The 57,671-nt window shown below is 56.7% G+C and carries 37 protein-coding genes (1 of these 37 running past the window's edge); 10 read left to right on the forward strand and 27 right to left on the reverse strand.

Annotated elements, in window-relative coordinates; translation table 11 throughout:
- The 7 genes from ETAA8_RS10175 to zigA all read right to left on the reverse strand — a co-directional run.
- A protein-coding gene (locus tag ETAA8_RS10175) for a CpaB family protein (RefSeq protein WP_145087915.1) crosses the window boundary here: on the reverse strand, positions 1-321 show its 5' portion. The gene continues 2,082 nt to the left of window position 1, outside the view; 321 of the gene's 2,403 nt are visible here — the first part of the coding sequence; it begins with the start codon at positions 319-321; its stop codon lies off the left edge, out of view.
- A gap of 37 nt (positions 322-358) precedes the next feature.
- A complete protein-coding gene (locus ETAA8_RS10180) occupies positions 359-1,345 on the reverse strand; it encodes a TadE/TadG family type IV pilus assembly protein (RefSeq protein ID WP_145087916.1) in 987 nt (328 codons plus the stop codon).
- Complete coding sequence (locus ETAA8_RS10185; protein WP_145087917.1) at positions 1,329-1,766, reverse strand: prepilin peptidase; 438 nt, start codon at positions 1,764-1,766, stop codon at positions 1,329-1,331. The genes ETAA8_RS10180 and ETAA8_RS10185 overlap by 17 nt, the downstream gene beginning before the upstream one ends.
- A gap of 5 nt (positions 1,767-1,771) precedes the next feature.
- The gene (locus tag ETAA8_RS10190) at positions 1,772-2,251 is read right to left on the reverse strand and encodes a hypothetical protein (RefSeq protein ID WP_145087918.1); all 480 of its coding nucleotides are present in this window, start codon (positions 2,249-2,251) and stop codon (positions 1,772-1,774) included.
- Positions 2,252-2,347: 96 nt separating this feature from the next.
- Positions 2,348-2,701 (reverse strand): Flp family type IVb pilin, encoded by a 354-nt coding sequence (locus tag ETAA8_RS10195; protein ID WP_145087919.1) that lies wholly within the window; start codon positions 2,699-2,701, stop codon positions 2,348-2,350.
- An 895-nt stretch (positions 2,702-3,596) separates the two neighbouring features.
- Complete coding sequence (locus ETAA8_RS10200) at positions 3,597-4,304, reverse strand: Fur family transcriptional regulator (protein WP_202921722.1); 708 nt, start codon at positions 4,302-4,304, stop codon at positions 3,597-3,599.
- A 335-nt stretch (positions 4,305-4,639) separates the two neighbouring features.
- Positions 4,640-5,902 carry a zinc metallochaperone GTPase ZigA gene (gene zigA / locus ETAA8_RS10205; protein WP_238397725.1) on the reverse strand — a complete coding sequence of 421 codons (1,263 nt, stop codon included), beginning with the start codon at positions 5,900-5,902 and terminating at the stop codon, positions 4,640-4,642.
- Between the two features lie 929 nt (positions 5,903-6,831).
- Here zigA and ETAA8_RS10210 point away from each other — a divergent pair.
- Positions 6,832-8,796 carry a prolyl oligopeptidase family serine peptidase gene (locus ETAA8_RS10210; RefSeq protein WP_202921723.1) on the forward strand — a complete coding sequence of 655 codons (1,965 nt, stop codon included), beginning with the start codon at positions 6,832-6,834 and terminating at the stop codon, positions 8,794-8,796.
- Between the two features lie 622 nt (positions 8,797-9,418).
- On the opposite strand, the gene ETAA8_RS10215 is transcribed toward ETAA8_RS10210, so the two are convergent.
- Positions 9,419-10,450: a hypothetical protein gene (locus ETAA8_RS10215; RefSeq protein WP_145087921.1), complete on the reverse strand. Its 1,032-nt coding sequence runs from the start codon at positions 10,448-10,450 to the stop codon at positions 9,419-9,421.
- 346 nt (positions 10,451-10,796) lie between these two features.
- On the opposite strand from ETAA8_RS10215, the gene ETAA8_RS10220 reads away from it, so the two are divergent.
- Both ETAA8_RS10220 and ETAA8_RS10225 read left to right on the forward strand, forming a co-directional pair.
- Positions 10,797-11,378, forward strand: coding sequence for a hypothetical protein (locus tag ETAA8_RS10220; protein WP_145087922.1), 582 nt, complete (start codon positions 10,797-10,799; stop codon positions 11,376-11,378).
- A gap of 36 nt (positions 11,379-11,414) precedes the next feature.
- On the forward strand, positions 11,415-12,785 hold the full coding sequence (locus tag ETAA8_RS10225; RefSeq protein WP_145087923.1) for a Gfo/Idh/MocA family protein: 1,371 nt from the start codon (positions 11,415-11,417) through the stop codon (positions 12,783-12,785).
- Positions 12,786-12,955: 170 nt separating this feature from the next.
- Here the strand turns inward: ETAA8_RS10225 and ETAA8_RS10230 are convergent, their stop codons facing one another.
- From ETAA8_RS10230 to ETAA8_RS10240, 3 genes are read right to left on the reverse strand one after another with little or no spacing between them, the layout of a single operon-like run.
- Positions 12,956-14,041 (reverse strand): leucine-rich repeat domain-containing protein, encoded by a 1,086-nt coding sequence (locus ETAA8_RS10230; RefSeq protein WP_145087924.1) that lies wholly within the window; start codon positions 14,039-14,041, stop codon positions 12,956-12,958.
- A complete protein-coding gene (locus ETAA8_RS10235; RefSeq protein ID WP_145087925.1) occupies positions 14,038-15,303 on the reverse strand; it encodes a DUF1501 domain-containing protein in 1,266 nt (421 codons plus the stop codon). Before ETAA8_RS10235 ends, ETAA8_RS10230 begins: the two co-directional genes overlap by 4 nt.
- Before the next feature lie 47 nt (positions 15,304-15,350).
- Entirely contained in the window at positions 15,351-17,297 is a 1,947-nt protein-coding gene (locus ETAA8_RS10240; RefSeq protein WP_145087926.1) for a DUF1549 domain-containing protein, read from the reverse strand.
- A 310-nt stretch (positions 17,298-17,607) separates the two neighbouring features.
- Between ETAA8_RS10240 and ETAA8_RS10245 the strand changes: the two genes are divergently transcribed.
- Positions 17,608-18,429: a LamG domain-containing protein gene (locus tag ETAA8_RS10245; RefSeq protein ID WP_145087927.1), complete on the forward strand. Its 822-nt coding sequence runs from the start codon at positions 17,608-17,610 to the stop codon at positions 18,427-18,429.
- 153 nt (positions 18,430-18,582) lie between these two features.
- On the opposite strand, the gene ETAA8_RS10250 is transcribed toward ETAA8_RS10245, so the two are convergent.
- The 5 genes from ETAA8_RS10250 to ETAA8_RS10270 form a co-directional block, all read right to left on the reverse strand.
- On the reverse strand, positions 18,583-18,876 hold the full coding sequence (locus ETAA8_RS10250) for a transposase (protein WP_145087928.1): 294 nt from the start codon (positions 18,874-18,876) through the stop codon (positions 18,583-18,585).
- Between the two features lie 360 nt (positions 18,877-19,236).
- Positions 19,237-20,031 (reverse strand): response regulator, encoded by a 795-nt coding sequence (locus ETAA8_RS10255; protein WP_202921724.1) that lies wholly within the window; start codon positions 20,029-20,031, stop codon positions 19,237-19,239.
- A gap of 385 nt (positions 20,032-20,416) precedes the next feature.
- Positions 20,417-21,889 (reverse strand): circadian clock protein KaiC, encoded by a 1,473-nt coding sequence (gene kaiC, locus ETAA8_RS10260; RefSeq protein ID WP_145087930.1) that lies wholly within the window; start codon positions 21,887-21,889, stop codon positions 20,417-20,419.
- On the reverse strand, positions 21,886-22,209 hold the full coding sequence (locus ETAA8_RS10265; protein WP_202921725.1) for a circadian clock KaiB family protein: 324 nt from the start codon (positions 22,207-22,209) through the stop codon (positions 21,886-21,888). Before ETAA8_RS10265 ends, kaiC begins: the two co-directional genes overlap by 4 nt.
- Before the next feature lie 45 nt (positions 22,210-22,254).
- On the reverse strand, positions 22,255-23,760 hold the full coding sequence (locus ETAA8_RS10270) for a hybrid sensor histidine kinase/response regulator (protein WP_145087932.1): 1,506 nt from the start codon (positions 23,758-23,760) through the stop codon (positions 22,255-22,257).
- A gap of 318 nt (positions 23,761-24,078) precedes the next feature.
- On the opposite strand from ETAA8_RS10270, the gene ETAA8_RS10275 reads away from it, so the two are divergent.
- Positions 24,079-24,795, forward strand: a complete 717-nt coding sequence (locus ETAA8_RS10275; RefSeq protein ID WP_145087933.1) for a Crp/Fnr family transcriptional regulator — start codon at positions 24,079-24,081, stop codon at positions 24,793-24,795.
- 404 nt (positions 24,796-25,199) lie between these two features.
- Here the strand turns inward: ETAA8_RS10275 and ETAA8_RS10280 are convergent, their stop codons facing one another.
- The 5 genes from ETAA8_RS10280 to ETAA8_RS10310 all read right to left on the reverse strand — a co-directional run bounded on the left by ETAA8_RS10280 (position 25,200) and on the right by ETAA8_RS10310 (position 41,798).
- Positions 25,200-25,760 (reverse strand): DUF1003 domain-containing protein, encoded by a 561-nt coding sequence (locus tag ETAA8_RS10280; RefSeq protein WP_202921726.1) that lies wholly within the window; start codon positions 25,758-25,760, stop codon positions 25,200-25,202.
- Positions 25,761-26,035: 275 nt separating this feature from the next.
- Positions 26,036-26,188 carry a hypothetical protein gene (locus ETAA8_RS35240; protein ID WP_238397726.1) on the reverse strand — a complete coding sequence of 51 codons (153 nt, stop codon included), beginning with the start codon at positions 26,186-26,188 and terminating at the stop codon, positions 26,036-26,038.
- Between the two features lie 753 nt (positions 26,189-26,941).
- Positions 26,942-39,844 carry a beta strand repeat-containing protein gene (locus ETAA8_RS10285; protein ID WP_261343629.1) on the reverse strand — a complete coding sequence of 4,301 codons (12,903 nt, stop codon included), beginning with the start codon at positions 39,842-39,844 and terminating at the stop codon, positions 26,942-26,944.
- A 432-nt stretch (positions 39,845-40,276) separates the two neighbouring features.
- A complete protein-coding gene (locus ETAA8_RS10305) occupies positions 40,277-40,507 on the reverse strand; it encodes a hypothetical protein (RefSeq protein ID WP_145087936.1) in 231 nt (76 codons plus the stop codon).
- The gene (locus ETAA8_RS10310; RefSeq protein ID WP_202921729.1) at positions 40,488-41,798 is read right to left on the reverse strand and encodes a sulfatase family protein; all 1,311 of its coding nucleotides are present in this window, start codon (positions 41,796-41,798) and stop codon (positions 40,488-40,490) included. The genes ETAA8_RS10305 and ETAA8_RS10310 overlap by 20 nt, the downstream gene beginning before the upstream one ends.
- A gap of 381 nt (positions 41,799-42,179) precedes the next feature.
- Between ETAA8_RS10310 and ETAA8_RS10315 the strand changes: the two genes are divergently transcribed.
- From ETAA8_RS10315 to ETAA8_RS10325, 3 genes are all read left to right on the forward strand, one after another.
- Positions 42,180-42,401, forward strand: a complete 222-nt coding sequence (locus tag ETAA8_RS10315; protein WP_145087938.1) for a hypothetical protein — start codon at positions 42,180-42,182, stop codon at positions 42,399-42,401.
- Between the two features lie 313 nt (positions 42,402-42,714).
- Positions 42,715-43,728, forward strand: coding sequence for a cytochrome P450 (locus ETAA8_RS10320; RefSeq protein ID WP_202921730.1), 1,014 nt, complete (start codon positions 42,715-42,717; stop codon positions 43,726-43,728).
- A gap of 101 nt (positions 43,729-43,829) precedes the next feature.
- Positions 43,830-45,572 carry a GntP family permease gene (locus tag ETAA8_RS10325; RefSeq protein WP_145087940.1) on the forward strand — a complete coding sequence of 581 codons (1,743 nt, stop codon included), beginning with the start codon at positions 43,830-43,832 and terminating at the stop codon, positions 45,570-45,572.
- Positions 45,573-45,602: 30 nt separating this feature from the next.
- Here ETAA8_RS10325 and ETAA8_RS10330 read toward each other — a convergent pair whose 3' ends face one another.
- The 6 genes from ETAA8_RS10330 to ETAA8_RS10355 all read right to left on the reverse strand — a co-directional run bounded on the left by ETAA8_RS10330 (position 45,603) and on the right by ETAA8_RS10355 (position 54,308).
- Positions 45,603-46,259 carry a potassium channel family protein gene (locus ETAA8_RS10330; RefSeq protein ID WP_145087941.1) on the reverse strand — a complete coding sequence of 219 codons (657 nt, stop codon included), beginning with the start codon at positions 46,257-46,259 and terminating at the stop codon, positions 45,603-45,605.
- A gap of 23 nt (positions 46,260-46,282) precedes the next feature.
- Entirely contained in the window at positions 46,283-47,698 is a 1,416-nt protein-coding gene (locus tag ETAA8_RS10335) for a TrkH family potassium uptake protein (protein ID WP_145087942.1), read from the reverse strand.
- Positions 47,699-48,106: 408 nt separating this feature from the next.
- On the reverse strand, positions 48,107-48,979 hold the full coding sequence (locus ETAA8_RS10340; protein WP_145087943.1) for an SDR family oxidoreductase: 873 nt from the start codon (positions 48,977-48,979) through the stop codon (positions 48,107-48,109).
- 396 nt (positions 48,980-49,375) lie between these two features.
- Positions 49,376-50,707: a DUF1552 domain-containing protein gene (locus ETAA8_RS10345; protein WP_145087944.1), complete on the reverse strand. Its 1,332-nt coding sequence runs from the start codon at positions 50,705-50,707 to the stop codon at positions 49,376-49,378.
- 23 nt (positions 50,708-50,730) lie between these two features.
- Positions 50,731-53,619, reverse strand: a complete 2,889-nt coding sequence (locus tag ETAA8_RS10350) for a DUF1592 domain-containing protein (protein WP_202921731.1) — start codon at positions 53,617-53,619, stop codon at positions 50,731-50,733.
- A 212-nt stretch (positions 53,620-53,831) separates the two neighbouring features.
- Positions 53,832-54,308, reverse strand: a complete 477-nt coding sequence (locus ETAA8_RS10355; RefSeq protein WP_145087946.1) for a hypothetical protein — start codon at positions 54,306-54,308, stop codon at positions 53,832-53,834.
- A 384-nt stretch (positions 54,309-54,692) separates the two neighbouring features.
- Between ETAA8_RS10355 and ETAA8_RS10365 the strand changes: the two genes are divergently transcribed.
- Both ETAA8_RS10365 and ETAA8_RS10370 read left to right on the forward strand, forming a co-directional pair.
- Positions 54,693-56,072: a sulfatase family protein gene (locus ETAA8_RS10365; protein ID WP_145087948.1), complete on the forward strand. Its 1,380-nt coding sequence runs from the start codon at positions 54,693-54,695 to the stop codon at positions 56,070-56,072.
- Between the two features lie 33 nt (positions 56,073-56,105).
- Entirely contained in the window at positions 56,106-57,653 is a 1,548-nt protein-coding gene (locus tag ETAA8_RS10370) for a sulfatase-like hydrolase/transferase (protein WP_145087949.1), read from the forward strand.
- Positions 57,654-57,671 lie beyond the last annotated feature (18 nt).

A 57,671-nucleotide genomic window follows, 5' to 3' on the forward strand; every position in this document is an offset into this window, starting at 1 on the left:
TTCCGCTGGCTCTCCCTTGTCGTCTGTGAACTTCGCGCCAATTCCCACAATCTGTTCGGGACGCAGTTCGATCGAAGCAATAGCCCGCTTTTGCGTGTCGATCAGATCCTCCCGGGTAACCACAGCGTACGCCGCCACGGGTCGGGCATTCACCGGGATCTGAATTCTCGGCGGCTTGGCCACTGCCCAGAATTGCAGCGGCACACCTGCGGCCCAAAGCGTTCCCAAGGTTGCAGAAGCGCCGAAGACCAGGACGATGGCTACGCCCAGCAAATACCACATTGGCGAAGTACGGCGGGCGTGGGGATTGATACCTCTCATCGGACTACCTCAAACAAATGTCGGCGATGCGCGCCGGTTATTGAAAAATCTCACGGCGATAAATGGCCTGGGCGGAAATCACACGGCGGAAGGGACGGACTTGCTGACCGAGCGCTTGTTGGCGACCTAAGCCATAAATTCCGCGATAGGTCGTCCGGTGGATGTTGTCTTCGTCCGGAGCGACCAGATCTCCCTCTGGTGCGTATTCTGAGTCTGGATCCGTCGTTACCAGATCATCGTTCGCTACGTTTGGCTGACCGATATTTGGCTGGAGAGACGATGCAGCCGGTCGAAAGCTCGTCATTGCAGCGGATTGCGATGGGTAATTGATTCTCAGGGCGACAATACCGCGATGACTCGAGGTAATCGGAAACTGGTCCTCTGGCATACTCGGAACGGCGCTGTTTGCCATAAGTATGGGCTCCAATACTGGAACCCAGCGAATCGTCTCCGCTCCTAATGCACTCCTCTCACTGACAAGCGGAATCATGACGAGATAACCAGTCGGCGCGGGAACTGCCGGATCGTCTGCAGTGTTGTCGTCGGCCACAATAGCGCCCGGATACCGGAGATACCGCTCTTCATCGATTTCATCTCGAACCATCAGCGGGATCAACTGTTGATTGACAGTTGGGAGCTGGCCAACGAACGACATGTTCAGCCCACCTTCAGGCAAGATCACGTCATCCCTCCTCAGCACAAGGTAATGGGGGTCGTATACCTGCTTTCGAAACTGCTGAATCGAATCCTTTTCAGCTGGGGCCAACCCCAAGTCACCAGCTGTGTAGTCGCTATAGATCACTGTTTTTGTAGTTACAGAAACTGCCGGAAGGGGCGTTCGCGATAGCTCACGCGCAGCCAAATCAACAGCCGCTTGTGCGCCTTGGGCTGCATAGAAGTAAAAGCCAAATGTCAGAATCGCCGCCAGCAGCATGTAAGTCGCGAGCGCTACCACGGCGAACTCGACGAGCGATTGCCCGCGGCGGAGACGCTTGCTGGGGCGTTTTCTAGGAGATGCGGCCATGGATCACCAGGCTGAGAGCGAAAACAGAAACGAGCGATGCGAAGATCGCTGGACAATAGGCGTAATCCTTTTGACCTCGAAGGTGCGCCACGAGCGCGAGCAGGCCGCCGAAGATCGCGGTTAGAAAGCCGAGTAGCAGAAGTAGGCTGGGTCCGAAGACGGCGCCGAGCGCGATCATTAGTCGGACGTCCGCTCCGCCCAGACCGCCAAAGTAGGCAAACGGCAGTGTCAGTGCGGCCCCCAGCAACGCACCGGCCAAGAGCCCGAACCAGGTGTTCGGGCCCCCCTGCAACAGAATGGCGAGAACGCCCCAGCCGGCCAGCACGTACGAAATCCAATCGGGGACTTCGCGCGTGCGGAGGTCGTGCCAGGTCGCGAGGGCGACGAGCAGCAGTGGAATCAGCCAGAGCAAGTGCGACATGCGGCCTACTTTTTCTTGTTCAGGCCTTCGCCGATCTTCCGCAGGCTCTCCATCAAAGATTCGTGATCGTCCTCGAATGTGCTAGCCGCCTTCATCAGCTTGGCATGTTCGGCAATCAGTTTTTTGTGTGTCTCGGCCAGCTTGGCATGATCCTTGTCATTGCCACTCTTTTCGTGATCGTGAATTTCGTCGTCGTGATGGACGATGTGGTCTTCATGCTCGCGGGCATGCTCAGCCAGTTCTTCGAGCGAGGCTTCGTGTTCGAGAATCTTCGATTGAATGAGCGCCAACGTGGAGAGCGCCCGACGATGCTCGATCTTCCATTTGGCGACCTGACTCAGCAACTGGTCGTGATCGGCATGAGCTTTGGCGTGCTCCTTCTTCATCGCTTCGTGTTCGGCCTTGGGATCAGCGGCCCAAGCGAGAAACGGGAGTGTGAGGAGCGAAAGCAATACAGCGTGATAGCGAAAGGGAATCTTGAACATGGTCTGACCTTGATGTTTGAGAATTCCGAAGGGAATAAAGACCACTGCGCCATGAGGCGCAGTGGCTTTGAGCAACAACTAGGAAAGTACGGTCAACTACGGGTTCGCTTCATTGACGAGTCCGCCGAACGCATCGGCGTTCGTACCGGTGACATTCAGAGACAGACGACCCGTCGTACCGTCGCTGTTTGCCAGAATTTCGGTGTTGTCGAGTGCAATATCGCCGTTGGCATTAGCAGTAGTCTCAATGAGCTTGCCGGATGCCATAGGCTGATTGTCATCAAAATGCGCACCTGGCAGAATCGTCGCCACGGCCGAGATGAGGTCGCTCGTCTTGTGACCGAACACCGAGATGGCGGCAGCGCAAATCAGTGCCACGCCGGCGATGATCAGACCGTATTCAACCAAACCCTGACCCTTGCTCTTCCGAACCAAAATCATACGAAGCATGTGTGCTTCTCCTAAAAACGAAAACCAACGTAAAAATCACGAACCGCACTTGTGACCTTTAGCGACGGGCGGCGGCAAACAAGGCCCGTCTTCGTTGTCGAACTTATGCTTCTGACCGGAAACCAAATCCAACGTGTTCGATCTTGTTCGGCTTGAGCCGAACAGCAGTGTCTTTGACGGCCCTGCGAAAGCCCCACCCGCGGCCGCGCTTGGCACGTGACAGTTGGTCGGACCGCTCACCATGCCTCCCGCGAACCGCGGGCGGAGTTTGCCTGAAAATTTGCAGCCCCACGCCTTAGCCCCAGGGGCACATCAGAGCGCAACAGACTTGCTCCACAGGGCGAATTGCGCGCAGAACAAGCGCGCCCTAATTACTTACAGAAAGAGAGCGGGTGGTCCCCGCGCGTGTGGCAATTCCCGGCTAGGGTGGGCCAACTGAGCCACTGGCAGAAGATCGGGCCGGGGAGAATATGACAACCACACGCTGCACTGAACGCTGGGCGGGAGTTGTACCCGCTGCATCAGAAAGCGGCATAGCAGACAGTCGTGCTCAGCAGCCACCGACCGAACCTGAGAACTTCCCTCTTCTCCCTTCGCAGGCGCGGGCGATTCTGCGTGGCAATGATGACTGCAGTGACCACATTGGGACTTAGCCGCAACCGCGATGCACTCTGTCTCGCCATGGCAACCACAGCCATGCGGTAAGAGCAAGTGCAGTGCCTGCCCAAATACCGAGAACCCGCCAAAAATGGCGAGTATGCAAGGAAGCACGAGCTGTCGGAAGAAGTTTGTCATCGTCGTGCCCGCAGCTTAATGCACTGATTGTGCATTTGCAACGGCGTGGCGTGCGAAATTAACAATTAAGATCATTTTGTCGCGGGAAGCACAATCCAACTCAATTCTGGACGCAGTTTGGACAGCGGCCTTTCACGAGAACATCGTCAACGGAGCGCCGGCCGACTGCGATATGCAGTTTGTTCGCAGCCTCCGCCACTGGGAAGTTCGCCAGGCATTCGATGGAACCGCAACTGGTGCAGAGAAAATGAGCATGGCGAGGCGTTTCGCGCTCGATCGCTACGCGAAGTTCGAATCGCCAAGTGTGATCGCCTAAATCGAGCCGCGAGACAATTCCCGCTTCGCTGAGAATCACCAAGTTGCGAAACACCGTCGTCGAATCCCACTGATACCAGTCGAGTCGGTCGAGCAGGTCGCGATGCGACAGGGGAGCAGTTGCGGTCTCCAGTTTTTGCAGGACTGCCAACCTTTGCTCGGTGCATTTGAGCCCCCTTTCGCGGAGCAATGCGCGCCAGCGAGAGCGCGAGTCCTTGCCTAACATGCCGATCCAGGGCCAGAGCGTACCCAGCGTCAAGACGGCTAGAACGGCAGCGCAGACTACATATCCTTGCCTCAGTCCGCTCCAGCCAATAACAGCCGACACGAACGCAGCAACACCCAGTACAACCCAAGGATGCTTGAGCCAGTAGACGTGCCGATTTGCGGCTGGACAGAAATCACGTGTTAGCGTGCCGGAAACGACAGCGGTCCATCCTGTCAGCGACGCACGACTAAAGCGGCTTTGTTGTCGACGAATTTCAAGCGACATGGAAGAAGCCTGCTGGGGCAGCGAAACCAACCACATCGATCAATGTGCGCAAATGCACATCGATTACACGAGAAGCTTGTGTGACTTTTGCGGAGCGGAAAATGCTACCGGGCTTGCCCTTGAAGTGCGTGTTCGTCGCAAGCGGTCGCCAGTTGCTTCCACACTTTGGCGACGTTTCTCGTCCCAAAGCTGGGAAGTTTTGCCTATTCTCGCTCGTGCAATAGTTGAAGCCGATAGTGCTGACCACGAGTGACTGCAATCCACTGTTCGTAGATCGCCATGGCTCAGCAAACGAGTGCATCTCCAGCTCTAGTTCGCCACTTCGTCTGGTGACGTTAAGTCGCGCATACCTGGGGCCAAGCAGGTAGGGGGTCAACGAAACTCGCCCACTGGGACTCTCCGAGTGCAAGTTCGGCATCGGTAAGCAAGCAGGCATCGAGCGCGGACATCAAGGAGGATTGATCGAGCTTGAGACCGATGAAAACGAGCTCTTGCCGCCTGTCCCCAAAGGGCTCTTCCCAGGCAGCTTCGATCTCTGCGATGGCCACCGGATCATCGGGCCATTCCTGGCGCTCCACATCCGCCCACCACAGCCCTACTGGTTTGATTTCACAGATCCGGCCCGCTTGAGACCAAAAACCCACGAGCTGAGATCGGCTGGCCACCCAGAAATAGCCCTTCGACCGCAGCAACCCGTTCTGTCGACTTTCGTCACGCAGAAATTTTGAAAGACGATGAGGCTCGAACGGGCGTCGTGCTCGATAGACGAAACTCGCGATACCGTATTCATCGGATTCGGAATGTGTGGCCTCGCGCGGTTCGCTTAGCCAAGCAGGCATCTCCTCGGCTCGTTCCAGGCTGAACAGACCGGTAGCGATCACCTCTTGAATATCGATCTGGCCGCGCGTTGACGTCAATAGTTTTGCGTGAGGATTCAGGGCCCGCACGGTGCCAATCACTCGCTCGCGGTCAATTTCATCAACAAGATCGAGTTTGTTCACAATCAGAACATTGCTGAATTCGATTTGATCCACTAGCAGGTGAGCGAGGGATCTTTGATCTTCCTCACCCAGAGCGAGTCCCCGATCCAGCAGTCCCTCCAGGGAGCGAAAGTCTCGTAAGAAATTCGCGGCATCGACAACCGTGACCATGGTGTCGAGTTCCGCGTAATCTGCCAGACAGTAACCCTCCTCATCTCGGAAGGTGAAAGTCTCAGCGACCGGTAGCGGTTCTGAGATACCCGTTGATTCAATCAGCAGATAATCGAACTTTTTCAGTTTTGCTAAGCGGCTAACCTCTGCGAGCAAGTCTTCGCGAAGCGTACAACAGATGCAACCGTTACTCATTTCGACGAGTTTCTCGTCGGTACGACTGAGCTGAGTCATTCCGTTCTTGACAGTGCTGCCATCGATATTCACCTCGCTCATGTCGTTGACGATGACCGCCACTTTGAGTCCGGCGCGGTTGTGCAAGACATGGTTCAGCAGCGTGGTCTTGCCTGCGCCCAAAAACCCGGACAGGACCGTAACGGGCAGTTTGCGACGCTTCGTTGGGGCAGCTTTCATCTTCTTGGGCTTAAGTGCAGATCTGGACTTCATAGTTCGAACCATTCTTCAATATCGGGCGTTTTGCTTCTCACGGCAGCAATTTCTGCGAGTCAATGATTTGCCAGCGGAATGCCGCGCCAATTGGCGGAAGATTTTCTAGCGGACTCGATTGCGAATCTCTGCTCTAGAACTGCCTTGGACTCAGGGCAAAGGTCTACGAGGACGGCAAATGCTTGCCGGAGAACCAGCGAGTCCGTTTCCCTGGCCCCCCGGCAAGCGGCTGATCGTTTTACTTGGACAACACGTGTCCCTTGCTGAGCCAACCGCTCACGCCAAAAACCCGAGACATCGCATTCACCACAGCGCGAATGAAGAAATGCTGCCGGCACTCGGCTAGTGCGAATCAATGACTCTCCGGCAATCGCACGTTCTGGCTGGCCCGCTAATGTGACCAGTTGCACGATGTCGACGACCCCTTCACCGAGAACTTTAAGGCAATACTCCGCCTCGTGGCCATCGACGGCGATGAGAGGTTGCGCACGCGGCTCTACTGCCAGTAGCACTGCGTTGGTTGCAAGCCACACGAACCAACAGCCACATAATCGAGCCATTGTCCTTGATCTCCTGGAAGCGAAGATGAAACACGAACCCGGTGTCGCCATTTATAGCTACTTGCAATTGTTATGCAAGTAGATCGATTCTGTTTCTTTAGTGGTGCCGGTTGGGTCGCTTACCGAGCGTCTGGCCAGCGACCGCTCGGAAGCCGAGGACACGGCGCCGGAGCACTCGACTCCCAGTTTGTTCCGTTCCAATCGCGAACGGCAAACGCTGCACGTGGCTTCGCGTAGGTGTATGTGGGGCGCAGCACAGAATCGCTCGCGGTGATGGTGTCGAGGGTGAAGCACACCGTGATCGAATACAATCTCGAGAATGTCGATCGCACTCGTAACGACTTCCAGTGTGTGCGCAGCGAGGGTAATGTGAGCAACCTTTTCCTGACGTTCGCGATAACAATCGGCGCCATCCTCATTTTGCCAGAAGTTAGTGACGCGGAGCCACTCTCTGCTGAGCAGCGTCAAATGTTCGAGCAGGCAACCAAGGAGTTGCAGTCCACGATTGGTCCTACCACGAGCCAAGAGACCAAGCACGAACCCGATGCAGCGATTTTTACGAAGGGGCTCGCCTGGGCCCTGCGTTACGATCGTGACTTCACAGCAGCCGATCTCAAACTCCTCGAAGCTGCGATTCGCCGGGGAAAAGAACGAACGCATTCACTAGCCAATAATCATCAGCCCTGGACCGCTCGTCGTGGGAAGCTCGCGCTGGGCTATCGTTCCAAGATTGATCAATCCGTGCAGCCTTACGGCGTCATCGTGCCCAAGACCTACGATCCCCAGCGTCCGATCCGGCTCGACGTGGTGTTGCATGGCAGCACGCGGCCGGTAGGCCTGAGCGAACTTCGCTTTATTTCCCGCTTCGACGAAGGTGATGATGCCAATCCAGCGCCGCCTGTTCAGCCCTATCTGGAGCTGCATCCGCTGGGGCGAGTCGAAAATTGTTATCGCTGGGCAGGCGAGACCGACGTCTTCGAAGCGATTGAAGATGTCTGCCAGCGCTACAACATTGACCGGCAGCGGATCGTCCTGCGAGGGATGTCGATGGGGGCGTCTGGCACCTGGCACTTGGGGTTAAAGCATCCTGACCGCTTTGCGGCGCTCGGGCCCTATTGTGGCTACGTCGATACGCATCGCTTTTCAGAAACGCCGCTGCCGAATTTCGTTCGCGTCGGTCCTTTGCCAGAACATCAGGAGCTTGGCTTGCACATGCTCGACTCCGTCGACTATGCAGCCAACGCCGGCGTGGTGCCGACAATCGCCTGCATGGGAGAGAAGGATGTCTTCTTCCAGGCCCATGTCATCATGGGGGAGGCCATGCAGCGCGAAGGATTGTCGCTGGTTAATTTGATTTCACCTGGCACCGGGCACGTTATTGACCCCAAGACCCACGCCGAGCAGTTGAGGCGGATCGCCGAACAGGTTGCGGAGGTCCGGCGGCCGAATGAGCTGCGATTCGTCACCTGGACACTGAAATATAACCGCTGCCATTGGCTCGAAATTCTGCGACTGGACCGGCATTATGCTCGTGCGGAAATTTCGGCCAAAGTGAAAGACGGTCAGCTGTTGATCGCAGAGCCACGAAACATCGCGCGGTTTGCCATTGACCTGGAGCATTTGTCGACCCAACCCTCGACGATGCGTGTAGGCGCGGTCGATTTGACGATCCCCCACGAAACGAAACGCATCGAGCTAACCAAGACTGATGGAAAATGGGGCGTCGCTAAGAGCGACGAGAAGCCGCCGGCGGGGAAACGGCCCGGCCTTCAAGGTCCGATCGACGATGCTTTTACCGGTCCCTTTCTCTGCGTCCGCGGCACCGGCAATCCGTGGAACAAAACAGCGCAAGATTATGCCGACGCAAGTTTGCAGCGTTTCGCTGAGGAATGGCATCACTACCTCCGCGGCGAATTGCCGGTGAAAAACGATGTCGATGTGACTGCCGCTGATATAGCGGGCCGGCACCTGATTTTGTTTGGCGATCCCGGCAGCAATCCTTGGATCGCCAAGGTTCTGCCTCATCTGCCCATGAAATGGGCGCGGGAGTCGTTGCACTTGGGAGGAATCGAGTTATCAGCAGCAGACCACATCCCGGCCCTGATTGCTCCCAATCCATTGCCGGGAGCCGGCGCGCACTATGTCGTCCTCAACAGTGGCCATACCTTCCGCGAAAGCGAATTGGCGAAACTCAATTACTTGCTGTTTCCACGTTGGGGAGACTGGGCCTGCATTAAGCTAGATCAAACACGTCCACGGGAACGCGTTTGGGAAGACATTGTGGTGCGATCCGGTTATTTTGATGAAGAATGGCAATTGTCAAGCTCTCGCTGAGTAACAAGGCGAGTGCGTTGAGCGAGCGTGGAAAGCGCAGACGGACGACGGAATGATCCTGGGCAAACTTGCTATACAGCGTTTCCCATCTGCTCGACCAGGGGAACGGAGTGTCGCTCCTGCTCCTGCTGACACAATTGGCCGTTCTGTGATTGAACCCGTCGAGCTAGCTCAGCAGCAATCGTCAGACAGGCCCTCATCTGACGATTGCTGCCGCGAGGGTTGCTGATGATCGCGCGCCCTAGCTTGCCAGTGCTGCACAGCGAGTAACCATCTTTACGGCGGCCCCAGAGCCATCTTGGCAGCGGGTTGTGCTGGATTTCCGGGGCGGAATCCCATGGTCAGTTGAGTACAGCCTGAGTACGATTTCGGTCGAGCTGCCGATATTATGAAAGCAACGGTGAGCACGTCGACCACCTACATTCACTCATTACACCCTTGCCCGCTGAGTTCTGGCCCAGTGGCTTCTTTTGAATGGCCTGTCATATTCAGAGCTACAACTCTTTGCCAAAATCTCCCTTGGAACCCAACGCGCCCTAGGTCTTGCACCCGCTTCAGCAATGGTCCTGACCAGCGGCACCCCAATTGACTGCGCCACCTCGCTGTTTTTAGTTTTGACCCTTTACGCGGCTCGCCACACGACGGGAGAGCTGTAATACCATTTCGCTGTTGTGCTTAGCTGGCGATAGTTGTTGCGAATCTGTTCGGCGTCGGCCTTGGCTTCTTTGACGGCCTTGGCGGAGGCGAGAAGCTGGGCACGCCAGGTGGCCATTCCAGGTCGCAGGCGCTCGATCAGGACCTTGACGCGTTTGAGTGAGGCGACGGCCTCGTTGAGTACTGCCCGCACGATGTCCACTTGCTTGAGCGCGTTATTGACTTCGTCTTGATCGAAGTACAGACCAACGACGCTGAGTCCCTTGGCGGCAGACTTGACGGCGCCCTGTTCCGCCGGCGTGAGCCACTTCCAATCTTCGATGCCGGCAGCGAGGATTTCGCCGTAATCGGCACCATCGGAAACGGTGTCGCGCAGCGGCGTGGTTTTGTCGGTGCCTAGCGCCTTGTCGAGTGCCCAGGTTCCCACGGCCACGCCCACACGCTTGATGACGGTCAGCTGAGGCAGAAAGACCAGGGTAGCGATCGTGATGCCGAGGTTGATCGCCTGCTGAATCCGCGCTTCGGTGGCATTCTTCTTGGCCTTCTCCAAGGCCGATTTCAGTTTTTGAATCTTCGGAAGCGCTTCGGCTGCCATCTGCTGGGCGTTGCGAAACTGCCCGGTGAGGTAGAGGTTCAATGCAGCGACGATCATCGCGCCCTTGAGGATGCCCGTTTCGATTCTCAGCGCTTCCTCGGCCATATCCCGAATGGCCTGAATATCCTGCAACTGGTCCTGGTTGATTTTTTTGCCGTTCTCGATCTGCTGGATGCCCCACGAGTAATCATGGCCGGCCTTTAAGAGAGTGTCGGCGTCGAGCGAGCCGAGTCCGGTGACGTAGGCCTGAGCACGAACCGGAACCATGTTCTTGTAACGATCCCAATCTGCCAGCGCTTCGTTCGCTTCGCGCGTTTTCGTGATCCATTCTTGGTAGGAACCTTGCCCAAGATATTCGTCGATCTTGGCCGGTGTTGCTTTTACGGGTTCAATGAGCCAAACCATGGCAGGATCCTATTAGTTCAAAGGCTGGGGTAGTTTCAGAAAGGAATGAAAGGGTCCAGGGGCAGCGAATGGCCACTCTGGAGCGGATGGGGGTTCAGTGATTCGGCCTCTGAGGGGGAATCAGTTAACTCAACCGCACTAAAGTCCGAGGCGTAGAATTCCGGGCTTTGTTACACGTCCTGCCGATTGTGTCAGGTTGCGGAGCCGCTTGAACCATCCTGGCTGATTAACGAGCCCATGAACACGCCTTCTCCGGGGCAGCTTTCGGTGCAGGCAATTGTCCCAGCCGTCGTCTATGTTACTGATAACGGTCTTTCCAAATGATGCCCGTCGGTATGAGGTTCACATGTTGCGCATGGTTGCTGTCAGTCTGCTGATGTCCGGATCGCTGTTGGTCGCCGCAGAGCCGAAGACTGCACAGCTCGCGGCCCCGCAAGACTGGGCGGGCGAAACCATTGCACTTCCGCCAGGGTTTGCTCCTGATATGAAGCTGAAAGGTACGGAGCATGTCCGGTTTGCCCCCGGGATGATGAAGCCGGAATCGGACTCATTCTTCTGCTATGCCTTTGTGTTCGAGCTAGAGCCGCAGCCCGCGCTGACGGAAGCTGTTGTCAAAGAGGAGTTTCTGAAATACTACCGAGGTCTGTGCAAGGCCGTTCTCCGGGGAAAACTCCCGGACGTCGATCCGTCTGATTTCGCGCTGGAACTGCAACTCGTCAAATCCGACACTGAGCCGGCGGTGTACACAGGCAAGCTGGATTGGGTCGAACCGTTCGCCACTAAGAAGTCGCAGAAGCTGAACCTGGAGATTCAGACCTGGGCCAGGAACGACCGTAACTACATCTTTGCGTGTGTCTCACCTCAGGCCCGCGATGCCGCGATCTGGAAACAACTCCACGCCATACGCACCGACTATTTGAAAAAGTGAATTGCCACTCCCATTCTCTCCCGAAGGACATCACCGATGACAGCTCAGCCTCAAGGATCGCGTCGCCAATTTCTTCAAGGCCTCGCCGCAGCAGGAACCGCGAGTGTTCTGCTGCCGTCTGCTAATCGCGCCTTCGGCTATCAGTCGGCGAACGACCGCCCGGTCTTCGCCACGATCGGCCTCCGTAATCAAGGTTGGGCGATCACTAGCAAGTCGTTCCGCTTCGCTGACTTCGCGGCTTTGGCCGACGTCGATGCGAACGTTCTCGGTGAAAACGTTGCCAAGGTAGAAAAGGGCCAGGGGAAAAAGCCCGACGCCTACGGTGATTACCGCAAGATCCTCGATCGCAAAGACATCGACGCCGTGATGATCGCCACCCCGGATCACTGGCATACGAAAATCGCGGTCGAAGCAATGAAGGCTGGCAAGGATGTCTACTGCGAAAAGCCACTCACGCTGACGATCGCGGAAGGCAAGCTCATCGAAAAAGTCGTTAAGGAGACTGGTCGCGTATTTCAGGTCGGCACGATGCAGCGAACCGAGAGTAATCATCGTTTCCTGCTGGCGATTGCGCTGATCAGAGCCGGCCGCATCGGAACCGTAAAAAAAGTGACCTGTGGAATCGACCACATGGAGTCGTCTCCAGTCATCCCCGAGGCTGCTGTGCCCACAGGGCTGGACTGGGACACCTGGCTCGGCCCGGCACCAAAGGTACCGTATCGGGCACTGCCTGAAGTCCGCAAAGGCTACGGCGGCGGCGTGCCGCTCTACAGTAACTGCCACTACGCGTTCCGCAACTGGCACGAATACTCGGGCGGCAAGCTCACTGACTGGGGCGCCCATCACGTCGACATCGCCTGCTGGGCGCTTGGCGCCACCGAAACGGGGCCGAGCAAAATCACGCCGGTGGACTACAAGTTGCCGGTGGAATACAAGAATGGGAACCCAGTCGTCGACGACCAGTACAACGCCGCGACTCGATTCAATATCCGCGTCGCCATGCCCAAAAACGTAGAGATGATCATCACGAGCGAGGGGGACAACGGCATTCTTTTTGAAGGCACGGAAGGGCGGTTCTTCGTCAACCGCGGAAAAGTCACCGGCAAGCCGGCTGAGCAGTTGAAGGATAATCCTCTGCCTGAAGGAGCGATTGAAGCCGTCTACGGAGGCAAAGTCAGTGCGAATCATACCGCGAACTTCATTGAAAGTATGAAGTCACGCCAGCAACCGATCTCCGATGTCTGGTCGCACAACCGGATGCTGGAAATCTGCCATCTCGCTAACATCGCGATGCGACTGGGCCGCGAACTAAATTGGAATCCGGCCAACCGGGAAATCGTTGGCGACGCGGAGGCCAACTCGTTCCTCGCACGAGAGAATCGGAAGGGGTTTGAAATCAACATGTAGCGCGGCGCAAGTTGACTCGTCTTTACCGCTTCTGGTGCATCATTAAGCGGGAAGGCACGCGTCAAGATTACGATTTCCCCGCAACGCCAAAAACCGACCGCGAAATCCAACGACGTCCCCGGCGACCAAGAGCAAAGACCGTTTAAATTGATCGGAAGCTGAGTGTCCGACTACTTGGAGTTGTCAATCAGCCGCTGAGCATCCATCACGCGTTGCTGAGAGCCGGCCACGATCCTCTGAGCGATCTCCAGCTTTTTCTTCGCATTTCGGGCCCGGTCGTGCAGTTGGCGGATCGTGTCGGCTTCGACTTTGGCTTCCTCTGCTATTTGTTGCGCATCAGCATAAGCAGATTGAGCCTGATCAGCAGTGGTCTTCGCAGTAGTTGCGGCCTGCTGCTTGGCCTCCGCCTGCTTGCCGAGATTGGCGTCGTCCGGCTTGACTGACGATTGTTTGAGGGCCTCTTGGGCAGTTCGTTCAGCGTCGCTGGCGAGTTTGTTGGCTTCGTCACGCTTCCGTTTTAGGTCTTCTGCAGCCGCCTTCGTGGACTCAGCTTGTTTCCTGGTGACTTCTTCGAATTGCTTCAAATACTCCTGATGCGGCGCAAGTTCGTCGAGATCGAATTGGACAATCGCGAGAGCGGTGCGAGCGTCTTCGAGTAGTGAAATCGAGGTGCGCTCGATGATCTCTGCCCGGACCAGGTCTACAGCGCGGTTCGGGATCACGGTGAGCTGAGGCTTGGATTGTGTGAGTTCGTGAACTGCTCGAGCAGTGACCACAGTATCACCGACTAACAGCAGCTTCAGCTTGGGAAGTTCCGCCAGGTGCTTGAGTCCGCTGTCGGTAACTTTGGTGCGGTAGAGCTGGAGCGATTCGAGATCTTCAAGTGGCTTGAGATGAGTCAGGCCTGCGTCGGTGATCGCCGTCTCGTCAAGCTGGAGGCGAAGCAGTTTTGGCAGTTTGGCGACGTGAATCAATCCAATGTCGGTGATCGCGGTTTGTTTGAGCCGGAGGACGGCCACGTGTGGCAATACGAGCAGGTCCTGCAGATGCTCATCACGCACGCGGTCGCCGGCGAACTGAAAATCGACTTCAAGCAGATCGCTCCCCCGCGACAAATACCGCACACACCCGCCGAGGCTCTCAATCCGCGCGAGTGCTTCTTCCGCGGTCTTGGCAGGTTGATAATTCGCTTTTTGCGCCGCTGCGAGTCCGCAATCGAAAAGCAACAAAACGCCGATGAGCCGGAGAGACATCATCCGAGGATCTCCGTGATCGGTTTGGCGATCTTATCGACGAGCGGCATCGGCCGCAGGCCCGGTGCGAGATACTCCTTCTTAATGTCGATGCCCAGCGCGAGGCAGAGCGTGGCCATGAAGTCTGCCGCTTTCACTGGCCGATCGACGATGCTGTTTCCTGGGTTTTTGCCGTCCTCGTTCGTTTTGCCGATGACTTGCCCGGTCTTCAGGCCGCCGCCAGCGAAGACGCTGCTCCAGGCCTGGCAGAAGTGGCCGTTGCCGTCGCCGGGAGAGCGCCCGAATTCACCCATCCAGACGACCAGCGTGTCGTCCAGCATGCCGCGAACCTTGAGATCGCGGATCAGCGTCGCCATGCCGGCGTCCATCCAAGGTGCTCGCGCGGCGATCGGCCGCGCTGCGCCGTCGTGATCGTCCCAGCCGCGATGAACGACCTCCACAAACGTGACGCCCGCTTCAATCAACCGCCGAGCAAGCAGACAGGACTGGCCAAACTTATGCTGGCCATAGGCATCGCGCAGGTTGGCCGGTTCTTCCTCGAGGCGAAACGCCTTCGCGCGGCGCGAGCGCATCAGTGTGACCGCGCGGTCATAGGCTGCCTGGCGGGTAATCACTGCAGGCTGCGGATAGCGCTCTAGAAAACGCCGTTCGCCCGCGGCGAGCAAATTCAATCTCGTATCGAGGTCGTCTCCCTGCGGCACGAGATTTTCGAGCCCTTGTGCGGGATCGTAAACGCTGAGCGGCATGTGCTCGGCACCGAGATACGCCGGCACGCTGCGATAAAGTCGACCACCGTCCGCGCGGTCATAACCTGCATCAATCGTCACGAACGGTGGCATATCGTGCCGCGGCAGCCCGACCTGCGACGACGCAATGCAGCCGATGGCCGGATGCTCGAAGGCCGTCGTCCGCTTGAAGCCGGTGTGCAGAAAATATTTCGCGTCGTAATGCCCGTTGATCTCGGTTGTCATCGACCGCACGAGGACGAGATCATCCATGCACTGCGCGAGTTGCGGCAGCTGTTCGACGATGTGAATGCCAGGCACCGCGGTCGGGGCAGGTTTGAAATCGCCGTTCACCTTGGGATCGAACGTATGCTGTTGGCTCGGGCCGCCATCCATCCAAAGCAGGATGCAGGACTTTCCCCGCGGTCGTTCGATGGCCGCGGAGGCGAGCGATTCAAACCACGGGACCGACACGCCGGAGAGGACGCCGGCCGCGGAGAGCTTCAGCCAGTCGCGGCGGGCGAGCGTTGGTCGTTCCATGATGTGCCTTTTTGCTAGGTGTGAATTGCGGTTAGGAACTGCAATGATTAACGCACGAGCACAAACTCGGTGCGGTTCACAAGCATCCACAAGATGCCGCGATAACCGGTGGCAGGATCTTTGGATTGCTGCACAAATCCCATCGCCTCCTGCGCTTCTTGCTCATCGGGCCCGCGCGAAAGCGTGCTGCGATAGAGCCACTCAATCGCCTGACCTGGCGTCATATCTGCCTCTGACTTGAGTAATCCGTCGAGTGTTTTGCTCCCCGCCAGCAAACGCCGATGGTTGATGAACGTAAGCATCTGCGACACGCCGTGCGTAAAGTCGGACGCGTCTTCTTTATTAGTGCCAAACTGGCGGTGGAACTCGCGATAGGCATCCGCCACAACCGCCGCCATGCCGGTGGCACTCTCCTTGTTCGCCGTCCGCAGGTCGAACTCCTTGTCCTCACCGTAAGCTTGCTTGAGCGAATCGAGGAGCATGTCCGCCGTCATCACCCGCAACGGCATCCTGCCAAAGGCGAACGTAAGAGCTTGACGCTGCTGCTCATCGACGTTGGGTTCGAGAAAACTGCTCCGCTGATACGCCTGCGACAGGCAGATGCAGCGAACCAGGTGCTTCACGTCATAGTTCGACGCAGCGAACTCATTCGCCAAGAGTTGCAACAGGCCTGGGTGCGACGGCGGATTCAATTCCCGCAGGTCGTCGATGGGATTCACTATGCCGCGAGCGAAGAAGTAGAACCATAGTCGGTTCGTGAATGCGCGGGAGAAGTACGAATTGTTCTTATCGACAAGCCAATCGACGAACAGCCCACGCGGATCGTCTTGCTTAATCGCGTCGAGCGGCTTGCTGCCCAAAAATGCCGCCGGAACAGTCGTTCCCTTCCGCTTGAAGGCCGATTCGGGAATTTCGATTGTTCCCGGCGATTTCGACGGTCCTTTGCCGATTTCGACCTTGTTGAAATCCGCCTGAGAACTGCCAAAGAACGCTGCGAGCGCCCAGTGTTCTTCTTGCGCCCAGGCCCGATACGGATCATCGTGGCACTGGGCGCACTGCAGTTGCACGCCCATAAAAAGTGAACCGACTGCGCGGGCGGTGCCATCCGGCGTCGAACGTCCACCCTGTCCAACAAGGCCGTAGAAAATCACTTGCGGCTGATTCTTGATTTCTCCTTGAACGGTAAGAATCTCGCGTGCGATCTTGCCCCACGATTCGTTCGCTACGACCTTCTTACCGAGCCATGCTCCGAACTCATTCGCCTGCCGATAGGGCTGGGTGCCGGCATTGTCATCGGAAGGTAACTCGGGGGGGCAAACCCAATCCCGCCAGGTTCGGCCGAACTGCTCCCCAAATCGCGGCGAGTCCAACAGCGCGTCGATTAACTTCGCTCGCTTGTCAGGGGCTAGGTCATCGAGAAATGCCACCGCTTGCTCTGCCGTGGGAACGCGCCCCGCCAGGTCGAGATAGAGCCGTCGCATGAACTCTTGGTCGTCACTCCGCGCCGCGGCAGTCAGGTTCGCCGCCTCCAGAAACGAATCGAGATGCCGATCGATCGCGCCGGCAACTTCCTGCGGCTCATGCCGTTGATCGGCGGACAGCAGCGGATCGACTTTCCCGGTCCGCTCCGCCACGGTCGGCAGCCCCGCATTGATCCAGGCTTTGATAATTGCCTTTTCACGCTCGTTCAACTTTTCTCGGTCATCACCGTCCGGCATCTCATCGCTGGCGATCCGTTGCCACAGCACACTTTTCTCGGCCCGCCCCTTCTCGATCACTACACCACTCTCACCGCCGGCCAGCATCGCCGGCAGCGTTCGCAAGTCGAGCTTGCCGAACTGCCGTAAGCCACCATGACAACCGAGGCAATGCTTTGTCAGGACCGGCAATACATCTCGCTCAAGCAGCGGCTCTGCGCCGTGCGCAATTAATCCGAGCGCTAGTATTTGCGCTATCGCAATCAGGGCAAGTCGAAGCTGCAATCGACCAATCATAAGCACCTCTCAACCGATTCGAGGTGACAACCGGCGGACACAAGCACAGCCGAGTTGGGTGGGAATCAATCGGTGGGGGACAAACAGCAGTGCAATATAAGCCGCGGTTGATGCAGTCGCAATCGAAAGCGTGCGTACGTAATAGAGCAGGAAATGAAGGCACGGCATTCCGCGATAAGCATCCCGAGTTTTTGTACCTTTCCGGTATGCAAATTGACCTAGGTCCCACTAGGATCAACCCTGTGGTGAGTGAGATTTTCCGTGTGAGACGACCACGCCTACGCCGTTCCTGGTTTTTGGAATCACCTACATGCTCACGGCTCAAGTTGGAAATTCGCCCGCATCGGGCGACGATCTGCGAAGTGCAGTAATCTTCTTTGCCTCTTTCGATGAAACGGTGAAGGCTGACATCGCGGGCGGACAGGCGACTCTAAATACCCGCTCCAATCACCCGACCGAGCCTGGTCGATTCGTCTTTGATTCGGGTTTTAACGAGCAAGTGTTCCGCATCTCCAAAGACAAAGGAATTAGTGGCGGAGCACTGGAAGTGGTCGACGTACTGCCCAACAACGGGCGAATCTATTTTCCCGCTCAAGGAAATCTGCCGTTTGATCCAAAAGGATGGAATGGCGCGCTCTCGGTCTGGTGCAAGACAGATCCCAACCAACTGCTGAAGACCACGTTTTGCGATCCTATCCAAATCACTGAAAAAGGAGCCAACAACGGCGGCCTGTGGTTCGACTTCAACAATGCGAAACCTCGCGACATGCGTCACGGTGCGTTCCCGGCGGTACCCACCAAGGAAAAGCCAATCGCGGAAGACGATCCTAAAGCCCCGATCGTTCTGGTACCCAAGATCGACTGGAAAGCGGACGCTTGGCACCACGTTGTGTTGACCTGGTCTGGCTTCGACACCGGCAAGAGCGATGCAGTTTCCCAAATTTACATCGACAGCAAGCTGATTGGCGCGATTCGCGACTGCCCAATTGCCATGCAATGGGACCTGGAGAAGACCGGCATCTACGTGGCCGTCAACTACATTGGGCTGCTCGACGAGCTCGCAATCTTCCGTCGCGCACTTTCTGCAAATGAAGTCTTGCGGTTGTACCGCGAACCGGCGTTTCTGAAATGACAGGCAGATTTTGTGTTCGCTGTGACTGGAAGGGAACCCGGTTAAAGAAAACGACCGCGCGCTACGCCACGAGCGCAACGACCCTAGTTCACACCATCCGTCGGGAGACGTGCGTGTGCGGGTAGGTGCCGCTTGTACGATATCTTGCGTAGGCTAGTCGCTCCCTGACGCTCCATTCTTACCGACCGAAATCCGGCGTCTGATCTGGTTCACGTTGCCTTGGCGGTCTTTTACTGAAACGGTCAGTGTGCCACGCTCCAGCGTCGTGATCGGCGTCTTGAGGGTCAACTGCCACACGCCTTCGGCGCTGGGCACGAACCGCACAGCCAGCTTGTCGCCGGCCGCGATGCCGTCCAAGATTCGCCGCCTACCGATCTCCAACTCGCGGCCGCGCGGCTTTGGCGCTGGCAGCGACCGCTCAATCACCTGCCATTCCGCATCAGTCAATTCACTCGGTTAGACGGCGTCCATGCCTTGCGCTCCTCGATAAAACTGATCAAGATCAAACCGTACCATTCCTCTCCAACAACTGAACTGGTCACAGAAAAACCGCTCGCGTTATGCTACGAAAAAAACATTTTCAGACAGCCTTCCAGGGATTTCCTGCAAACGGAGTCCTTCAATCTCCGCTTCTGCGATCCGAAGTTGGCGAATCCGATCACTGAGGGTGTGTTTGTGCAAAGGTGCATTGCACAGTGAGCGACCGGATGACAGTTTGACATCGGAAGATCAAGAAGCGAGTCGAGCGAGTTTTTGCCAGACAAATACGGAACTGTTTCGAGTTCCGTATTTGTCTGAAGCGAATACTTAGCCAATGGGTGTGGCTACCGCGGGTGCCGACACGAGTTCTTGTGCCAACCGCCGCGCGTTGATTGGTTTGGTGTACCACCGATCCACGCCACCAGGTCCGAGGGAAACGCCTGCCTCGTACCGTTCCATCCCGCTGACGGCGTACACACGCAGGCCATCGAATTCCGATTGCTCACGCAGCATTCGAATCGTCGCCGGTCCGTCCAGTTCCGGCATGTTCATATCCATCAGGACAAAGTCAGGTTTGCCGTTCTTACGGAGATGATCAAGGGCCTGTCGGCCATTTGCGACCACCGCCGCGTCACAGCCATAGCTGCCCAACAGCTCTGCCAGCAACTGACCTTCGTTGGCGTTGTCCTCGACGATCAGCACGTGCGGTGTCTGCTTCATGGCGCTTGCGGCCGGACTTTCGCAGTTGGCCAATTCATCATTGATGGTTTGAAAGGCGCGCAACGTATGCTGAATCAGGGATTCGACTTCATCCCACCTCCCTGCATCAATGCGCCTTTGCAGAACTTGGAGACCCAGGCAGGCGACATTTAGTCGGTCGCGAACATCGTGTCGAAATCGCTTCAGGGCTTCTTCAGCAGGCCCATTGACGAGACGCTTCGTATTCTCCGCTGTTTTTGCGATCTCGGCCGACTGGAGCAATTCGCCGCGCAGAACAGGCACTTCCGGCGGAGCGACGACGCCGAGGCGAATTACCTTGCCGCCCGTCCGGATGACTTGGACTTCAATTCCCAAGTTTGGAAAACAAACCTTCTCGTCTTGCCGACGTGACAACACCAACATGGCAACCATTCCTTAATTGGTTTCACAGACCCGAGAGATGCCTTGAATGTGCCGCCAAGCCAGTGGTGGATTCACCATTGGCAACGGCTTGTAACACCGAGATGCGATTCGCGGTGAGCAATTTGGCCAAGACACCACGTTCAAGCTGCCTGCCACTATGGAAGGCACTGCTCGAACTGGAAAGAGGTAGAAAACCGGACCGTCCTTGGTTGCCATCTAAATTGATGGTGGGGAATCCTTCCCAGGCGACTACTCGATCCGTCATGACAAATATTGTTTCAAGTCGCAATAAATTACAATAGAAGTTTCTTTGTTTTTGTGATATATGAATGAAAATTTCATCATGCTGTCCGAATTAACTGCAAAGGACAGCGTGATCCGGTCGTCACGACACCGAGGCGATTCCGAGCAGCGCCGTCGGCACATGCACGAAAGGCTCGCCGATCTCCAGCCCCTCATCGTTGATGCTGAACTCGTGGAATTGTTTGTCGTGTTGCGAGCCGCGCATCTTGATGATGATCACGCCCCGGCTCAGCGCGCCATTACGCTCGACGTATCGAAGCAGGACGATGGCATCGGTGATGGTGGAGATGTGGGCGTCGGTGATCGAAATACCACCGGACAAACTGGGCGATGAACTGGTAAACAAACTGCAAACTTGTTGTTGCTTCACGAAGCCGGTGAGGCCGATCACAAACTCGCGGAAGTGGCGGACACTGCCGATCCGTTCCAAGGCGGAGATGCTGTCCAGAACGAGGCGCGAGGGGCGGAATTGTTCAATCTCGCGCTGAATGGCGTAAACGTGCCCCTCAAATCCTTGTGCTTCGGGATACTGGCAAACCATCTTGAGAAGGCCCGCCCGTTCCCATTCTGCGAAATCGCTGCCCCAGGCAGCGGCATTGCGCATTAATTGCGGTCGTGATTCCTCGTAGCCGAGGTAGAGCACGCGCTCGCCGCGGCGACACGCTTCGGACGCAAACGTGGTAGCCATCAATGTCTTGCCGCAGCCGGTTGGACCGCTAAACAAAATTACTGAATCCTGGAATAGACCTCCTCCGGCCATCTCGTCGAACTTAGCGTTGCCGAAGCTAATGCGATCTGCCGTCGAAGCCTGGGTGAGTTCCAATTGTGCCGCCGAAAGGGGCAAAATGCAGAAGCCTTTAGATTCGATTGAAAAAGGGAACTCGTCCTTATAATGCCGATCGCCACGCAGCTTATAAATCTGAATCGTCCGCCGAACTTTTTCGTCCGAGAGTTGATGCCGCAAAATGATCACGCAGTCTGACACGAACTCCTCGATTCCATGCCGCGTGACTGAGCCGTATTCTTCCATCCGTTCGGCAGTCATGACCGAGGTTACACCTAACTCCTGCAAATGATCGGTCAGGCGCAGGATCTCGCGACGCAGGATGCCGGGGTTTTCGAACTGATAGAAGAGCGCTCCCAGCGAATCAAGCACCACTAGCTTCGCGTCGATCTCCTTCACCGCGTCGGTGATCTGGCTAATGATGCCCGAGAGATCATAGCCGCCTGCCTCGACGACCGATCGGTCGAGCGACGCATCGAGAATAATGAGTTTTTTGTCGCGGACTAACACCGGTAGATCCCAGCCGAGACGCTGAACATTTCTGGCAATGTCCGCCGGCTTCTCCTCGAAAGTAACAAAGACCGCTTGCCTTCCGTAGACGGTTATTGCGCGATATAGCAGTTCGGTGGCAAACAGCGTCTTCCCAGAACCGGATGTGCCGACCAGCAGGGTGTTGCGCCCCTCCACGAGTCCGCCCATGCTGACATGTTCAAAACCGCGAATCCCTGTCTCCAGTCGGCAAATTGGCTCGACTTCCAGAATTTCGTTCATCGTTCTTCCCCCGCGGTGCGTGAAGTGGAGACGATGGCACTATCGTCATTTCCAATGAGTCCCAATTGATCGAGAACCTTAGCGGCCTCTGATAGGTCGCCGAGAATCCTGACCACCGGGAGCGGATGTTCCCGAACCAGCATGGGAGTAGCGACGATCCGATGCTCGCGGGCTTGGCGGGGTTCTTTAAGAATATCCACCACCGTTAACGTGCACCCACCCTCCAGTCGAGGGCGAACCAGTCGATCGAAATTCGCCAGTGCACGAACGGCAAGTTCGCTTCCTCCTGCGATAAAAAACGTGTACACGTGTTTTTCCATGAATCTTACCATTGGTCGTATGTCACACTTCGCGGACTAACTGCGTTACACACCGCCGTTGGTCCTGGAACCAGCACGCTCTAACCGGCAAGTTTCCAGACGCCGTAACAATTCGGGCAAATTAACCGGCTTGACCAGGTGATCATCGAAACCGGCGTCTAGCGCACGCTGGACATCCTCAGGAGTTCCGTAGCCAGTCAGAGCGATCATGTGCGGCGGAGTTCCTTCGGCTTCACGCCGAACACGCCGAGCCAATTCGTAACCATCCATTGCCGGCAGGCCAATATCAATGAGCGCCACGTCGGGGCGTCGTTCCAATACCGCGTTCAAACCCGACAGGCCATCTGCCGCTTCGATGACATGATGCCCGTCATCCTCCAACAACATGCGAAGCATCAGGCGGGCATCATCGCTATCCTCTACCAACAGCACCCTGAGTGAGTTGGTAACTTGGTCGGCCGCTTGCTCCGACAACTTCGACTCACAAGCAATTAACGGCAGTCGGACTGAGAAGGTCACACCGCAACCGTCGTCGTTGGCGCAAACGTCGATCGAGCCACCGTGCAGGTGGACGAATGTGCGAACCAGCATCAGTCCGATGCCTAATCCGCCGTCACTGCGGGCCAGTGTCTGTGCACCCTGCACAAACGGATCAAAAATCCGGGGCAAGAGCTCGGCTGGAATGCCAGGGCCATTGTCGCGGACGGTGATCTCAACTTCGGTTGCCTGCTGCGCTGCGCACAAAGTGATTTTTCCACCGTGCGGAGTGAACTTGATTGCGTTAACAAGCAGGTTGACAACAATTTGCTCGAGCCGTGTTGGGTTACCCCAGACCCACATTTCTTGCTCAGGCAGGTCAGCCGTAAACCTGTGCCCTCGTTGCGTGATGAGGGACGAGACGGCCTCGACCGCATCGGTGAGCACTCGATGCAGCGCCACTCGTTCCGAGACGATCGACAACTTTCCTCGCAGGACGCGGGTCACGTCCAACAGGTCGTCGAGAATTCGAGTGAGGTGGCCGAATTGGCGATTGAGTACTGCGGAAGCTTCGCGGCGGGATTGCGGACCAAGATTGTCCTTGGCCAGCAACACGGCCGAGCTCTGAATCGCAGCCAGCGGATTGCGTAACTCGTGCGAGAGCATTGCCAGAAATTCATCGCGCTGGCGCGTTTCGTTTCGCGCTTCAGACACACTCTGATGGTATGCAGTGACATCTTTGAGTCGCAGCAGCAGCGTCCCCTCTGGACCATCGGTGAGCGGTTCGATCCGCAGCTCGACCAGCCGGAGCCGGTCGTCACGTGATATGACGTTCACATGAATCGGCTGGTGACTAGGAACCGAGGGGAGGTCAAACTTCTCCCCGACCAATTCGGTCGGCCCACGCCCGAGCAGAAACTCAGCGGCGGCATTGGCATAGCCGATCACGGCACCGGGATCGAGAAAAACAACCCCTTCTTCGGCATCAGCGACAATCGCCTCGAACCGTTTGCGGCCCACCTGCGGATGATGAGGCTCACTGCGCAAACTTCTCTTGCGCCGATCATCAGTCATTCTGGAAACTCCTTCTTCCGACACGAGTCGCAACCTCCGCGGCCCCTCCTTAACCGACGCAATCCCTCATCCTGCCCCTGCCGCAAGCCGACATATTTTCAAGGCGAACCAGTGGGTTGCGATGTCGATAAACTAGTGACGCGATGGCGTACCGTCAAGTACTTGACGGTAAAGTAGTTGACAGAGGAACCTCGGTAACTGGCGATTAGTATTTCGGTCGGTTTTTGGTACAATAAATGCGTACTGCAGTTGTCAGCGTGAGAAACATTTGTCCACGCACGACGGCTTTGGCAGGCGCAACGCAGGAGATTGAAGCCAATGACCGCTTTTGGTAATCGCCAGACGGGTAATCGTTTGTTGGATCAGCTTCCGCCGGACGAGCTGGCAAGCCTGTCAAAACGAATGGAGCATCAGAAATTACCGCTGCGCGAGACGCTGCTAGCGAATAGAGCGCCGCTCCAATATGCCTATTTCCCACTGACGAATGTCTTGTCAACGATCGTTGTGTTGCGTGACGGCTCCGCAGTCGAGGCCGCAGCAATCGGCAACGAGGGGGTCGCGGGGGTCGGGCTGTTGGTTGGCGAGCGTGTAAGTTCTTACTCGCTTGTCCAGCAAGTTGAAGGGGAGTGCCTAAGAGTGCCGGCAGCCCATTTCCAAAACATGTTGCGAGAGAGCCCGCAGTTAAGAACTCTCGTCGAGCGGTATGCGTTCATTCTGTTGCGACAGTGTGCTCAAAATGCCGCCTGCAATGCACGGCACGACGGTTCGAAGCGACTTTCGCGTTGGCTGCTCGCCTGTGCCGACCGCGCTGGTCGCGACGAGTTCGACTTTACTCAGGACTCTCTCGGAGTGATGCTCGGCATCAGCCGGCAAAGCGTGAGCGCCGTGATTCAATCACTCAAGCAGCAAGCATTGATCAGTTACAGCCGGCGCCACCTGCAGATCTTAGATCGCTCACGCCTACAGCAAAGCGCCTGCGAGTGTTATGAAGTTGCAGTCGCAAATTATAACGAGTTGATGCAACCCGCGGCGTGATTTTGACTGCGGACTAATCTGCTCTGCTGGATTCAAAGCGCCCACGATCACTTTCGGCGACGAGATAGGCACGGAGGAAGTTGCACGAAGGTAAAGGGCTAGGCACGGATTTCTTCACTGCCGCCGTTCGCGGAAGATCGAGATTACGACAGTAATCCATGGTTGCGGATCGGCCCGTCAGACGACGTTTCGCAACGACGATCGCCTGAAATTGATATCGAGCGAAAGCTCGATATCGACTATTTCGCACGGGCAAAAGCTATCTGCTTAAAATACGCGGCCTGCAAACGCACGTGGAAGTCGGCAGTGATATCGTAGCCCAAAGCCAACAATATCTGGCCGTATATTCAAATCGCAAACGACCGCTGCCCATCCCACCTCCTACCCAAATTTGCCGGAAGAACTCACGCTGCACGACGCTCTTGATCCGTAGGCATCGCAGGCATTGCATCATTGGCCACGAACGCGCGTTCCAGCTCTTGCATGATGGCGAGAATCGGAATCTCCTTCACCATCTCTTGCAATTCTCGATCTTCACTGATTCGCTTCATGCCCAGATGGTACCTGATGGACTGCGCCATCTGCAGCATTTTGGTCGTTTCCTGCTCAGTGAGCATGCCCAATTGCAGGCCAGCGTGCGCCCATTGCTCGGCCTGGTGCGTCTGTCGCTTTTGGCTCATCAGGATAAACATCGAAAGCAACGTAGCTTCGAAGGCGATGCACAGCCCTAGAAAACTGAACGGATAGGGGTCGAAGTGGGAGATGCCGAAGCACTGACAAGTGTTGACGACAATCCAGCCGACAAACCAGACAATGTGGCCCAAAAAGAAAAGGGGGCTGGAGGCGATCGACGTGATTCGATCGCTTATGCAAGCGACCGTCGTACGCTGGCGGTGGAATTCTTGTTCCAACTCGGCAATCGAGTCGATGTTCCGCCGGAGTGCTTCGGAAATCAGCGTGGGCATTGCTGGGCACCAGGCAAGTAAAACGCCACCGCACGTCTGAATCATTCGTCTCCAACATAGTCGACAATTTTCGTGGCCGACTGGACTCGCATTTTTCCTAAGAGCGTTTTATGAAGAAACTTTGGCGGGCGAGATTGTGTTGCTGTGTGAGCTTCGCTCTCCGAGGCAGTCGTTGATTTTCTGCAGACCTGCATCCGTAAAGTGGCGTTGAAGTCGGGCGCCCCCCCGAATGGAAGGGTCGATACAGGGGGCAGCGACGTAACGATCGTGGTCAGTTAGCGGAGGACTTTCCCGCTGGGCTTCTGCGTGAACTTCACAAAGCGAGTTCGTTCCTTGGGCGTGACCGTGATGCGTTTCGGCAATTTCGACCTGAGAATCTGGTTCTCGAACTTCGAATATCTGATCTGGCGAGCGAGCTCCTTCTGCATGGCCACGGGCGATCACTTGCAGGAGAGACTGAAAGACGTTGACCATCGAACTATACTGGACTTGATGCAACGAAAGACTGGAGTGCGTTCGTTTTTGCACCCCGCCGGGACCGTCGGCAATCCGAACCATACGCCGATTTCGGTCGCTCGGTCGGTATGAGTTCAGCCCGATGGGCAGCGCATGCGAAGTTCACAACAAAACAGAAAGCGCAAAGAATTCTCTACCTCTGTTAACCGGATGCTCTAAAAGTTCGAAGAGGGTTGCGACCGTTTGGGGGACCGATCGGTACTCGGAATCAGCAGGTCATGCTATCAAAAGTACTTAGGGAAATCGCAATAGAGAGTACTGTGACGTAGAGGAGGGTTGTGCACAGGGAGGGTTTATCGACATCGTGAGGTTGGCCTCAAAAGCGCTACCGCCAACGTGTGCGATCGACGAGGAGTCGCTGTTTCTAACTGGCCAAACACCAGCTCAGCCGCTTGCCGGGGCAACTCACCCCGCGTGAGTCAGTCGCCAACAACTGCTTCAACTTCGCCCCTCAAAGACTGTTTCGAGCCAGTGCAGCCCGAACCGATCTGCCGGTCGCGACGCCGACTTTCGGGTTGTGAGGCCATAGACAATCGCCTTGGAGATCGACAGGATCGTAAAGGTCTACTTGAATTCGCCGGGCCCAATCGCCAAACCATCGGTCATAACGACGCATTTGCTCTTGGCGAAAGATTCGCCGATCGAGAGTGAACTCTTTAACCGTTTTACACGGGATCGACGAACTCAGCCGACGTTCCGCTTGGCACCAGATCGGCGATCACATCCTCGAGGTCGGCAATGAACCAATCGCGCCCGGCACCGCCAACCAAGCGATCGGCAGTGCTACTATCGCCGAAAATTGTGTCGGCAGGACTGTTGGCCAGGAACGTTGAACCATTAACGCGAGTGCCGGTGCCTGTGCCTCGCAAGTTGGCTACGCGGGCAGGATAGGTTCTCGTCGACGACCACTCATTCAAAATGGCAAATAGTGCCTGGGTATTAAGGTCGTAACTGGTGGTGCCAGCAATCAAAAGGTCGTCCCCTCCTCCACCTGTGAGCGTGTCTTTGCCTTCACCTCCCAGCAGCACGTCCTTTGCAGTTCCACCCGTCAATTGATCGTCGCCAGCACCGCCGACAAGTACAGCTGCCTTTGAGCCGCCGACGAGAATGTCGTTTCCGCTGCCGCCAATGGCAGCCACAAATCCGGTGATGCTTCCCGTAATTGACGTGGCTTTGCTGGTTGCCAGATTCACGTTGACCGGAGTAGTACGGGTGGAATAGTCGAGTGTGTTCTCGCCGGTACCGCCGTTCAGTTTGCCGGCAATCGACCCAGTGCTCGCCAGAGCAAACCGGTCGGCTCCAGTGCCGCCGGTTAGATTTTCGATGCCGCCAAACTGCAATGCCGTCGCCCCGCTGGTGAGCGTACCTGCGCCTGCGCCGGTGATGTTCCAGGTTGATGCTTGTGAACCACCGACGAGAGTATCGTTACCAATTCCACCCTGCAGACTACCGCTGAGCGCGCCCGCCGCTCCGACCGAGAAGTTGTCGGCACCGGTACCCCCGAGCAGTTCTTCGAAGTCCGAGAATGTTCCGCCCGTAACTTTGCCGGCGTTTAGCCCGGTCAAGCTCCAGGTGTTCGTGCCATTGGCTGCAATGAACTGGTCGGCCGACGAATTGCTTCCCTGGAACAACTCTACAGCGAGCACGCTGCGGATTTGACTGGCGCTGCGGGTCGCCAGATTCACACTGATCGGACCTGTGGCTGGGGCATAGCTGAGTTTGTCAGTGCCAGTGCCGCCATTCAAAGTGCCGCTGAGCGAGCCACCATCGAGAACGGTGAACGTATCTGTCCCCGTGCCACCAGTGATGTTCTCAAAGCCGGCAAGCGCTGCGCTCGCACCCAGGTTCGCGCGATCAACTCCGGTGATCGTCCATTCGTTGGCGGTGTTGGGCGAAGTAACGGTATCAGTTGTTGCCATTGAGCCAGTAAACGACTCGACGTTCAAATAGCCCGCGACATTTGTGGCCGTCTTGGTGTTAAGGTTCAAAGCCACGGTAGTGGTGCGCAGACTGTAATCGAGTGTGTCGTTGCCGCCGCCGCCATCGATCTTGCCGCTGAGTTTGGCCGTGTTGTTCAGAAACTGAAACTGGTCCGCATCCGAACCGCCAGTGAGATTCTCGATGGCCTTGAACGTTGTGCTGCCCACTGTCCCGATACCGACACCCGTTAATTGAAAGAGGGTTGCAGAATTTGGGCCCTGCAGACGGTCGCCAGCTGTGCCCTGCGTGCCGCCATCCAAATTCGCCGTCCCCGCCAGTAGCAGGAAAGTATCGTTATCTCCAAGACCGTTGATGTTGCGAGTCTGCATGTTAGTGCCCGAGACCTTCAACAAGCCGAGGGTCACCGCATCGGATTCGATCGTGAACGTGTCTTTGCCGCTGCTGCCATTGATAGTCAACGAGTTCGAGCCAGTTCCCCCGAAGAACTCGACACCGCCGGCAGGCCGCGCGAATTTGCCCAGCGAGGTTCCATTGCGCGCGATCGTCACTTCAGCGACTGTTGCTGAGACCGGAGTGACGGCAAACAGGTCGTTACCGGAGGTTCCCGAAATCGCCAGTTTGCCGGCCTGCAGTTCGGTACTTAGGATTTGAAGGTTGCGATTGACCGTATTGCTGACGCCGCCATCGACGTCCTTGGCAGTGATTGAAACCGAGTAATTGCCCACTGCTTGATAAGCGTGCGAGATGGTCGTATTCGCACTCCCCGAAATGATTTCTGACTGGCCATCGCCCCAGTTGACCGTGTATTCGAAACCTTGCGCAAGATCTGTTGCCGACGGGTCTGTCGTCGAAAGTATCAGTGTCCGAAGTTGACCAGCAACACCTTGAAAACTGTCGCCAGCAACAGCTGTCAGCGTGGGAGGAACATTATTGATGGTGACCTGTGTCGAAGTTGTGTGCTGGCCACCATCGGGATCAAACACCCGTCCGTAGATTTGGTACTGCCCACTGCTGGGAAAATCGAAGGCGGCTGCCGAAGTGGTACTGGCTGCTGCATAAGTCGCAGCCAGATCATCGATGTTCAGGGCAAAGCTATAGCGTAAGTTAGCCGCATCGGTCGGCGAAGTGTCGCTACCCGCGAAGTTCACCGTCACGCTGCCCGGTTCATTCACAGGCCCATTATTGGTCAACGAGCCGGTTGGATTCACATTCCCCACCACGATCACAGTCTGAGCGTCGTGAGTGCCGCCGTCCTTATCGAACGCCCGGCCATACACCGTCACCGGGCCGCTGTTGGCAAAAAAGAATGGAGTCGATGTGTCGCTGGTGACCGCGGTGGCATAATCACTGGCGAGATCCGCTGTGCTCAACGCAAAGCTGAAGCGCAAACTTGCTGCATCTACCAATGATGGATCGCCAGCCGCAAAGTTGACTGCCACACTGCCACCTTCAACAACCGCGCTCGTGGCGGCCAACGTTCCCGTGGGATTCTGATTCGCAGCCGAGAAGGTTGTGGTAGCAATTTGCGAGAGGCCGCCACTATCGGTCACTCGCAAGGCCACGGTTCGCAACGCAACATCGTCGCCAGGTGTGAAAGGAACTTGCTGACCCGTGAAGTCGGCAGCAAAGACCAGGCCGTTGTAGTTGAAGTCCCACTCGTAGATCAGCGTAGCCGGATTCTGATCCGAATCGGTCGTCCCCGAGCCATCGAGAATGATCTCGACACCCTCTAGTCCCTGATAGGGGCCGCCGGTGCTAGGAACAGGTGCGGCGTTGGGCTCAATGATGGTAGCCGCGACAAGTTGTGTCGCTAGTGTTCCCCCCGAGTTGGCCGAGATGATGACTGTCACTTCATAGTTGCCGGAGTTCGCATAAGCGTGCGTGCCATTCACGACGAAGTTACCCTGGCTACCGCTAATGACGCCCACGGAACTGGAGCTATCACCCCAATGAATAGTGGACACGAAGTCGGCGGCAGTGCTGACCAGATTCGGATCGTGGAACGTGGCCACGGCCTGCGTAAAGGTGTTTCCTTCGATGGCAGAGAGAGCAACCGGTGTGGTGCTGAGAGGTGCATTAGCAACGTTAATGACGAGCAGACTGCTGGTGCTTTGCCCGGCGGTATCGGTGACTTGAATGGTAATGGTTACCGGTCCCAGACCTAAGCCCGACGGTGTAATGACCAGTTGACGTTCGCTACCCGTGCCAGAAAGTTGCAGGTTCTCGGCCGGAATGATCGCTTCGTTGGAAGAAGTGACTGAAACGGTGAGGTTGCCAGCTGGAGTCTCGGAATCGCTAATTTTGAAGAACAACGGCGGGCTGACTTGATCTTCGCGCAGGCTGAAGTCGCTGAGGGGAGAAATGGTCGGGGCGGACAGGCCCTGGCCCGACGGTGCGAGCGAGAACTGCAGGCGATACGCGTGCATGAGATCGGCACGCTTACTGTAGCTGACGTAAACCGTCCGACTGATCGAAGACAAATGTACGAGCGGTTGCCCGCCGTTGTAGACTTCGGCCAGCAAGTTACCCATTCCATCCCGCAATTGCAGCGAACGATCTGTCGTGAAAGGCAGACCGGGAATGGCAACGTCAGACACTTCCAACCGACTGTAGGCGGGGAGATCGATGGCAAAATAGTCGATATCCGCCGGTCCCCTGTTCTGGCCCAGGAAACCGGTGCGACTGGTCGTACCTCCTACAACGTTGTTGATTCGCTGCGCGGTCAGCAGTGTATCGTTGGATTCTTGCTCGTCGAACACTCCCAAATTTTGCGTCGAAAGGTTCAGAGAGTAAGGAGCTACCGGCCCTGTTACGCGCACATAGTAGGTACCATCGAGTTGGCTATAGAATGTGCCCCAGTAGCTAAGTCGATCCGAGATATTTACCCCGCTGGCATCGAACAGAGTAATACTTGTTCGCTGATCCTGGTTGGAAGTTCCCGAGTAGCCACCGAACGTTGCCAGGTCGCCGGCACTTAGTTGAAACGAGTAGTAATCCGCGTCGCTGGTGCCGGCCGAGCCATTGCCGATGAAACCGGCATTGGCACCGGGCATCAACGGAAGTGCTGTCCCGAGGGAGTCGTTTGGTTCTGCATCAAGAAGAGCCGGGTCGATGTCAGCCAGGGCGAACGAGAGGCGATAAGCATGCGACAAATAACTGGCCGACGAGTAGCGTACGTAGATTGTTTGATCGACAAGGGAATAGAACCGATAGGGTGCGTAGTAGTTGCTGCGCTGCCCCAAGATTGCCCCATTTTCGTCATAAACCCCAATGTTGGCTTGGATGTCGAACGGCAGGCCGAACTGGTCCATCGCCGAAATATCTAAGGCGGTATTGGCAGCGATATTAAGCGAGAAATAGTCGACATCTTGGTTGCCAACTCCATCGCCGGCGAAGCCAGTTACAGTGGACGTGAGTCCAGGCAACACACCCACCGGAAACGCCGTCTCCAACTCGTCGTTGGGCTCGAGTGCCTCGAAGGCACCCAGGTTTTGGACTTGATAATTCAGAGAATAGCGACCTACCGAGCCAATGATGCGGGCATAGTAAGTGCCTCCCTCGGTTGCATAAAAAGTTCCCCAGTAGCTGATGCGGTCGGAAAGATGATTTCCTTCCTCATCATAAATCTGTAGGGTAGTCCCCGAGTCCTGATTCGTTCCGAGGCCATAGCCGCCAAACGTGGCAAGATCGCCGGCGTTCATGGTGACGGCAAAATAGTCAACATCGTTCAGCCCCGCTGGATTGTTACCGATGAAACCTGGATTCGCTCCGATAGCGAGTGGCAGCGCCTGCTGCAGCGTGTCGTCGGGTTCAACATCGAACTGATTGGGGTCGAATGAACTCGCATAAAACAGCAACTCATAGGCCTGAGCCACGTTGCTCTGCTCGCTGTAACGTACGTAAACGACCTTCTCGACAAACGAGTAAACCTGCAGCGGATAGGACCAGTGCGAGTTGCGACCGATGACGTTGCCCTCCGCATCGAAGGCTTGCAGACTTCCACCGCCGGAAAAAGGTAAACCATCGATGCCGCTTACCGCCACGTTCAGCGTGGTATTGGCTGCCATTGCCACAGCGAACACATCGGGATCGCCTTGATAGGTCTGCTGGCCCAAGAAACCCTTGACTATCGCCGAGTTGTCGACTGGAACCGATATCACCTGTGCCGTGGCGGGGGTGTTGTTCGGCTCGATATCGTCAAGCGGCCCAAGATCGGCTACCGCGAAATTCAAGGTGTAATTGCCGGTCCACGTCGAGTTGCTGCCGCTACCAACCAGTTGGGGATCGTATGCATCGTTCCCCTGTCCACTGACGCCCGCATAAAATGTGCCGCCGTCAGCGCTAAAGAACGTTCCCCAGTAACTGAGCCAAGGGGAGAGGTCATTACCTGCCTCATCGAACAATCGCAAGCGAGTGAGTTGATTGTTCGTCGAGTTGCCACCGCTATATCCACCAAACAGGGCCAACTGCCCCGCACTCAAAGTGAACTTGTACAAATCGACGTCGCGCGTCGGCGCAGGGCCGTTGCCTATGATGCCGGGCACGTTGCCCGGACTCAGCGGAACAGCCGTGGCGAGCGTGTCGTTTGGTTCGTAGGTGAAATTGAAATTGGCGATCGATTCCAATTCCAACGGTGAGAGATTCTCGCTGGCCAGGCTGCTGAAGCCTGCGACGGTTTGAATTTCCTGGGCAGCTTGCAGCACACTATTCTGCTCAGTGTCTAACTGCGTGAAGTGGGCCAAACGCAAGGTCTGCCCGGCAGGCACCGTCAGGCTGTAGCTCCACTCCAGATTATCGCCCACCACGGTTACGCTGCTGGGTTTGATGCCGAAGGGTCCGTACAGGTATTGCAGTGCGGCCGGCAAGCCAGAACCGTTAACGTCGTCGAGCCCAATCCAGGTGTCGGTTAGTTCGACGATTGCGTCGCCATCACTGGTGCTGAACACGCGCGAGGCAGCATTGGCTGCCAGATTCCCGGTGAACTTGACCGTGGTTTGAATCGCGCTGGTCGAATTATTGCGAAAAGCATCGATCATCCGCACCAGGTTGCCCGCACCACTCGCGAGAACCGTGGTCTCGCGCTGAACTTCGAGGCCGACAATTGTCTGCACAGCGGTTTGCACCGTGTGTCCGGCATCCGTCAGCACGGCCTCGGCGAGCGGCGGTGCATAATCGACGCCGCCAACACGCAGCCTGCCCCACGCATCAAAGGCCCCGCCCAGCAGTTGCCCTGCGCCGGCGGTGCTGGCTTCTACCGCAATGTCAATCCCCTCGGCTGTTAACAGGCTGACGAGCGGATTTCGCGCTGAGTTAGCGAGCACATTGACGGTGGCAGTCGAAGTACTCCCGATCACAGCGATATCGGCCCGCGCGTCGGCAGTGAACTGCCCAATTACCAAATGCCAGGGTGTCGTGACGTTCGCTGCCGTCATCAAAGGGAAACCCGAGATCCCCGTCCCGTCTCCCAACAGCACGGAGACTTGACCATCGTCGTGAACGACTGCCACATCGTTCCAAGCATCATCATTCAGCAACCCTACGGCAACGCGCCGCGGACTTACGCCACCGCTGCTAACCGTTGTTGTTGTTACTGACGACAGTCCGCCAGTCGCGCTGGTCAGCATGCTCTGAACCTGGTTGCTCAGCGTTTTTACGACGACCAGATCATCGAGCGTGTCGCCATTGAAGTTGGCAACCGCCAGCGAACTCACGTCACCAGCGCCGACATTGGTGATGGCCGCCGCGGCATTGGGGGTGAAGCCACCAGTGCCGTTTCCCAAGAGAACGGTCACTGTGTTGCTCGTGCTATTTGCAGTAGCAAGATCCCAGTGCGCATCGGAATTAAACTTGCCAACCACCACCGCTTGCGGACCAGTTGCCCCGACGTTGATGGGCGAACCAACGATTGCAAAGCCCCCACTGCCGTTGCCAGAGAAAATACTGACAGTTTGGGTGCCGAAATTAGTGATCGCCAGATCATCGTTTGCATCAGAATTGAAGCGCCCCACTGCCACCGCGCGGGGCGAGGTACTGGCCCCAGTGGTAATCGGAGCATTCGCCGTGAAGCCGCCACTACCGTTGCCCAGCAACACGGCAAAGTTGTTGCTGCCCGAATGCACCACAACCAGGTCTTGGTGGGCATCGTTATTGAATTTGCCGATCGCAATGCCGGCCGGAGTAGTGCCGCCCGTGTTGATCGTGGCTCCGGTCGTAAATCCGCCAGTGCTATTCCCTAGCAAGATGCGCACGTTGTTACTGGCCGAACTCGCAATCGCCAAATCCGGAACTCCATCGCCATTGAAATCGCCACTCGCAACCGCAGCCGGCGCATTGCCGGCCAGCGTGGATGGCGAATCGCTGACGCGGGTAAAGTTCAAATCGGGCGAGCCAGGAACAAAATCGACGATGTAGTCGCCGCCAGGTAAGCCGTTCTGGTCGCCATCGAGCACACCGCCGGCCAAGTCAGGAACGGTGCCGCGAACTGTCAGGCGATAGAGGTCATCGATAACGGCTGGAAAACGAAGAACCACTTCCGACCCCAGGATTTGCGAGGAAAAACCGGAGGTTTGATCGTCGGCAGTGCCCAAGAGGCCATCGTTGCCAGCTCGCTTCAATTGGTAGTGCGTTCCCGATACAGCCCCCGCGCCAGGCGTTTCAGTAAAGCGAATCCGCAGGCTGGTACCGCCAAGCGGCAGGTTATCAGCAACGCTCTCTGAGGTGACCGCTTGTACGGTCAGCGGTTGATTGGCAATCCGCACGACGAATGCGTCGTCGAGCACGCCAGGAGAAGTAAGCGTCGTGTTTTGCAGGCCGAGATTGAAATTTGCAGTCCCGCGAAAGTAACCACTTACCAGCAAATCGCCGACGGAACTGGCAGCAATGCCGACTCCTTCGTCTTCGTTGATGCCACCCAATTGGCGTGCCCACGCACCACTACCATCCGCGCGAAGCTTCCATACGAAGGAGTCCAGGCCGCCGGTCGAAGTCAGCGTATAGTCGATAGAAGTTCCCGGAAACGAAACCGTTCCTCGAAAGCCACCGGTCACATAAACGTTTGAATTGCTATCGACGGCGATTTCCCAAGCTTGGTCGTCGAGAGAGCCTCCCATTCTAGTGGCCCACACATACGCCCCTGCAGAGTTCAGCTTTTGAACAACAACATCGGTACCGCCGGCGCTCGTTAAGTTGCTAGTACCGGTCCCGGGATCAAAGTCGACAGGACCATTACTGAATTTGCCTGCAGTGTAGACATTTCCACTAGCATCGAGTGCGACGCCCATAGCGTCGTCATTACCAGGGCGTCCAAACGTTTGTACCCAAGAGAACGCACCGGCCGCGGTCAATTTCAAAGTGAAGCCGTCGCTGCTACCGGCGCTGGTTCGATTTGCGATGGTCGCACTGGGATTGAAGTCCACGGTTCCCGTGAAGTAGCCAACGACAACCACATTGCCAGCCGCGTCAACTGCTAAGTCTTGTGCTGCTGTAATAGCAAAATCAGCTCCTCCGAAAGCCCGCGCCCAGACGAAATTGCCGCTGGCGTTAAGCTTGCTCACGAACGAGTTTTCTTGTGAACCTGTCGCGACAAGATTAGCCGTGCCGGATGGATCCGGGTTGAAGTCGGCGGTACCCAAAAAGCGCCCGGTGGTATACACGTTGCCACCAGCGTCAACGCCTAGAGACATTAGGAGGTCTTGGCCTGGGCCGCCCATGGACTTCGCCCAGAGAAAGTTGCCGGCGGCGTCAAGTTTGGTAACAAACAGATCGGTACTGCCAGCGCTTGACAGAGAGAAGGGGCCCGGCTGAATTGATGCTGTGAAATAGCCACCGACATACACATTGCCGGCATCGTCGCTCGCCAACTCATGTGCGTACGCAGAGCTTGCGCCCGAAATTGCTCGAACCCAAGCTAGTTCACCAGTCGGAGAATATTTGGCAACAAATGCGTCCGGGGAATTTGTTTCGAATGTAGTGAGTGTGTTTACGCCTGTTCCAGGATCGAAGTCGACGGTCCCTTGAAAACTCCCCGTAACAAAAGTGTTACCGGATCGGTCAGTCGTTACACTACGCGCGATTTCCGTAGCGGTCGATCCTAGCCCGAAGGCGAACGTCGTTCGCACAGCCGAAAACTTTGCCACATAATCGACACCGGCCGTGCCATCGGTATTGCCGTCGAGGGCGTCCCCTTGCGCATCGATGAGCGAATCGTGTACGGTCAGTTGATAGTCGCCAACCACGAGCGCGCTGAAGGAGAGCGTAGCTACTTTGCCGCTATAGGTTGTTGTGACGGGCACATTGATGTCGTCAGCTGTGCCGAAGGCCTGATCGGGGCCGAGGTTCGTGAGTTGATAGTTGCTGGCCAGTTCGCCTCCGACCATCGTTTCGGTGAACGTGACCTGCAGCGAAGTGAGGTTCGCGCTGATAGTCCCGCCGCCCAGCGTGGCGGTCGTCGAAGCAACCGATACGGGATTCAAGCTGGGGTACAAGTAAGCGGTGCCCGAATCGGCCAAGCCCTTGTCGTCGCCGATCGCAGCAATCACCGCGCGACCGTTGCTGAGCGCGAGTGCTTGACCGAAATTGTCGTCGGCGTGCGGCGCAGGGTTCGGCAACTCCTTCAGCAGTTCCAAGCTGTTCACATCGAATAGATACGCGCGGCCAGTATTCACCAGCGACGAATCAAATTTCGGCGCCGCGGCGATGGCCAGATTGTTCGAGATCGCCACCGCTTGACCAAACTGATCTTCGGCAACTGGTGCCAAAGCCTGCCAGATTTTTGTGATTTGAGCGGTCGTCACATTAAACAAGTATGCGGCCCCGGCATTGCTGGCGGTCAGATCATCGCCAGGCGCGCCGACAAGTGCGAGGTTGTTCGAGAGCCCGACGCTGGTGCCGAACGCATCGCCACTCGTGGGCGTGGTCTTCGTCAACGTGGCGACCAGATTGCCGGTCGTCAGGTCGAAGACATAAGCGGCACCGGCATCAATGGCACTGCCAATGTCATCACCTTGGGCACCGATGATGACTTGATTTCCCTGCACGGCGAGCGACGAGCCGAATTGATCGCCGCTGGCCGCCGACGGCGACGTGATGGTGCGGAGCAGTGCGCCGGTGGCAGTGTTATACACGTATACCGCGCCAGCGCCGGAGTTCACGCCCGGGGCGCTGACGACTGCCCAGTTGCCACCCGCAGCAACCGCGTGACCAAACCGATTGCCGGCAACCACTGAGGGCGCGTTCAGCGTGCGGGCTGGATTGGTTGAACCGATTTCGAAGAGGTAGGCTGCGCCGGCATTGGCACTATCGCCCGCAGCACCAATGAGCGCGTGAGTCGACGTCGCCCCGACAGCGCTGCCGAATTGATCTCCTGGCGCAGGCGCGGGATTCGCGAGCGTGCGCAGGAGCGCGCCGGTGGTCGAATCAATCAAGTAGGCTGCGCCGGCATCAGTGCTGCCGAGATCGTCGCCGGGTGCTCCGACCACTGCCACGTTCCCGGCTACTGCAACCGCTGCACCATACGAATCATTGGCCTCGCGCGTAGGATTGTTCAGCGCGCGAATTTCGGAGTCGAGCACGAGGGGCTGATCGACTGGCAACTCCGAGGCCGTGTCGGCAATCACTTCGCCAAAGTATTCATAACTGGCCGCAATGCTCGTCGCTTGACCTTCCGGCACCAGCAGGGCATAGACCTGGCCCGCCGCCAACTGTGGTAGTGCCACCAGACCCGTCCCACCAAAAGCCGGATCGCGGCTAATGCCGCCGAGCTTCAACTGGGTCGGTGTTTGCCCGTTCACGCCCAGCTTGACGTTGTTCAGTTGCTGGTCGTGAGTGTTGACGACAAACAGAACATCAAAGCCAAGGAAATCGTTGCTGTAGTTAGCCAGCCCAACATCCATCCGCAACAGGCCTAATCCAGAGCCACCGAAATCGCCACCAAACGCCGCGAAGTCGTCGACAGTAAGTGTCGTTAAGCCGTAGCTATAAGCGCCGTCAACCAGAGCAGGAATGGAAGGAGTTGATAACGAATCTGGCAAGAATGGATTAGGGCGTCTGGCCCCTGTCGTCCCCGCTGCTGAGGCTCCACTCACGGTGCCAGTGGCTAAGACCGCCGTATTCGAGCCATAGAGGAAGCGGCCGTTGCCGCCAGGGCGTTGCGCCGCTCCACCCGAGGTGTTCACTGTTCCTTGATGGTTCAGAACCGATGCATAAATCGCAATGGTACCACCGGCACCACCACCACCTTCGCCGCTTGATCCACCGGTGCCTCCATAACCACCAATGCCCCCCTGTCCTCCGCTCCCTCCATTACCTCCAACACCACCATAATAATTGTTGAAAGGGTAGTTTCCCTGCTTCCCGAATGATCCAACTTCACCATACAAAGGAGGGTAGGTCTCAAAACCAACCGCGCCGTGTTCCGCATTGCCGCCGCGGGCGAGGAAAGTACCTGCCGACGTGAGTCGACCTAAGGCAGTGATCTCGAGTGCGCCGCCGCCGCCACCACCTTTGCCACCGGTTGCTCCATATCCTCCCGTAGCTCCGTATCCCCCATCACCACCATCCCCGCCGCGCCCACCGTAACCGCCAGGATAATAATTGCCGTTGTTGGTTGAAGCTCCACCACCACCACCACCACCACCGCCGCCACCCGCACCACCACCGGAACCGCCGCCACCACCACCACCACCCGATCCGCCGCCGCCACCGCTGCCGCCACTGAGCACAAAACCGGTCGCGGTATTTGCACCGCCGAAACCTTCGTCACCGAGACTACCTGAGTAGCCCGAGAAGCCGCTCGATCCATTCGTTCCTGCCGTACCCCATTCACCAGATCCAGCAAAGTAACCAACGCTCCCACCGTCGCCGGCAGTTCCTCTGGTACCTGGTTGCCCTCCACCTGGTTGGCCGTAGTTCGCGTAAATGTCCCGACCGCCGATTCCACCTCCCCCGATGGTCGTGGCTCCCGCACCCGCGCCACTAGAATTGAATCCCTTGCCGCCGGCCTTGCCCACTGCGCCAGATTTGCCGTCCCCTCCTGCGTAGCCATAGCCGCCATTTACGCCATTGTAACCATCTTGAGTGCTGCCTCCGCCGGATCCTCCCCAACCCGCATAGTTGCTGGGGTAAATTTGATAATCACCGTTATATGAATAAACAGCCGGTCCCCATCCCAACGAACCACCACTCCCTGCACTGCCGCCGGCACCACCCGCTCCGCCGCCGCCACCACCACCGCCGCCAGGTCCGGCAGTGGAACCCACCGCGGAAACATCGAATGTTGCCGTCGACGGAATGAAGGCATCGTTGCCAACCACGAGCGATGCGGGCTTGCTGCCCACTACGGTGATCTTGTCCCCAGCGCCGACATTCAGATCGCCCTGCACATAGAAGTATGCGATGCCGCCGACCGTCGCCGCTTTGAAGGGGACGCCGTACAACTTTGTCGCCGACGAATCATCACCCGTGATCTTGAGTGTGTCAGTGTTGATGACCACATTGGCCAGCAGGGTGCGCTCTTCTAAGGCTTCGAACAGCGCGCGGCGGCGCTGAGAGGGCGATGGAACTGCGGTTCGATTCTGCGAGCGCCGACTGCGGGTAGATTGGCAAGCTCCCGAATCTAAACGAGATGGCATCAATCGATCCTTAAGAAGCACAGGGTGTAAACGCCAGAGGAGCAACTTCTTGTCGCCCCTAGCGACGGCCCGCCGGTCGCGCGGACCTCGCTGTACGGCTTAAGAAAAGGTCAGGCAGGTGATGCCAATTGGAGGGGAATGCTTACTGTATTCGGTATTTGGCGGTTGTCTACGCGAGTGTGCTTAGGTTGACCAAAGCGAGTTAACTCACTGCACCTTCTTGATTTGCAGTGACTTCGGCGATAACCCATTCAGGGTCTTGATATTCGGGCACGAACGAAAAAATCGCCGCCGAATGAAATCGCCAAATTCATGTAAAGTAGATTCTGCTTTTTTCTTAAAAGTCCGGACTGCATAGCTAGGATAGTCGCCAACTTAGAAGTGGCTAGCCTGCTCCTGGGGCGCGCGAGTATTTGCGGACATTCCAACGTCTTATTCTGAGCTGCGGTTTCTGAACCGCTCGGTGCGTGGGCCGACACCGACGACCTGAATCCCAACGCTGCCGGACGAGGCTTGCACCATGGCAAGACCGGTTACGCCGAACGCGGCAAGCGATTCGCAGCGCAGGCCATCGACCTTCTTCGCAAGCATGAAGCGGCGAAGTAAACAACGTCCGGTCCCGAACTGCTGCTTTACGGGAGGATTACGGATAATCCTTTCCATCAAAGCTCGCTCGCACTGAAGTGCGCCATTCATCGAGCGCCTTTCGCATTCGGATGACGTCGTCCGGCCGCTTTGCGGCGAGATCGTTCTTGAAAGACGGGTCCGCGTAGATGTCGTAGAGCGCGAGTCGCTCCGGCTGGTTGTCGATGGCAGGGTGACTGATCAGGCGGAGTGATCCGTCAATCCACACGCCCTCGGTGTCGCCGATGAAATCGACAGCTTCGAGTTGCTTCTGAGTGATTTTGTCCCGCCGCAACATGAAGCCCATCGGCTTGGGGCGTTCGGTCATCTTGCCGCCGAGCAATGGCAGCAAGCTGACGCCGTCGACCGGTGGTTGCTTGGGCATCGTGACGCCGATGACTTCGAGCAGGGTCGGATAGATGTCGATGTGGCCGCAGGGCATTGATGTCTGTTGCGGCTTCACGCGCCCCGGCCATTCCAACAAGGCGACCGTTCGTGCGCCGATGGTTGATTTGCCTCTGCCGCTCGGCTCCTTCGATTGCGACGTGATGCCGCCATTGTCACTCGTGAACCAGACAAGCGTGTTCTCTGCCACACGCAGTTTTTTCAACTCTGCGTGCAGGTTGCCGACAGCGGCATCCAGGCCAGAGACTTCACCGAGGAAATCGCTCCGCTTCTCGGGCAGATCCTTATAAAGTGCCTTGAATTCCTCGGCGGCAACGTGCGGCTCGTGCGGCGAACCAAAACAAACCTGCACGAAGAACGGCTGCTGCGCTGCAGCCTGCTTGCGGACGAAGTCCAGCGCAAGATCCATGACCGCGACTGATGTGTCACCCTTGAGCGGGATCATTTCCTTCGTGTCGCCCACCTTAAGACTCTCGCCCAGGTCGAAGGAACTCAGCTTCCAGATCGCTTCGTCGAAACCCATCTTCACCGGGGTGGTGTGGGTGCGCCCGAGGTGCCATTTGCCAAAGTGGGCCGTGTGATAACCAACCGTCTTGAGTGCCTTGGCGATGGTGATTTCTTCCTGGCGCATCGAGCCAAGACCATCCAAGCCGGTGCGAAACGGTGCCCGTCCAGTGAGGATCGCGAACCGGCCGGGCGAGCAGATGTGCTGGCCTGCGTAGAAATAATCGAAACGCACGCCGCGTTTTGCCATCGCATCAAGGTTGGGAGTCTTGATGTCAGGATTGCCGCTATAGCCCGTGTCGCGCCAGCCCATATCATCCGCCACGACCAAAACTACATTTGGACGGTCGGCCGCCGGCCCTTGAGCCGCAGCGAACAAAACCTGCACGAGTGTAAACAGGGCGAAGAAAGACTTGTTCATGCGGTCAATCGTATCAGTTGCACTTAGCAGTGACATCACAATTGGTGCCAATTCATTGGCCGCAATTGCGACATGTTTGATTCAAACCGATTTAAGCATCTGTAGCGGCCTGCACACGCTCCGCCCGCCACAAAACTCTGGCAGCGGGGGGCGATCTCGATCTGGCGATAGCGCCAAGTCTAACTCCAGCCTTACGCAGCCACGAGAACAGCAAGGTCACGAGTGGTAGAGGCTTGCTAGCCCGCGGGCCCGGAGCCCATGCGAGTTTTTCGGCTTGGGCGCGGAGGGGTTCGTCGGGATCCGTGGGGAAGATCCGCAGCACCGTGGTGGCGGCGGTCGCCAGACGGGCGAGCCATTTGGAGAGGCCGGGCGCCGCGTACAGTGGCGATCTTCATCCCACCAGCGGTCTTTGGCGAAGAAGACGCAGTTTTCGATCTGCCAGTGATTACGAATGTGGGCCAGCAGTTCCTCGGCCCGGAGCTGACCGGGATCGATGCTAGTCAAGAAGTGACGCGCGTCGTGCAAGCGCACGGTGCCATCGTCGGCCGTGATGTCGCGATCGAATGCCGAACACCACGCGGCTTCCGCGGCTCTTCCACCTGAGCAAACACCCGAACCAATGACTCCATCGCAACCATGGGCGACCTCCTTGCAGACTGGGCACACTAGCTGTGTGTAGATTGGAACCATGAGCACTTCACAAACGCCGGCTATCTGCTTCGACTTGCAGTCACGCGAACTGAAAGAGAATCCATTTCCGATCCTTACGCGTATGAGGGAGGCTGGGCCGCTAGTTCGAGTGCGGATGCCTCTCTTCGGAAAGGTCTGGTTGGCAACGACTTTTGATGCCGTGAATGATTTGCTGCGAGACCACGATCGTTTTGTGCAGAATCCGGTAGCAGCGGGAAATCGATGGATGGCTCGAGTCATTTACTGGCTCCCGCGGTCACTGCGGCCACTGGCGAGTAACATGCTGCTCCGTGACCCTCCGGATCATCGGCGACTAAGAAGTCTGGTGGATCAAGCTTTTCTGCGGCAAAGTGTCGAAGCACTTCGCCCACGGATGGAAGTATTAGCCGACGAAGCACTTGATAGTCTCGCTGCGCAGGCGAGGCGCTCTCCTGGCGGTATTGACTTGGTTACGCACTTTGCACGTCCTTTCCCTCTCGCGGTAATCTGCGAACTATTAGGCCTGCCTCCCGAGGATCGGCCGAACTTCACTCGTTGGGCCGCGGGATTTGGCTCGGCGAGTTCGCTTATAGGCATCGTGTGGGGATTGCGGGGAATTAGCAAGTTGATGCGCTACATCTCGACAGAGATTCAGCGGCAGGCGACTCGTCCCAGAGATGGATTGCTGGCGGCCCTAATTCAAGCCGAAGATGCAGGTGATCGGCTCAGCGAAGATGAGTTATTGGCAATGATTTTTTTGATCCTCGCCGCCGGCCACGAAACGACACTACATCAGATTGCCGGCAGCGTACTGACGTTGCTCGATCACCCGGACCAGTTAGGTGAACTAAAGGCAGATTGGGGTATCGCGGACGCGGCAACGCAGGAACTTTTGCGTTTCATCTCCTTCGCTCAAGTATCGAAGCCTCGTTACGCTCGCGACAACACGGAGTTCTATGGACAGTCGATTCGCCGGGGTGAAATGGTTTTCGGATGTCTGGCGTCGGCCAACTGTGATCCCAGTGCATTCACGAACCCACACCTTTTAGATCTCCATCGCCGCGCAAATCGCCACATTGCCTTCGGCACTGGAATTCATGTTTGCCTGGGGGCAAAGCTCGCCCGCGTCGAAATTGCAATCGCCCTGGAACGCCTCTTCACCCGTCATCCTGAGATTCGACTGGCTGTACCCCGCTCGCAAATCAAGTACTTGCGTCGACCTGGTACTCGTGGACTCGCAGCATTGCCAGTCAAATGGTAATCCGTAGTCTAACCGGTGCCCCCAGATCCTCCAGTAGCAACGCAATGGGAGCACCTGTTTACTTATGATCCTGTCTCAATCTTTTTCTCCGGGTGAGCACGATGAGCGCCGTGATTGTGTTGTTACTGGGCTTGGCGATCGTCATCGGTGGTGTCTTGGCGTTACGACTTCACGCCTTTGTCGCCCTGATTCTGGCGGCGCTCGCTGTTGCCAGTTTGACGCCTACTGCTGCATTCGTACGGCAGTCGCTGCTCGACCGAGCAAAGAAGCTCGATGTGCGAATCGAATCTGCCGAGACTACCGAAGGTGTTGTGCAACTATCGGCGCCAAGCCATATGAAACTCGATGCAGATACTGAGTGGATTGTCATTCGTGCGGGACGTGACCCTTGGAAGTTCACGCAACTCGGCAAACTAGTGCCTAACGAAAATAGTGCTCCGACCTTGGATCATGCCCGTCGCCAACTTTTTCAGGCGCGGTTTGCAGCAAGCGGAGCAATACCGCCACTCAACTCGGGAGGCCTGATGGACTTTCCGACCGTCGCCGACGTAGTGGTCACTACGCCCATCTTGCAAGCCGCTACTGCTGACGCAGCTAAGATCTCACCGCCGGATCAAGTCGCAGCAGGGTTTGGTAGCACTGCTGCGGGCATCGGCATCTTAATCGCGTTCGCTTCGATCGTTGGAAAGTGCCTGCTTGATAGTGGGGCCGCGGACCGCGTGGTTCGCTCTGCATTGAAGATTACGGGCGAGTCCGGCGCTCCGGCGGCGTTTGTGGGCAGTGGATTTCTGCTTGGAATTCCGGTCTTTTTCGACACCGTCTTTTATTTGATGTTGCCACTCGGCAAAGCCCTCTGCCTGCGAACTGGCAAAAACTACTTATTCTATGTATTGACCATCGTGGCCGGTGCAACGATGGCGCACTCGCTCGTTCCGCCAACCCCCGGTCCGCTTCTGGTGGCGGCGGAATTGCACGTAAATATGGGTCTGATGATGGTGGTGGGGACACTGGTCGGCGGGGGAGCAGTGATGGCTGGCTACTTCTTTTCAGCAGCACTCAACCGACGTTTTGAACTGCCGCTGCGCAATTTGAGTACGTCACCGCAAGAGTCAACCCAGAGTACTGAGTTGCCCGAGGCGAGCCTTCCGCCGCTTTGGCTCTCGCTCCTTCCGCTTCTGCTGCCAGTCTTTCTGATTGGCGGTGCGGAACTGTTTGCCGTTTGGCTGCGAACCAGGAGCGACTCGTCGCCTCAAATTCCCGCTGGATTGCTGCGAGCTATCTCGCTGCTAGGTGACAAGAACGTTGCCCTGATTATCGCAGCGGCAATCGCTGTGGCCACACTGGTGTGGATGCGACGCATCAGTCGCAAGGAGTTAGCAAGATCCTTGCAAGATGCTTTGGCTGGAGCAGGAGTAATCATTCTGATCACTTCAGCCGGCGGCGCGTTTGGCAAGGTGATGCAGCAGACCGGTGTCGCGTCACTCATTAGCGATCTTCCCGTGCATTCGACACCGGCTATTTTGACGATGGCGTTTCTGGTAACAGCAGCAGTCCGCACGGCGCAGGGGTCCGCGACCGTCGCTATGATCACGGCCGTTGGCATCCTGGCGCCGCTTGCCAACGCTGGGCAATTGAACTTTCATCCTGTTTGGCTGGCAATGGCCATCGGCTGTGGCAGTAAGCCACTCGCCTGGATGAACGACAGCGGGTTTTGGGTCATCACACAGATGAGCGGCATGACCGAAGCTGAAGGACTGAAATATATCACGACGCTGTTGCTCGTTATGAGCATCGTCGGTTTAGCGCTGACCATTGCCGGTGCCATCCTGGTGCCCCTGCGATAGAATTCCGGCAGCAGTTGGCAGCCGCGTGAATCAAGTTAATTGTGCGGCTCGCGCCAGGTCTTCATCCTTGCCTGCAACGAGGATGGCATCGGAATCCTTCAGAGGAGCATCAGGATCGGGATTTGCGGTAATCTGATCGGTCAAGACATCGTGGATGGCGACAACCGAGATGGCGTATCGTCTGCGGAGTTCCAAAGCTCGTAGCGTCTTCCCGCTCCAATCCTGTGGCACGGCCATCTCCTGCACACTGAAGCCAGGTCCCAGCTGGACGTAGTTCAACAAAGCACTCCCGGACATGCGCGTACCGAGGCTGAGGGCCGATTCACGTTCGGGAAAAATTGACTCCGTCACTCCGATCCTTTCCATCACGCGCGCATGATCCCGAGAGATTACTTTCACATAGACATCGCGAACCTTTAGGTCGTGCAGCACCATGGTGGCCAAAATACTGGCGGTTATGTCATCACCTGTGCTGACCACACCGGCATCGGCACCTTTAGCTCCAATCTTTTCCAGCACTTGAATGCTGCGACCATCTCCCACCGCTGCTCGCGACACAAAAGGTGCAATCCGATCAACAGCGATTTCACTCGGGTCGATGGCAATGACTTCGTGCCCTTTGGCATGCAACGACTCTGCCACACTTGAACCAAAGTTGCCAAGACCGATTACGACAAACCGCTTCATTGAACTCTCCTGACCACGACGGTCTAACCGACAACCACATCCTCGTACGAATACCGAAAACTAGATTCCCGGGACTGCCGAACCATAAACACTGCAGTGAGGGTCAGCGGGCCCACTCGTCCTAAAAACATCAGAATGATGGCCGTCCAGCGGCCAACGATGCTCAGCTGCGGCGTAATTCCTGTCGACAAACCAACCGTGCCAAACGCACTGGCTGCTTCGAACATGCAATCCAGAAAATGAGCCTCATCGTTCCGGAAGGTTTCCGTCACTGTAAGAATAAAAATACCCGCCGTGACGATTCCAAACGAAATGACAAACAGCCCGACCGCGCGCGCGGTGGTCTCATTGCGAATCGAGCGATTCCAATAGGTGGTCACGACTTCTCCCTTCAACCGCGATAAGGCCAATAATCCGATCAGGGCGAACGTTGTCGTCTTGATTCCTCCTGCGGTCGAACCGGGAGAACCGCCGATGGTCATTAAGATAATCGTCAAGAAATTGCTGCTGTCTGTTGCTTCACCGTAGTTGATCGAATTAAAGCCTGCCGTGCGACTAGTGACACTCATGAACAGACCGTTTGTCAGCTTATGAACGATGGGCAACTCGCGCAGCGTGGCGTTCCACTCGAAGATGCAAAAAAAGATCCAGCCGATTACGAGCAACGCCAGCGAAGTGATCAACACAATTCGGCTATGCAACGAAAGCCTGAATATCTTTCGTGTTTTGCCGGCCTGGTATCGAAGAGCTAGTTCTTCCATCGTCAAAAACCCCAGGCCACCAGCAATGATCAGCGCCATGTGAACCAGCAGGACGAGAGGTGCCTGCTGGTAACTCATCAGCGAATCGGAAAACACGGAAAAGCCAGCGTTGCAAAACGAACTAACCGAATGAAAGATGGCTGGCCAAAGTGCTCCCGCGAAACCCAATTTGGGAATCCACAACAGGTACAGCGCAAGTGCCCCGACCCCCTCGATCAAAAACGTAAACCGCACTACATCGAATGTGAGTTGTCTTGGGTCGATGTGCGGTGCGGCCTCCAGTCCGCCGACGGCCATCGCCTCGCCACGCAAGGAGAGCCGGCGTCCCAGGGCCACAATGATCATGCTGGCAAACGTCAGCATTCCCAGCCCGCCGAGTTGAATCAGCAATAAGATCCAAGCCTGACCGGCCCAGGTGCAGCGGGTGGCCATATCGAATGTCGAGAGTCCCGTTACACAGACGGCGCTTGTCGATGTAAATAACGCATCGATCCAACTCAGGGGCTCGCGCGTGTAGAGGCCCGGCAACAATTTCAGGCCCAGCGTTCCGATGAGTATCAGCAGCGCGAATGAGGCTACGAAGAATTGGGGCGGCGTAATCCGTTGCCACAGCTGCAGCGCACGATTTTTCCGAATATCCCAGCGTCCAAACGAAGAACGCTTTCGTGCTTTGTCCATTTGCATTGAGAATTACGATTCGGGCGGGATGTTGCTTCGTAGCCGTACGGCTGGGTAATCTTACGTCCGAATCACCATGCCCCGATAGACGAAGTGATAGCGAGGCCTATCGATTTGCCCGGTATCGCAGAGTTTAAATTCTTCTGCGCCCTTCGGAAGCAGCCGACCCCGATGTTCGCCAGGATCCACGGATCGGCCTTGAGGTCGCGTCGCAAACTCTCCCCGACTAATTTCAGCCTACATGTCCAACAATACCCTCGATAATTGAACACCAATCTGCCGGAAACCCGAGAGTTACGCACTCCACTGTTCAAATAAGGCACCCTTATTTGAACACCCCCCTTTTGCGGTTTGCCCGCTTCCTTACGGATTTGCAGTGGTCTAGTTCGGCTATGAACCAAACGACTACTAACCCGCCCGCGTTTCCCAGCCGAGTACTGTGAGCACTTCACCGCTGATGTAACTGGAGTCAGCTTCCGACGCAAAAAAGACGAACGCAGGCGCCACCTCTTCCGGCTGACCAGGTCTCTTCAGCGGTGTGTCGGCACCATGCTCGGCAACTTGATCGGCTGGCTTGGAGACAGGCTGCAGCGGAGTCCAGATTGGCCCCGGCGCAACGCAATTCACGCGGATCTTCTGTTCTGCCAGGTTCTGCGCTAAGGACTTTGTGAAGGCATGGATCGCACCTTTGGTCGAAGCATAATCGACGAGCGTTTTGCTTCCTTCAAACCCGGTAATCGATCCGCAGTTAATGATCGCACTCCCCGGCTTCAGATACGGCTGCGCTGCTTGGGCCATATAGAAGTAGCCGGAAATGTTTGTGCGGAAAGTGATATCCCACTGTTCGTCGGTGATCTCCGCAAACTTCTCTTGCGTCTGTTGATAGGCTGCGTTGTTGACAAGGATATCGAGGCGGCCGAACTTCGCAACCGTCTTCTCAACGGCTTGCTGGCAGAACGATCGGCCGGTGACATCGCCAGGAATCAGTAGCGCCGTCTGTCCTTCGTCCTTCACCGCTTGTGCAGCTTCGTCCGCATCGGATTGTTCAGCGGGAAGATAGACGATAGCGACATCGGCCCCTTCACGAGCAAACAGAACAGCCACTGATCGGCCAATCCCGGAATCGCCACCAGTGATCAACGCCACCTTCCCCTTTAACTTCTCAGCCCCTTTGTATAGCGGTGCTTTGTACTTTGGTGGCGGAGTCATCGCGGAGTCCAATCCCGGCTTTGGCTGCGATTGGGGCGGGAGGGGAGACTTGGGCAGATTGGTGGCTGACATGGTGCGGCTTTATGATTCGAGGGAAAGTTCGTTGCTAACCATGGCATCGCATGCAGCAATGTTCGTACCACTGCGACCTCTTCAGGCAGCCTGTTGGCCAATCGGTAAATCGCCCACACCGACGAGCGACCCAGAAACTACGGCCAAATGAGCTGTTTGGCGTTACCCTGTCACTGCTCTCTTCGCAAACGATGCTCTGTATCTCGCTCAACTTTGTTCGCGCATCGGTCAGGGTGGATGCTTTCTGCTCTTCATTGGCGATTGTGGTTTGGCTTACTAGAAGTGTTGCACCTTGCGTGCAATGCAAATATGCCGTTGCGCGCCACCACCTTGCGCAACACGATCTAAATTGACGTGAAATGTCTACCAGTCGGCGACATTGGTGAATTGCGGATGTTAGCTAAGACCTTTCAGTCTGGTCTCCGCATCGCCGAACTTCTCTTGCGTCACACCCATGCGATCGAGCAGCGAGAGGTGTAGCCGACAAAGTTGTTTGTTTTCCTCTTGAGAAAAGTCGAGCACACGGCCGCCAGCAATCGTGCCGCCGCCACGTCCGGCCAGTACCACCGGCAACTGCTTAGAGTCGTGAGCATTGCCATCCATCAGGCTCGAAAGCAGCACGATCATGCTGTTGTCGAGCAAGCTTTGTTCCCCTTCGTTCGTGTCGGCCATTTTCTGGAGCGCTTCGCCCCACATTCTCACGTTGAATTCATTCATTTTCTGATACATCGCTTTATTCTCAGGATTTCGGCCGTGATGCGATAAGCCGTGCGAGTGTCCACGCACCCCGTCAAGAAATCCGTAATCCATGCTCGACAAGTCGTTATTCAACATGAACGTGGCGACCCGCGTTTTGTCCATCTGGAAGGCGAGTACCATGATGTCGAACATTAGTCGCATGTGCTCTTCTACTGACCTGGGTATTGTCGCATCGGGTCGAGGAATGTTCGGCGTTGTGACTGTTGGCTGCCATCCTGCGCCATTTGTATCGACCTTGCTTCGCTTTTCAGCTTGCTCAACACGCTGTTCGAGTTCGCGCACACTGGTGAGATATTCGTTCAACTTGTGCTGATCGTGTTTGCTCAACTGCAACTGCAATGATTTGGCTTCCTCGAGCACAGAGTCGAGGATCCCACGGTTTCGGCGATTGTGCTCGCCACTGTTGAACAAGCGGTCGAACGCAAGACGCGGATAAACCTCTTTGGGGGCAGGTGTGGTCGGTGAACTCCACGAAATGTGTGACGAGTAGAGAGTCGCATAACCGGCTTCGGTACCGCCGCCAGATCCTTCCGTGCCTAACACCAGGCTGGGAATTTCAGTTCTCTTTCCAACCGTTTGTGCCGCCAGTTGATCGACCGACGTTCCCACCTCGACGTCGGTTGTCGTGCGCTTGACGACAAGGCCCGACAACACATTCATCTTGCCGTAATGCCCTTCAGCCGTGCGGTGCGTTGTTTGGTTGCTGAGGCCTGAGACAATCGTCAGCCGGTCTTTTATCGACTCCAACGGGCTCAACGTTTTGGCAAGTTCCAAACCTGCCTCGGTCTGTTTGCCTCCCCAATGGTCGACATTCACGCCGTTACCCATGAAGACGAAACCGATCCGTCGTGGGGCCCCATCGTTCGTGCCTGTCGCGGCGAAGGACTGAATCGATTCCATCCACGGCAAGGCAACTGTTACGCCCAGGCCGCGAAGGAACGTACGGCGGGATTTGTGCGAAGATTTCATGTGATTACCTAGTCGCGAGTGGGCTAGTCCCGGTTACGCCGATTCAAAAACTGCGGGCTGAGTACGATCTTCTCGACGGCCACTGAAAACCGGTAATCGGAATCGGGCAATTCCTTTTCCAATTGTGCTAACAGCGGGCGGTCAGAAATCACCACTTCGCGTCCGAGGGCATAGCCCAACAGTTTTCTGCTGAACTGACGGATAAACAAGGGCCGCATGTCAGCAAGATACTTCTTCAGACCTTCTGAACCCGTAAACTCCTTGCCATTGGCCAGCACGGCCTTGGCATCGATCTGACGACCACTTTCATCAACATCACTCCAGCGGCCGATAGCATCGAAGTTTTGCAGCGCGAAGCCAGGCGGATCAATGCGCGAATGACAACCACGGCACGCTTCGGCACCGCGGTGTTTTTCCAAGCGATCGCGCAGCGACAGCTTGCCCGCAAGACCATCGTCAGTAAGTTCAGGGACATCGGCCGGTGCCGGAGGTGTCTCGATACCAAGCACTGTCTTCACGATCCAGTTGCCACGACGGACTGGACTGGCCCGATCGGGAAATGCAGTTGATGCCAGAATCGCGCCCATGCCCAAAATGCCCCCGCGCGGTGCGCCAATGGGGTGACGAACGAAGCCCGCTTCATCTGCTTCCAATTGAAAGTTGGTTACACCGTAGTGACGCGCAAGTTTGTGGTTCAGAAACGTGTAGTCGCTGTGCAAAATATCGGTGATTGCGGCATCGCTCGCGACGAGCTCCGTGAAAAACCGATTTACCTCGTCGTGCATTGCGATCCGAAGTTCGTCGTCGAACTCCGGGAAGAGCTTGCGATCGATGACACCAAATTGCTGGAAATCGCGAAAGCCAAGCCATTGGCCGAAGAACTCACTCCCCAGCGCGGCTGATTTCGGATTGGCGAGCATTCGTTTGACTTGTTGCTTCAATACATCCGGCTCGAGCAGCGAGCCATCGGCTGCCGCGGACGTCAATTGCTGATCGGGAATCGACGCCCACAGGAAATAACTCAGTCGCGCAGCCAGTTCATACGAGTCAAGCGGCGAGACTGCCTCGGCACTGCGAGGTGGCTCGGTCTTAAACAAAAACTGCGCTGAGAATAAAGTGCGGGCAATGACTTCGCGCGCTGCCTCTTCACGATTCTCCGTCTGTTCCAACGCACGCAGGTAACGCTCCTGAAGATGCTGGGTCTGCTGATCCGTCAGCGGCCGGCGAGTCGCGCGGGCGGCGAACTCGGCCAAGTGACCAACCACCAGGTCATCCCATTGCTTGACTTTGTCAGCCCGCAGCAGGTTTTGGGTCTGCAATTGAAACAGCCGCATGTCGTTAGCAATTTGCCGCGGAATATGTCGCTCGTGCGCTGGGAGTCGCTCGGCTAATTCGTCTGGCGTCAAAAAGTAAACGCCGAGCGGAGCGCGACCTTCGCGAAGATTGGAGCCCGCCTCATCCATTCGGCCACTGCGGCTACCGGGGAAAACAGCGTGGAAAGCCTTGATTGCTCGCTGAAAATTCGCCCAGGTTTCACTTTTGTCCAACGCCTGAATTTTCACCCCTGGTAACACGGACGGTAACACGGGGGGCGATTTGCCGCAGAAAACTTTTGTCTGAATGGACGCGAGCTTTGCGTCGGGATGCTCTACGTCCAGCTTTGACGAAGCACGCAGCAAACCCACTTCGGCGGGCAACACAAGCTTGACGATCGAGGGAGCACGCACGGTGAAACCGTCATCGGGGGCCGTTGTTCCTTCAACTTGCTGACTGCGAAGCTTGTCGACTGCTCGTAGATCATCGAGTTGTTGCCGGAGTGCACTTGCGTTCTTCTCTCCGGACGCAAGTTGTTTCTCGAGCGCGGTGATTCTCGCGGCCACGTAAGCGAAGAGCGGCTGCGGATGTTTGCGGTCCTCACCAAGATAAACCTCAGCTTTGAGCCAGTGTACGACGTCGCCGCGATCACCATCGCCGACATCGGTGACACACAGAAAGAAGGCGTCATCGGGCGATGTTCGTACTGCCTTGTTCGCATCTAGATGTTCACCCATCCACAGCTTCATTTCTTCGGCAATCGTAGCGCATTGTCGCTTGGCGCCAACTTCGTTTTCGGGGCCTGGCAATTGCTGCCAGGGCTCGCGGATGCGACGCAGAAATAGGTTCTTGGTGTCCTTTTGCAGCAGTGTCCACCAGTGAGCCAAGAATGCGGGTTCCAGCCCGGAAGCCTTAGCCAGCTCACCAAGTTCCCCCTGGCCGTGGTGATGCCGCCAGCAGGCAAGCAGGTACTCTTCGATCCGCAAGTCATCGCGCCCTTCGGGCAAGAGTGGGCTAAGACGATCGTAGTACCAACTTCGGACGCGTGCATTCAACTCGGTTGCTACCGACGCTGGGCTGCGAAGACCAACTGGCTCTGTGCGAAACTGAATCCCCGATCCCGGCAATACTGATGCTCGCGAGGCCACATCGCGCGCGGCACGTAGATACTTTTCGAGTTGCTCGGGGCTGACAAATAGTACGTCGCCAGTATTCGTGAATCCTTCTCCGCCACCATTGTCTTTGACAAATGCTTTGGCCAACCCGAGATCCATCCCAGTTAGATCGCGAAGGCTGTTGTCATACTCTGTGTTTGTCAGGCGGCGGAGTGTAACGCGACCGGGATCTCCGGCGTTCGCGTGAGCGATGCGATCGAGTGCATTGTCGATCCAACCTAATAAGCGCTGCTGATCTTCGGCCGAAATCTGCTCGGCTGACTTGGGCGGCATTTCACCGTTGGCAACGACGCGTTGCACCTTTTCCCACACACGATAATTCTTCAGCGCGGCGGCCTCGTCGGCGAACGACGAGAGATCGAGTTCCGCTTCCGGCGATGTTTTAATATGGCAATCGAGACAGGCTCGTTGGAGCGCTGCCACCGCATCTTTCCAACTAGGCGAATTTTGATTGGCACTGAGGATCGCCGGAACGCAGAACGCTAGCCACAACCAAGCGGAAAAAAGTGAGACAAGGCAACGAGGCATGCGACTTTAGTAGAGGAGCTTAAGGATGACGGGGCGGCGAACTGCGGATCCTGAAGGCGATGCGATGACTAACTATTACTCGCGATCACGCAAGCTTTCAAATATAGTCAGCGTGCCAAGCAAGCAGCAAGCAGCAAGCAGCAAGCAAATTGCCGTTGCGATTGAGACCTGGCGACCTGCAAATTCACGAGTGTTAGAGTATTGCTAGCCCGCGGGCCGGCGCCCACGCGATTGTTTTCGGCTTGGGCGCGGAGTGGTTCGTCGAGATCCGTGCGGAAGATCCGCAGCACCGTGGTGGTGGCGGGCTGCTTTTCGTGAGCCGTACCGAGGCAAACTTCGAGCGCCTCTTGGATGTCCGGCTGATTCCCTTTGATCTGCAACAGGTAATCGCAGTTGTGGTCGAGCAGCACTTCGGCGAGCGGCCGAGTCGCATAAATGGCGTCGCCGTTGATTAACTTCAGCAGCGGAAAATCTCGTTTGAGCTCGGCCAAGTGATTCTTCAGCACGCCCGATTCATTGGTCTTCTCGCCGCGCATCGACCACTGTCCGAGGACCACCTTCAAGTTGTGAACGAGCGCGGTCACCAGTTGCACCGGATCAACATCGGTGTCGATCCCTGGAAACTGGTCTTAGCGTCGACGGCTGCTCTCGATCGAAGCCCAGCGATTGAGAACCTCCATCTCTCGGATGCGTGCCAGCAGTCCTAAAAACACCAAAGCCAGGATGCTCACGATCGGATGCCGAACACCACGTGGCTTCCGCGGCTCTTCCACCTGAGCAAACACCCGAACCAATGACGCCATCGCAACCATCGCCCGCAAAGTTCGCTTAAAAGACTTTGCAGGTCGCCTGGGCTATCCGGCAGTCCTTGACCGTGCTTCGGTTCGACACTCGAATAGCACACCAGGAACGGCTGCGCATCCGCTCGCAGCGAGTTCTGAATCCTCTCCCGCCGATAGAGTGTGATCATGCGACTTTCGACTAGCGCAGTCTTTTGTCTATTAGGCCTGCTGCCTTGCGATCGCGTCATTGACGCGGCACCACCACCGAAGGCAAATGTCATCGTCATTTTTGCGGACGATCTGGGGTATGGCGATCTGGGTTGCTACGGTTCGCCCACGATCCGCACGCCACACCTCGATCGTATGGCAGCCGAAGGGTTGCGGTTCACTGACTTCTATTCGGCGTCCGAAGTCTGCACTCCCAGCCGAGCAGCGCTGCTAACGGGGCGTTATCCGATTCGCAGCGGGATGTGCGGAAATCGGCGAGTGTTGTTTCCGAGTTCCAAGGGTGGGCTGCCGCCGGAGGAAATTACCATTGCGGAGGCCTTACGGGATCAAGGGTACGCCACCGCGCACGTCGGCAAGTGGCATCTGGGTATTCACGAAGGATCGCGGCCGCTCGATCAGGGGTTTCAGCATAGCTTTGGCCTGCCCTATTCCAATGACATGGACGCCCGGTCAGACCTGCCACGGGGAGCGACTGGCTCGCCGAATCCACCTCAGGACGGTTGGAATGTGCCGCTGATCCGGGATGGCAAAATCGTCGAGCAGCCGGCCGATCAGACGACACTCACCAAGCGCTACACAAAAGAAGCCGTGCAGTTCATTCGCCAGCAAAAGGACGGCTCATTCTTTTTGTACTTCGCCCACACGTTCCCGCATGTGCCGATGTTCGCTTCGCCGGCGTTCAAGGGAAAGAGCCGCGCTGGCATCTACGGCGATGCAGTCGAAGAGCTCGACTGGAGCGTGGGACAGGTGCTCGACGCCTTACGCACCGAAGGCATTGCCGACCGAACGCTCGTGGTCTTCACCAGCGACAACGGCCCCTGGCTCATCATGGGCGATCAAGGAGGAAGCGCCGGACTGCTTCGAGATGGCAAAGGAAGTACATGGGAAGGTGGCATGCGCGTCCCAGGAATAGCGTGGATGCCGGGGCGCATTAAGCCCAGCGTAACGAGCCAGCGTGCGGGCACGCTGGATTTACTCCCCTCCGCGTTAGCAATTGCCGGCGCACCGCTGCCGGACAAGGTGCCGCTCGATGGGGTTGATTTAGCGCCGCTGCTATTCGCAGCGCAACCGCTCGTGGAACGTCCCTACTTCTACTATCGCGGCGATCAGATCTTTGCCTGCCGTCTCGGCGAATGGAAAGCCCATTTCAAGACTCAAACGGGCTACGGCCAACCTCAAGCAGAAACGCACGATCCGCCGCTCCTGTTTCACCTGGGTCGAGATGCTTCCGAAAAGCGAAACGTGGCGGCCGCACATGCCGATGTGCTCGCCGAGATTCAACAAGCCGTGAAGCTGCACCAGTCGACGATAGTGCCCGGCGTGCCGCAACTCCAATGACTCTCCAATCAACTTTGTGCGAAAGGCAACACCATGAAGATTCGGTTACTTGTGGGTGCTGTTATCGGCAGCTTATTTTGGCTCAGCGCTGAAGTCGCAACGGCAGCAGAGCGGCCCAATGTGTTGTTCATTCTGGCGGATGATCAGTCCCCGTTTGATCTCAAGATCTACAATCCGAAATCCTCGCTGAATTCGCCGAATATCGACCGCCTCGCTGCGGAGGGAATGGTGTTCGACGGTGCCTACCATATGGGCTCATTCAGCGGCGCTGTTTGTACACCTTCGCGGCACATGATCATGAGTGGGCGAACCGTTTGGCACTTGCCAATCGCGCCAGGGGCGGTGCAAAAGGGACTTTGCCCGGCTGGCCTTGAACAGAACACGATTCCGGCCGTCTTCAATCGCGCTGGTTACGCGACGATGCGAACGTGTAAACAGGGGAACAGCTACGAAGCCGCAAACAAACTCTTCACCGTTCGTCGCGACGCTACCAAGCGCGGCGGCACTCCCGAAACGGGTAGCGCGTGGCACGGCGAGCGCGTATTGGAATACCTCGAGGAGCGCAAATCGACACGCGAACAAAAGCCGTTCTTCATCTACTTTGGCTTTTCGCATCCGCACGACGAGCGGGACGGAACACCGGAGTTGCTCGCCAAGTATGGCGCGGTAAATCACACAGATCAAAAGTCGCCACCACCGCTGAATGATAAGCAACCCGCGCTGCCGCCCAACTATCTACCCGAGCATCCGTTTCCTCATGGCCATCCGCGCTTGCGAGATGAAGTGCAAGTTAGTGGAGTTTGGGAGCGCCGCGACGAAGCAACGATCCGCAACGAAATAGGTCGTGAGTTTGCTTGCAGCGAGAACATCGACACTCAGATTGGCCGGGTCTTGGCAAAACTCGAAGAGCTTGGCGAACTTCAGAACACAATCATCGTATATACGGCCGATCACGGCATCGCCATTGGAAGACATGGTCTGCAAGGGAAGCAAAACCTCTATGAGCACACCTGGCGAGTTCCCTTCATCGTGAAAGGGCCGGGAATCAAGGCTGGCTCTCGCGCGCAAGGCAACATCTATCTGTTGGATGTGCTCGCCACGCTTTGCGATCTCGCCGGCATTGAAGCGCCGGCCAGCAGTGAAGGAATCAGTTTCAAGCCGGTGCTTGAAGGACGTCAGGCCGTAATTCGGGACGTTTTGTACGGCGTCTACAATGGCGGCACGAAACCGGGCATGCGATCGGTGAAAAAAGGGGACTGGAAGCTCGTTAAGTACGATGTCATGGACGGTTCAGTTCGAGAGACTCAGTTGTTCAATCTCGCTGAGAATCCGTCCGAGTTAATTAAGGAACATCACGATCCGGGGGTGACAGCGCTTACGAAAGTAACGCCGAACACCGAGCAAGTGAACCTGGCTGGAGATCCGAAGCACGCCGAAAAGTTGAAAGAAATGGAGGCCCTGCTGCTCGCCGAAATGCGTCGGCTTAACGATCCCTGGCGATTGTGGAATCAGCCCGATGATGGACTCATTTCGCCCGCGCAACCCCCTGCTGGAAAAGGCAAAGCTCGATCGAAGAAGTAAAAGCCACAGATCGCACTG

It is taken from the genome of Anatilimnocola aggregata (genome assembly GCF_007747655.1).
GTDB classification, from domain to species: domain Bacteria; phylum Planctomycetota; class Planctomycetia; order Pirellulales; family Pirellulaceae; genus Anatilimnocola; species Anatilimnocola aggregata.

Coding starts and splice junctions, on each gene's coding strand:
- ETAA8_RS10320 (WP_202921730.1), top strand. CDS start 42,715: ATGGCTCGAGTCATTTACTGGCTCCCGCGGTCACTGCGGCCACTGGCG.
- ETAA8_RS10325 (WP_145087940.1), top strand. CDS start 43,830: ATGAGCGCCGTGATTGTGTTGTTACTGGGCTTGGCGATCGTCATCGGT.
- ETAA8_RS10245 (WP_145087927.1), top strand. CDS start 17,608: ATGCTCACGGCTCAAGTTGGAAATTCGCCCGCATCGGGCGACGATCTG.
- ETAA8_RS10305 (WP_145087936.1), bottom strand. CDS start 40,507: ATGGAAAGGATTATCCGTAATCCTCCCGTAAAGCAGCAGTTCGGGACC.
- ETAA8_RS10310 (WP_202921729.1), bottom strand. CDS start 41,798: ATGAACAAGTCTTTCTTCGCCCTGTTTACACTCGTGCAGGTTTTGTTC.
- ETAA8_RS10270 (WP_145087932.1), bottom strand. CDS start 23,760: ATGACTGATGATCGGCGCAAGAGAAGTTTGCGCAGTGAGCCTCATCAT.
- ETAA8_RS10370 (WP_145087949.1), top strand. CDS start 56,106: ATGAAGATTCGGTTACTTGTGGGTGCTGTTATCGGCAGCTTATTTTGG.
- ETAA8_RS10230 (WP_145087924.1), bottom strand. CDS start 14,041: ATGATGTCTCTCCGGCTCATCGGCGTTTTGTTGCTTTTCGATTGCGGA.
- ETAA8_RS35240 (WP_238397726.1), bottom strand. CDS start 26,188: ATGCAGAAGGAGCTCGCTCGCCAGATCAGATATTCGAAGTTCGAGAAC.
- kaiC (WP_145087930.1), bottom strand. CDS start 21,889: ATGAACGAAATTCTGGAAGTCGAGCCAATTTGCCGACTGGAGACAGGG.
- ETAA8_RS10215 (WP_145087921.1), bottom strand. CDS start 10,450: ATGGTTTGGCTCATTGAACCCGTAAAAGCAACACCGGCCAAGATCGAC.
- ETAA8_RS10255 (WP_202921724.1), bottom strand. CDS start 20,031: ATGTTGGTGTTGTCACGTCGGCAAGACGAGAAGGTTTGTTTTCCAAAC.
- ETAA8_RS10340 (WP_145087943.1), bottom strand. CDS start 48,979: ATGTCAGCCACCAATCTGCCCAAGTCTCCCCTCCCGCCCCAATCGCAG.
- ETAA8_RS10180 (WP_145087916.1), bottom strand. CDS start 1,345: ATGGCCGCATCTCCTAGAAAACGCCCCAGCAAGCGTCTCCGCCGCGGG.
- ETAA8_RS10195 (WP_145087919.1), bottom strand. CDS start 2,701: ATGCTTCGTATGATTTTGGTTCGGAAGAGCAAGGGTCAGGGTTTGGTT.
- ETAA8_RS10220 (WP_145087922.1), top strand. CDS start 10,797: ATGTTGCGCATGGTTGCTGTCAGTCTGCTGATGTCCGGATCGCTGTTG.
- ETAA8_RS10330 (WP_145087941.1), bottom strand. CDS start 46,259: ATGAAGCGGTTTGTCGTAATCGGTCTTGGCAACTTTGGTTCAAGTGTG.
- ETAA8_RS10285 (WP_261343629.1), bottom strand. CDS start 39,844: ATGCCATCTCGTTTAGATTCGGGAGCTTGCCAATCTACCCGCAGTCGG.
- ETAA8_RS10200 (WP_202921722.1), bottom strand. CDS start 4,304: ATGTCGCTTGAAATTCGTCGACAACAAAGCCGCTTTAGTCGTGCGTCG.
- ETAA8_RS10335 (WP_145087942.1), bottom strand. CDS start 47,698: ATGGACAAAGCACGAAAGCGTTCTTCGTTTGGACGCTGGGATATTCGG.
- ETAA8_RS10365 (WP_145087948.1), top strand. CDS start 54,693: ATGCGACTTTCGACTAGCGCAGTCTTTTGTCTATTAGGCCTGCTGCCT.
- ETAA8_RS10265 (WP_202921725.1), bottom strand. CDS start 22,209: ATGGAAAAACACGTGTACACGTTTTTTATCGCAGGAGGAAGCGAACTT.
- ETAA8_RS10190 (WP_145087918.1), bottom strand. CDS start 2,251: ATGTTCAAGATTCCCTTTCGCTATCACGCTGTATTGCTTTCGCTCCTC.
- ETAA8_RS10280 (WP_202921726.1), bottom strand. CDS start 25,760: ATGCCCACGCTGATTTCCGAAGCACTCCGGCGGAACATCGACTCGATT.
- ETAA8_RS10225 (WP_145087923.1), top strand. CDS start 11,415: ATGACAGCTCAGCCTCAAGGATCGCGTCGCCAATTTCTTCAAGGCCTC.
- zigA (WP_238397725.1), bottom strand. CDS start 5,902: ATGAAGTCCAGATCTGCACTTAAGCCCAAGAAGATGAAAGCTGCCCCA.
- ETAA8_RS10275 (WP_145087933.1), top strand. CDS start 24,079: ATGACCGCTTTTGGTAATCGCCAGACGGGTAATCGTTTGTTGGATCAG.
- ETAA8_RS10185 (WP_145087917.1), bottom strand. CDS start 1,766: ATGTCGCACTTGCTCTGGCTGATTCCACTGCTGCTCGTCGCCCTCGCG.
- ETAA8_RS10235 (WP_145087925.1), bottom strand. CDS start 15,303: ATGGAACGACCAACGCTCGCCCGCCGCGACTGGCTGAAGCTCTCCGCG.
- ETAA8_RS10345 (WP_145087944.1), bottom strand. CDS start 50,707: ATGAAATCTTCGCACAAATCCCGCCGTACGTTCCTTCGCGGCCTGGGC.
- ETAA8_RS10240 (WP_145087926.1), bottom strand. CDS start 17,297: ATGATTGGTCGATTGCAGCTTCGACTTGCCCTGATTGCGATAGCGCAA.